This is a genomic window from Arenibacter lacus (assembly GCF_008711145.1).
GTDB lineage: Bacteria > Bacteroidota > Bacteroidia > Flavobacteriales > Flavobacteriaceae > Arenibacter > Arenibacter amylolyticus.
The window spans coordinates 1-57,671 of record NZ_VVIN01000017.1; the positions used below are offsets into that span (position 1 = coordinate 1).

44 protein-coding genes (1 of these 44 running past the window's edge) are annotated in these 57,671 nt (G+C 40.1%); 22 read left to right on the forward strand and 22 right to left on the reverse strand.

Annotated features, from left to right (window positions below):
* The coding region (locus tag F1E73_RS07305; RefSeq protein WP_150451537.1) for an outer membrane beta-barrel family protein at positions 1-2,066 on the reverse strand (2,066 nt) is incomplete at its 3' end.
* 309 nt (positions 2,067-2,375) lie between these two features.
* On the opposite strand from F1E73_RS07305, the gene lepA reads away from it, so the two are divergent.
* Complete coding sequence (gene lepA, locus F1E73_RS07310) at positions 2,376-4,172, forward strand: translation elongation factor 4 (RefSeq protein ID WP_086475619.1); 1,797 nt, start codon at positions 2,376-2,378, stop codon at positions 4,170-4,172.
* A 5-nt stretch (positions 4,173-4,177) separates the two neighbouring features.
* On the forward strand, positions 4,178-4,987 hold the full coding sequence (locus F1E73_RS07315; protein WP_086475618.1) for a glycoside hydrolase family 16 protein: 810 nt from the start codon (positions 4,178-4,180) through the stop codon (positions 4,985-4,987).
* A gap of 95 nt (positions 4,988-5,082) precedes the next feature.
* Here the strand turns inward: F1E73_RS07315 and F1E73_RS07320 are convergent, their stop codons facing one another.
* Positions 5,083-6,948 carry a cation:proton antiporter gene (locus F1E73_RS07320; RefSeq protein WP_150451538.1) on the reverse strand — a complete coding sequence of 622 codons (1,866 nt, stop codon included), beginning with the start codon at positions 6,946-6,948 and terminating at the stop codon, positions 5,083-5,085.
* 219 nt (positions 6,949-7,167) lie between these two features.
* On the opposite strand from F1E73_RS07320, the gene F1E73_RS07325 reads away from it, so the two are divergent.
* The 5 genes from F1E73_RS07325 to F1E73_RS07345 all read left to right on the forward strand — a co-directional run bounded on the left by F1E73_RS07325 (position 7,168) and on the right by F1E73_RS07345 (position 14,333).
* Positions 7,168-8,949: a monovalent cation:proton antiporter family protein gene (locus F1E73_RS07325; RefSeq protein WP_086475617.1), complete on the forward strand. Its 1,782-nt coding sequence runs from the start codon at positions 7,168-7,170 to the stop codon at positions 8,947-8,949.
* Between the two features lie 112 nt (positions 8,950-9,061).
* The gene (locus F1E73_RS07330; protein WP_150451539.1) at positions 9,062-9,922 is read left to right on the forward strand and encodes an MBL fold metallo-hydrolase; all 861 of its coding nucleotides are present in this window, start codon (positions 9,062-9,064) and stop codon (positions 9,920-9,922) included.
* Between the two features lies 1 nt (position 9,923).
* The gene (locus F1E73_RS07335) at positions 9,924-10,811 is read left to right on the forward strand and encodes an SMP-30/gluconolactonase/LRE family protein (protein WP_150451540.1); all 888 of its coding nucleotides are present in this window, start codon (positions 9,924-9,926) and stop codon (positions 10,809-10,811) included.
* A 22-nt stretch (positions 10,812-10,833) separates the two neighbouring features.
* On the forward strand, positions 10,834-12,459 hold the full coding sequence (locus tag F1E73_RS07340; protein ID WP_150451556.1) for a S8 family peptidase: 1,626 nt from the start codon (positions 10,834-10,836) through the stop codon (positions 12,457-12,459).
* A gap of 5 nt (positions 12,460-12,464) precedes the next feature.
* Positions 12,465-14,333 (forward strand): M1 family metallopeptidase, encoded by a 1,869-nt coding sequence (locus F1E73_RS07345; RefSeq protein WP_140157697.1) that lies wholly within the window; start codon positions 12,465-12,467, stop codon positions 14,331-14,333.
* Positions 14,334-14,403: 70 nt separating this feature from the next.
* Here the strand turns inward: F1E73_RS07345 and F1E73_RS07350 are convergent, their stop codons facing one another.
* Positions 14,404-15,591, reverse strand: coding sequence for a M14 family metallopeptidase (locus tag F1E73_RS07350; protein WP_150451541.1), 1,188 nt, complete (start codon positions 15,589-15,591; stop codon positions 14,404-14,406).
* Positions 15,588-17,438, reverse strand: coding sequence for a CBS domain-containing protein (locus tag F1E73_RS07355; protein ID WP_150451542.1), 1,851 nt, complete (start codon positions 17,436-17,438; stop codon positions 15,588-15,590). The genes F1E73_RS07350 and F1E73_RS07355 overlap by 4 nt, the downstream gene beginning before the upstream one ends.
* A 117-nt stretch (positions 17,439-17,555) precedes the next feature.
* On the opposite strand from F1E73_RS07355, the gene rnpA reads away from it, so the two are divergent.
* Positions 17,556-17,942: a ribonuclease P protein component gene (rnpA, locus tag F1E73_RS07360; protein ID WP_150451543.1), complete on the forward strand. Its 387-nt coding sequence runs from the start codon at positions 17,556-17,558 to the stop codon at positions 17,940-17,942.
* Positions 17,943-18,023: 81 nt separating this feature from the next.
* Positions 18,024-19,652 (forward strand): S41 family peptidase, encoded by a 1,629-nt coding sequence (locus F1E73_RS07365; RefSeq protein ID WP_086475610.1) that lies wholly within the window; start codon positions 18,024-18,026, stop codon positions 19,650-19,652.
* Between the two features lie 23 nt (positions 19,653-19,675).
* Here the strand turns inward: F1E73_RS07365 and F1E73_RS07370 are convergent, their stop codons facing one another.
* Positions 19,676-20,782, reverse strand: coding sequence for an acyltransferase family protein (locus tag F1E73_RS07370; protein ID WP_086475609.1), 1,107 nt, complete (start codon positions 20,780-20,782; stop codon positions 19,676-19,678).
* Between the two features lie 240 nt (positions 20,783-21,022).
* On the opposite strand from F1E73_RS07370, the gene F1E73_RS07375 reads away from it, so the two are divergent.
* Positions 21,023-22,084: a Gfo/Idh/MocA family protein gene (locus tag F1E73_RS07375; protein ID WP_150451544.1), complete on the forward strand. Its 1,062-nt coding sequence runs from the start codon at positions 21,023-21,025 to the stop codon at positions 22,082-22,084.
* A 137-nt stretch (positions 22,085-22,221) separates the two neighbouring features.
* On the opposite strand, the gene F1E73_RS07380 is transcribed toward F1E73_RS07375, so the two are convergent.
* Positions 22,222-23,418 (reverse strand): C40 family peptidase, encoded by a 1,197-nt coding sequence (locus F1E73_RS07380; protein ID WP_150451545.1) that lies wholly within the window; start codon positions 23,416-23,418, stop codon positions 22,222-22,224.
* Between the two features lie 368 nt (positions 23,419-23,786).
* Here F1E73_RS07380 and F1E73_RS07385 point away from each other — a divergent pair, with 368 nt between their 5' ends.
* On the forward strand, positions 23,787-24,176 hold the full coding sequence (locus tag F1E73_RS07385; protein ID WP_223883383.1) for a hypothetical protein: 390 nt from the start codon (positions 23,787-23,789) through the stop codon (positions 24,174-24,176).
* An 82-nt stretch (positions 24,177-24,258) separates the two neighbouring features.
* On the opposite strand, the gene F1E73_RS07390 is transcribed toward F1E73_RS07385, so the two are convergent.
* Both F1E73_RS07390 and F1E73_RS07395 read right to left on the reverse strand, forming a co-directional pair.
* Positions 24,259-24,699 carry a GNAT family N-acetyltransferase gene (locus F1E73_RS07390; protein ID WP_150451546.1) on the reverse strand — a complete coding sequence of 147 codons (441 nt, stop codon included), beginning with the start codon at positions 24,697-24,699 and terminating at the stop codon, positions 24,259-24,261.
* A 101-nt stretch (positions 24,700-24,800) separates the two neighbouring features.
* Positions 24,801-25,235 (reverse strand): RpiB/LacA/LacB family sugar-phosphate isomerase, encoded by a 435-nt coding sequence (locus F1E73_RS07395; protein WP_086475605.1) that lies wholly within the window; start codon positions 25,233-25,235, stop codon positions 24,801-24,803.
* Positions 25,236-25,877: 642 nt separating this feature from the next.
* Between F1E73_RS07395 and rnr the strand changes: the two genes are divergently transcribed.
* The 3 genes from rnr (at position 25,878) to F1E73_RS07410 (ending at position 29,656) form a co-directional block, all read left to right on the forward strand.
* A complete protein-coding gene (gene rnr / locus F1E73_RS07400; protein WP_150451547.1) occupies positions 25,878-28,067 on the forward strand; it encodes a ribonuclease R in 2,190 nt (729 codons plus the stop codon).
* A gap of 143 nt (positions 28,068-28,210) precedes the next feature.
* Positions 28,211-28,894, forward strand: a complete 684-nt coding sequence (locus tag F1E73_RS07405) for a head GIN domain-containing protein (RefSeq protein WP_086475603.1) — start codon at positions 28,211-28,213, stop codon at positions 28,892-28,894.
* A 96-nt stretch (positions 28,895-28,990) separates the two neighbouring features.
* Positions 28,991-29,656, forward strand: a complete 666-nt coding sequence (locus F1E73_RS07410) for a LysE family translocator (protein ID WP_086475602.1) — start codon at positions 28,991-28,993, stop codon at positions 29,654-29,656.
* A gap of 62 nt (positions 29,657-29,718) precedes the next feature.
* Here the strand turns inward: F1E73_RS07410 and F1E73_RS07415 are convergent, their stop codons facing one another.
* Positions 29,719-29,940 (reverse strand): DUF6341 family protein, encoded by a 222-nt coding sequence (locus tag F1E73_RS07415; RefSeq protein ID WP_150451548.1) that lies wholly within the window; start codon positions 29,938-29,940, stop codon positions 29,719-29,721.
* 38 nt (positions 29,941-29,978) lie between these two features.
* Between F1E73_RS07415 and F1E73_RS07420 the strand changes: the two genes are divergently transcribed.
* Genes F1E73_RS07420 through F1E73_RS07430 form a run of 3 tightly spaced genes read left to right on the forward strand, consistent with a single transcriptional unit; the run spans position 29,979 to position 32,688 of the window.
* Positions 29,979-30,911 (forward strand): DUF6427 family protein, encoded by a 933-nt coding sequence (locus tag F1E73_RS07420; RefSeq protein ID WP_086475600.1) that lies wholly within the window; start codon positions 29,979-29,981, stop codon positions 30,909-30,911.
* A 39-nt stretch (positions 30,912-30,950) separates the two neighbouring features.
* Positions 30,951-31,553: a DUF4254 domain-containing protein gene (locus tag F1E73_RS07425; RefSeq protein WP_086475599.1), complete on the forward strand. Its 603-nt coding sequence runs from the start codon at positions 30,951-30,953 to the stop codon at positions 31,551-31,553.
* A 31-nt stretch (positions 31,554-31,584) separates the two neighbouring features.
* Positions 31,585-32,688, forward strand: a complete 1,104-nt coding sequence (locus F1E73_RS07430; RefSeq protein ID WP_317132951.1) for a glycosyltransferase family 9 protein — start codon at positions 31,585-31,587, stop codon at positions 32,686-32,688.
* On the opposite strand, the gene F1E73_RS07435 is transcribed toward F1E73_RS07430, so the two are convergent.
* The 9 genes from F1E73_RS07435 to F1E73_RS07475 all read right to left on the reverse strand — a co-directional run bounded on the left by F1E73_RS07435 (position 32,675) and on the right by F1E73_RS07475 (position 43,843).
* Complete coding sequence (locus F1E73_RS07435) at positions 32,675-33,289, reverse strand: TetR/AcrR family transcriptional regulator (RefSeq protein WP_086475598.1); 615 nt, start codon at positions 33,287-33,289, stop codon at positions 32,675-32,677. The two genes, F1E73_RS07430 and F1E73_RS07435, sit on opposite strands and share 14 nt — an antisense overlap.
* A 207-nt stretch (positions 33,290-33,496) precedes the next feature.
* Positions 33,497-34,552, reverse strand: coding sequence for an arsenosugar biosynthesis radical SAM (seleno)protein ArsS (gene arsS / locus F1E73_RS07440; RefSeq protein WP_150451549.1), 1,056 nt, complete (start codon positions 34,550-34,552; stop codon positions 33,497-33,499).
* A gap of 75 nt (positions 34,553-34,627) precedes the next feature.
* Entirely contained in the window at positions 34,628-34,963 is a 336-nt protein-coding gene (locus F1E73_RS07445) for an arsenosugar biosynthesis-associated peroxidase-like protein (RefSeq protein WP_086475596.1), read from the reverse strand.
* Between the two features lie 122 nt (positions 34,964-35,085).
* Complete coding sequence (locus F1E73_RS07450) at positions 35,086-35,811, reverse strand: TIGR04282 family arsenosugar biosynthesis glycosyltransferase (protein WP_150451550.1); 726 nt, start codon at positions 35,809-35,811, stop codon at positions 35,086-35,088.
* Positions 35,812-36,003: 192 nt separating this feature from the next.
* Positions 36,004-36,510 (reverse strand): OmpH family outer membrane protein, encoded by a 507-nt coding sequence (locus F1E73_RS07455; RefSeq protein ID WP_150451551.1) that lies wholly within the window; start codon positions 36,508-36,510, stop codon positions 36,004-36,006.
* 278 nt (positions 36,511-36,788) lie between these two features.
* The gene (locus F1E73_RS07460) at positions 36,789-37,628 is read right to left on the reverse strand and encodes a class I SAM-dependent methyltransferase (RefSeq protein WP_086475594.1); all 840 of its coding nucleotides are present in this window, start codon (positions 37,626-37,628) and stop codon (positions 36,789-36,791) included.
* Positions 37,629-38,176: 548 nt separating this feature from the next.
* Positions 38,177-40,045, reverse strand: a complete 1,869-nt coding sequence (gene mnmG / locus F1E73_RS07465; protein ID WP_150451552.1) for a tRNA uridine-5-carboxymethylaminomethyl(34) synthesis enzyme MnmG — start codon at positions 40,043-40,045, stop codon at positions 38,177-38,179.
* Positions 40,046-40,050: 5 nt separating this feature from the next.
* Entirely contained in the window at positions 40,051-40,470 is a 420-nt protein-coding gene (gene ybeY / locus F1E73_RS07470; RefSeq protein WP_086475592.1) for an rRNA maturation RNase YbeY, read from the reverse strand.
* Positions 40,463-43,843 (reverse strand): DUF4175 family protein, encoded by a 3,381-nt coding sequence (locus tag F1E73_RS07475; protein ID WP_150451553.1) that lies wholly within the window; start codon positions 43,841-43,843, stop codon positions 40,463-40,465. The genes ybeY and F1E73_RS07475 overlap by 8 nt, the downstream gene beginning before the upstream one ends.
* Before the next feature lie 116 nt (positions 43,844-43,959).
* Here F1E73_RS07475 and gltX point away from each other — a divergent pair, with 116 nt between their 5' ends.
* The gene (gltX, locus tag F1E73_RS07480; RefSeq protein ID WP_086475590.1) at positions 43,960-45,474 is read left to right on the forward strand and encodes a glutamate--tRNA ligase; all 1,515 of its coding nucleotides are present in this window, start codon (positions 43,960-43,962) and stop codon (positions 45,472-45,474) included.
* Positions 45,475-45,612: 138 nt separating this feature from the next.
* Positions 45,613-46,554, forward strand: a complete 942-nt coding sequence (locus F1E73_RS07485) for an SPFH domain-containing protein (RefSeq protein WP_086475589.1) — start codon at positions 45,613-45,615, stop codon at positions 46,552-46,554.
* Between the two features lie 437 nt (positions 46,555-46,991).
* On the opposite strand, the gene F1E73_RS07490 is transcribed toward F1E73_RS07485, so the two are convergent.
* The 4 genes from F1E73_RS07490 to F1E73_RS07505 all read right to left on the reverse strand — a co-directional run bounded on the left by F1E73_RS07490 (position 46,992) and on the right by F1E73_RS07505 (position 49,948).
* On the reverse strand, positions 46,992-47,210 hold the full coding sequence (locus F1E73_RS07490; RefSeq protein WP_086475588.1) for a DUF6327 family protein: 219 nt from the start codon (positions 47,208-47,210) through the stop codon (positions 46,992-46,994).
* Between the two features lie 2 nt (positions 47,211-47,212).
* Positions 47,213-47,557 (reverse strand): hypothetical protein, encoded by a 345-nt coding sequence (locus F1E73_RS07495; RefSeq protein ID WP_086475587.1) that lies wholly within the window; start codon positions 47,555-47,557, stop codon positions 47,213-47,215.
* 8 nt (positions 47,558-47,565) lie between these two features.
* Complete coding sequence (locus tag F1E73_RS07500) at positions 47,566-47,898, reverse strand: YtxH domain-containing protein (protein ID WP_086475993.1); 333 nt, start codon at positions 47,896-47,898, stop codon at positions 47,566-47,568.
* Positions 47,899-48,262: 364 nt separating this feature from the next.
* Positions 48,263-49,948, reverse strand: a complete 1,686-nt coding sequence (locus F1E73_RS07505; protein WP_086475586.1) for a glutamine--tRNA ligase/YqeY domain fusion protein — start codon at positions 49,946-49,948, stop codon at positions 48,263-48,265.
* 288 nt (positions 49,949-50,236) lie between these two features.
* Between F1E73_RS07505 and F1E73_RS07510 the strand changes: the two genes are divergently transcribed.
* From F1E73_RS07510 to F1E73_RS07520, 3 genes are all read left to right on the forward strand, one after another.
* Positions 50,237-52,504, forward strand: coding sequence for a T9SS type B sorting domain-containing protein (locus tag F1E73_RS07510; protein ID WP_223883384.1), 2,268 nt, complete (start codon positions 50,237-50,239; stop codon positions 52,502-52,504).
* 6 nt (positions 52,505-52,510) lie between these two features.
* Positions 52,511-54,589 (forward strand): PorP/SprF family type IX secretion system membrane protein, encoded by a 2,079-nt coding sequence (locus tag F1E73_RS07515; RefSeq protein WP_150451554.1) that lies wholly within the window; start codon positions 52,511-52,513, stop codon positions 54,587-54,589.
* Between the two features lie 434 nt (positions 54,590-55,023).
* On the forward strand, positions 55,024-57,671 hold part of the coding region annotated (locus tag F1E73_RS07520; RefSeq protein ID WP_150451555.1) for a SprB repeat-containing protein (this coding region is incomplete at its 3' end). The annotated region continues 2,176 nt past the right edge of the window; 2,648 of 4,824 annotated nt are visible.

Consider the following 57,671-nt stretch of genomic DNA (forward strand, 5'->3'; position numbering starts at 1 on the left):
TTTTTAAACTGCACTAACAAGGTCCACATATTATTGTCTATGCTTGTAGTGGCATCCCTATCCATAAAACGTTCGGAGGCATAGAAATAAGAAGACAGAAAATAGGTGTCCCAGGATCTAAGAATTTCCTTCCGGTAGATAAAGTCGAGCCCGTAGGCCAGTTCCCGATCTATATTATCTGTAATAAAGCGTAATAGTTTGCTCTCATTATCTTGAAACGTAAATAGGCTAATGGAATTTTTGTGATATCGATAAAATAGTTCAAAGGTGTAATCCTTGTTATAGGTATAGCTAAAAATAGCGGAGTTTTTAAAGGAAGGCTGCAAGTTTACATTGCCCTCCACCACGGAATTATTACTCTGAAAAACCTGAAAAGGGTTAATATCATTAAAATAGGGCCTAATGAGGCTTCTTTTAAAGTTGATACCAAATCGATGCTTTTCCCCTGGGGTATATTGCACGTACACGGTGGGAAACAATTCTAGATAATCATTTCCAATCTCCTGATTATCCAGGCTATAATCGCCCAAGGTACTAGTGTATTCTGCCCGTAACCCCGATTTAAAGGACCAGTTCTCCCATTGGGTATCTATACTGGCATAGGCGGCGTATATATTCTCATCGTAAATAAAGGTACCATCCTCCGTAGGATCTATTCCTGGCTGGTTACGGTCAAATCCCTCTTGGGCTATATGACTCTTAGAACTGGTAAGGGCGTACTTAAATCCCGACTCAAAGTATGACTTTTCCCCTAGTGGGGTGCTGTAATCTGCCTGAAAGCTAAACAAATTGGTCCGTTGCTGATTGGTGGTAGAAAAATCGTTCTCATAGACGATAGATCTAGATTCATCGTAAAAATCGTTATCTAATTCCTGATCTTTATCGTAATCATAGAACGTATAGTGGGCGTTAAGGGAAAGCTCTGCCCCTTTATCGTTCAGTTTGCTCTCATAATCCAAATAGAAGGCCGTATTTACAGAAGTAAATTCCGAATCGTTGATAGTGATAAACCCCGTAGTATTGGGATCATCGGTTTCTTGGATGATAGTTTCCGAATTTTTCCTTCCCCTATTTTGGGGCGTTAGGGCAGAAATAGATGAAAAACTGAGGGTATTGTTGGCATCGATATTATAATCCAAAAAAATACTGGCATTGTGTCTTTTGGTATGGTCTATACTTTCTAGATTGGAGGTCCATGATTCGGTAATGTTCCCATTTTCCATAAAATGCGTGATATCCGTATAATTGGCCAATCGTTTTCTTCTACTAAAGCTATAATTAACATAGGTTTCCCATTTCCCCCCTTTAAAATAATGATTGGAGCCCAGCACATGCTGTGGAAAAGTTCCTTGGGTATATCTATTAAAAACTGCACCGTTATAACCTGCCAATAAGTTTTTACTCATCACTATGTTGATCAGGGTACCTCCTTCGGCATCGTACTTGGCAGGAGGAGAAGTAATTACTTCTATAGACTTCACCCCATTGGCCGAAGTTCCATTTAATAAATTTAGGATATCCTCTGCTGGAAGGTTTACCTTCTTATCATTTATGAGAATCTGTACCCCCTTTTCCCCTTTTACGGTGATGGCATTATTCATAATGAATACCGTGGGCGTACTATTTAATGCGTCCCAGAGGCTAGATTCTGAAAGTGCCGTATTTGCTATGTTAAATACTAGTCGGTCTACCTTCTGTACCATGGTAGGCTTTTTAAAGATCACCTCAACGGCATCCAAGGCTTGGGCCTTACTGTCTACCAAAAGCTTCCCTACCTCCAAATCGGATTGAAGATCTACGGCTAAAAACTCCGATTTATTCCCCATATAACTGGCTTGCAATAAATAGGAAGCCGCAGGGATCTGTTCCAAAATAAACGCGCCATATTCATCCGATACCGAGCCCTTTACAAAAGCAGTATCCACAGCGGTATAGAGCAGTATATTGGCAAATGAAATTTCTGAATCCTCCATGTGGGTTACCGTCCCAGAAATTTTAAAATCCTGTGAGTAGAGATAGGTACTTAACAATAACAGAGGGAAAAAAAGAAGTCTAGGGGTCTTCACAAGAAACTTGATATGTTATAAAAACATTAAAGTTAGCTTTTTATTTATAGCTCGCAAGACACTGCGCAGTTTTTTGTAGTAAAAATCAACTTCCTGCCTCATGCAAACCACAAGTGGGCAAAAATATGGATTTAATACGCAATAATATTGGAATCTACCAAGTGAGAGAGTAACATTTTAATTTAAAAATCGTTGATAAAGTCTATCTTTGCCATGAGTTCCAGTCAAGGGCAGCATCTTAGCAGCAGACCTAAGGAAATGGAACTAGGAAATGCTGAGACAAATTCAGCAAATGAAAATTAGGCATAGATGAAGAACATTAGGAACTTTTGCATTATTGCACATATTGATCACGGAAAAAGTACCCTAGCGGATAGGTTGTTGGATTTTACGGGATCGGTTACCGAGCGTGAAAAACAGAACCAATTATTGGATAGTATGGACCTTGAGCGGGAACGTGGTATTACCATTAAGAGCCATGCCATACAAATGGATTACGAATACAAGGGCGAAAAATATACCCTAAACCTTATTGATACTCCTGGGCACGTAGATTTTTCGTATGAAGTATCCCGTTCCATAGCCGCTTGTGAAGGAGCCTTATTGGTTGTGGATGCTGCACAGAGCATACAGGCCCAAACCATCTCTAACCTATACTTGGCATTAGAGAACGATTTGGAGATTATTCCTGTATTAAACAAGGTAGATTTACCCAGTGCCAATCCGGAAGAAGTAACAGACGACATTGTAGAACTCCTAGGATGTAAACCCGAAGAAGTGATCCCAGCATCGGCCAAGTCCGGGTTGGGGATAGAAGATATCTTAACTGCCATTATTGAGCGAATCCCCGCACCAAAAGGAAATGTGGACGAATCCCTACAGGCATTGGTATTCGATTCTGTTTATAACCCGTTTAGAGGGGTTGAAACCTACTTTAGGGTAATTAATGGCGAAATTAAAAAAGGTCAAAAGATAAAGTTTGTTGCTACCAATAAGGATTACTATGCTGATGAGGTAGGTACCTTAAAATTGACGCAACATCCCAAACAAAGTATTAAAGCAGGTGATGTGGGATACCTCATCACCGGAATAAAGGAAGCTAGGGAAGTAAAGGTAGGAGATACCATTACCGATGCTGCCAGTCCCACTAAAAATCCCATTGAAGGATTTGAAGATGTAAAACCCATGGTGTTTGCCGGAATCTATCCCGTAGATACCGAGGATTATGAAGAACTCCGTGCTTCTATGGAGAAACTTCAGCTAAACGATGCTTCTTTGGTATTTATACCAGAAAGCAGTGCGGCCCTTGGTTTTGGATTTAGGTGTGGATTCCTAGGGATGCTCCATATGGAGATTATTCAGGAAAGATTGGAAAGGGAATTTGATATGACGGTGATTACTACCGTTCCCAACGTTAGTTATCATGCCTATACCCGCAAGGACCCAGAAGAAGCTATTATAGTTAATAACCCCTCGGACCTTCCAGACCCTTCCACTCTAGACCGTGTAGAGGAACCTTATATTAAGGCCACCATTATTACCAAGGCAGATTATGTGGGCAACGTAATGTCCCTTTGTATTGATAAAAGAGGACAGATCACCAATCAGACCTATCTAACTACGGATCGGGTAGAACTTAATTTTGATATGCCTTTGGCAGAAATCGTGTTCGATTTTTACGATAGGCTTAAGACTGTTTCAAAGGGATATGCCTCTTTTGATTATGCTCCGGTGGGAATGAGGGCATCTAAATTAGTGCGTGTAGATATCTTATTGAACGGACAGCCCGTAGATGCTTTATCTGCATTGATCCACGCTGACAGTGCCGCTACCATTGGTAAGAAAATGTGTGAAAAACTTAGAAAATTGATTCCAAGACAGCAGTTTGATATTCCTATACAGGCAGCGATCGGAGCCAAAATTATTTCTAGGGAAACCATTAAAGCCCTTAGGAAGGATGTAACCGCCAAATGTTATGGAGGGGATATTTCCAGGAAAAGAAAACTGTTGGAAAAACAGAAGAAAGGTAAAAAGCGAATGAGACAGGTAGGAAACGTAGAAATTCCACAAGAAGCATTCATGGCTGTACTTAAATTGAACGACTAAGGGATATGACTGCCACCACCTGGAAACATTATAGCTTATTGTTAGTAGGTCTATTATGTATACTGGGTTGTGGCGGCATTAAACATACCACCTCTCAAGAAGACGACTGGAAACTAATCTGGGAAGAACATTTTGACCAAGAAAATTTCTTGGATCCAGCGAAGTGGAACGTTATAGAAAGAAATACTGCAGACTGGGGCAATTATATGTCTCCACACGAAGATTGCATCCATATAAAAGACGGAAAACTCTATTTACGGGGAATTGTAAATCCCGATAGGTCACTAGATACCGTACCTTATTTAACCGGAGGCGTATCTACCAAAGGGAAATTTGCATTCCAATACGGGAAAATAGAAATAAAAGCCAAATTGGAAAGCGCCCAAGGGGCATGGCCCGCCCTATGGATGTTGGCAGACCAACCCAAATATGGGGCCTATCCAAGAAATGGGGAAATAGATATCATGGAGCGTTTAAGCTTTGAGCATAAAATCTATCAGACCATACACTCCTACTACACCTTAGAACTTAAACAAAATTCCATTCCGCCACATTCAACCACGGTGGCTGTTGATCCAGAAAAATACAATGTATATGGATTGGAATGGTTCCCAGATAAATTGGTCTTCACCCTAAACGGAAAAGAGACTTTTACCTATCCTAAATTAGCGGATGTAGATCCCAGCCAATGGCCATTTGATCAGCCATTCTATTTTATGTTGGACATGCAGCTGGGCGGAAACTGGGTGGGAGAAGTAGCTCCTGAGGACCTCCCTGTACAAATGATTATAGATTGGGTGAAAGTCTACCAATAAGTAGATGATTTCCTAAACGGGTACAACTACTTGGAAACTCCACTATAAAATACATTTAGTACGTAATCGTAGGCCATCCATAATACATTGGGAACTTACTCTTTAAGGGACGTTGCTTCTTCCCCATTGGCGCCTACATCGGCCTCCATCTTTTTTCCCAAGTATACCAACTTACTTCCCTCGGCTATATCCTCTAGTTCGGTACTAAAGGAGGAGATTATTTTTAGGTCGCCATCCACATCCTTAAAGAATAAAGGTACAATATCTTTATCTGCCTTCGTAATTTCTATTAAGGCCTGGTAGTGTTCCTTATCCTTTAACTCAATTTCATTGATAGAGGGATACCTCCTTGCGGTTTCGGTTAGCTTGATATAGTCATCCGTATGGGAAAACAAGCCTTCCTTAGGATTGTTCTCTGGGTCGTTCATCTCCTCGGAGTCTATTAGCCTAAAAGCACCCTTCTCCCCAAATTGTTTTTTAAAGGTAGCTACCGCGTACTTGTTAATGTCCGAGTTTCCGGTTATAGCCATGAGGTAGCCCATATCGCTCAACTCTATATCATCGGTAAGCGCATCGGAATATATATCGGTAACAATAGCTTCCAAGCCCAGTTTTTTGGCCTGTTCTATATTGGTCTGGTTATTATCTATCAATACCACATGCCTATTGTTCTTTTTAAGATAGCTCCCAATCAACCTAGCCACGGAAGAGGCGCCTACAAGTAGTATTCCTTCGGATTTTTCCAGAAATACCCCCAGTAATTTAGCTATGAGTCGGGCCGTAGATGCATTTAACAGCACCGTACCCAATACAATCATAAAAACCAATGGGGTTATATATTCTGCACCTGGTTCTCCGCTTAATACCAATTTGGAACCAAACAGGGAGGCGATACCTGCCGCCACAATCCCTCTGGGACCCACCCAACTTATAAATAGTTTTTCCCTAAAATTAAGATTGGAGCCCATGCTACTCAAGAAAACCCCAATGGGTCTTATCGCAAAAACTACCAAGGCAAAAAGTATCAGGGTTTTGGGAGTGTACAGCAATTGCAACTCCGATATATTCATACTGGCCGAGAGTAAAATGAACAGCATGGAAATCAATAGAATGCTTAACGATTCTTTAAAATAGAGCAACTCCTTTATATTGGGCAGGTGGGTGTTTCCCATCACCATCCCCATAATCACCACGGCAAGCAGTCCGGATTCATGCGCAAATAGTTCTGCCAACACAAAAACCGAAAGTACTACGGATAAAGACACCACATTCAACAAATAATGCGGTACATAATTTCGCTTAATCACTTGGGTTAGGGCATGAGCAAAGGTAAATCCGAAGGTGAATCCCATCAGCAACACTTTAACAAACTCTAACAACCCTGTAGTAGTATATCCCTGTCCTTCCCCAATACGTATAAACTCAAACACTAGGACCGCTACCAAGGCTCCTATAGGGTCTATAAGGATACCTTCCCATTTAAGGATGGCCGATAAATCTTTTTTTAAGGGAATATTTCTTAGAATGGGACTAATAACCGTAGGTCCCGTAACAATGATCAGTGCAGAAAATAAAAATGAAATTTGCCAGGAAAGGTTAAACACAAAGTGTGCTGCCGCACCCGCCAAAAAAAAGGTGACGATGCTGCCAACCGTAATCAGCTTGGTAATCACCGGTCCTACTCTGGATATTTCGGATCGCTTAAGGGTAAGTCCGCCTTCAAAAAGTATCACTCCAATGGCCAGGGAAACAAAGTGATAGAGGCTTTCCCCTAAAAACAAGCCCTGCTTTTCATTCCAGATAGGTCTAATTAATTTGGTGCCATCCACCGTAAACAAGGTGGCAATGGGCCCTACCAATAAACCAATAAGAATGAGAGGCAATATGGCCGGTAATTTAAATCGCCATGCCACCCATTGTGCCAGTATACCAAGAACAACTATTCCTGCAAGTTCTACCATATAATATTTTAGGACAAGATAAGTTTTCTTACATAGAAATATAAAATAAAACAGAAAAAACCTTATCTTCACTAGCATCCCCTTATTGATAAAGATCCATTTGCAAAGCCAATATGGGTAAATGGATTCCGTTGGACAATCCTAACATATTATAGGGTTTCTTTGCCAATTAGCAATATTTAAGTATTTTTCCGACCTACTTTTCAAATCTAGTATCCTATGGCAGAACTGCAAATATTAAATCTTCTACTTGTTTTACTTGCTGCCTGGGCAGGCGGTATGGTAGCTAAACGAGTAGGGTTTCCTCCCATTCTTGGCGAACTTCTAATCGGTATAGTACTTGGTCCGGCGCTATTGGGCCTATTGGAAACCTCTGCAGCTCTAGACACCTTGGCCGAAGTGGGTATCATCTTTCTCATGGCCTATATAGGAATGGAAATCAATTTTAAAGATTTAGGAAAAGCCTCATGGGCAGGCCTACTTGCAGCTATAGGGGGCTTTGTGGTTCCCTTTGTATTGGGATACTATACCATCATTATTTTTGATGGCACCCAAATTGCCGCCCTATTTGTGGGTATTGCAGTAGGGGTAACCTCCCTAGCTACCAAAAGTAGAATTTTAGTAGATTTAAAATTACTAGACACCCGTATTGCCTATGTTCTTATGGCCGGAGCCCTAATATCGGATACTTTGGCATTGGTAATATTTGCCGGAATCATCGGTTTTGTAGACGTGGGTAGTGTAGATGCAGCCGGATTGAGCTGGGTGGCCGGAAAGGCTATCCTCTTCTTTGCAGCCGCGGTCATTATCGGTATTTATATGTTTCCGCTTATCGGCAAGGCATTGTCCAAATTTAAGACGATAAGCCGCACCTTTCATTTTACCATAATGGTGCTTATTGTCCTGTTGTTTTCAGAATTGGCAGAAATTGCCGGACTCCACGGGATTTTAGGAGCATTTATGGCCGGACTCTTCATTAGGGATGGGGTATTTCCCCGTCAGGTTTTTAAAGAAGTTACCGGGGTATTTCACGACATGTCTATAGGTTTTCTAGCTCCTATTTTCTTTGTCACCGCCGGATTCCATGTTAGCTTGGAAGTCTTCCAAACAGATCTTGCCCTTTTAATTTTAATCATTGTAGGTGCCGTAGTCGGAAAAATTGTAGGTACTGCTTTATTCTATCTTCCTAGTGGCCATGGATGGCGCGAAGGTATTACCATAGGTACTGGGATGAATGGAAGAGGGGCTGTAGAAATTATTATAGCGGGCATTGGATTGCAAATGGGAATCATCACTACCGAAATATTTTCCATCTTGGTATTTATGGCTATTTCCACCACGCTTACCGTCCCTTTATTCCTTACCTGGACTACCAATTGGTTGCGAAAAAGAGGGGAGTTGGTAAAGCAAGATTCAAGAAAGGGGTACCTTATTCTGGGTGCAAACCCCTTAGGGCGCTATATGGCATCCCAACTGAAGGAACACCAGGAAGTGGTCTTGATAGACTCTAATAAAGACCTCGTAAATGAGGCCAAGGAAATGGGGATGAATGCCATTTACGGCAATGCCTTAAAAGAAGACACTTTTGAACTGGCCAATGCCCAGGATAAAAACACCTTTATTGCGCTCACGGGAAATAGCGAAATCAATATGCTTGCCACCCAGTTGGCTCATAATTCCTTCTATATCCCCAATAAGGTGGTTTTGATCTCTCCAGATGAAAACGCTGCAGGCTTAAATTTACTGGACCCTATGGATGCCTCTTCCCTGTTTGCAAGTAAAACAGATTTGACCCCTTGGGCCTATAAAATTTCTGCCAATGAATTTAAGGAGCAAATAGTAAAGGCAGAGGAAGATAGCACTACTAGGGAATGGGTAAAAAAATACGGTAAAAATAAGGACATCCTTCCTATTCTTATTATGGACGAACAGGGTCATAAACGTCCCTTCCATTTTAAGGAAAATATTAGTGTGAATGAGAAGATTATTTATTTGGAATAGTAGGAGTTACCGCTAATTCTATAAATTGAAATGTTAAATAACCACTAATAAAATAGGGTTTATAACATTATACCTACTCCTTTTGTTATTTTGCACGTACTAATCTTTTTCGATGAGACTATACCCCATAGAAACAGGAAATTTTAAGTTGGATGGTGGGGCCATGTTCGGTGTTGTGCCCAAATCGATTTGGAACAGGACCAATCCCGCCGACGCCAATAATATGATCGATCTTGCTGCCCGATGCCTCTTGATCGAAAATGGCGATCGATTAATTCTAATCGATAACGGAATGGGCAATAAACAATCCGAAAAATTTTTCAGTTACTATTATCAATGGGGCGACCATTCCTTGGACCGTTCCCTTAAAAAGCATGGCTTTCATCGGGACGATATTACCGATGTATTCTTAACCCACCTGCATTTTGACCATTGTGGGGGGAGTATTCAATGGAATAAGGACAGAACAGGCTACGAACCCGCCTTTAAGAATGCACATTTCTGGACCAATGAAGCCCACTGGGAATGGGCAACTAAACCCAATGCTAGGGAAAAGGCTTCGTTTTTAACAGAAAACCTTTTGCCCATGCAAGAAAGTGGGCAGTTGCGGTTTATAAGTAGGAATGGGACCGATTTTGTTGAAAAATCGGAACTAGATTTTGGAATCTTATTTGTAGACGGTCATACGGAGAAACAAATGTTACCCCATATCACCTACCAAGGCAAGACCTTGGTCTTTGTTGCAGACCTCATCCCTACGGTAGGTCACATTCCCCTTCCCTATGTGATGGGATACGATACCCGCCCTTTAGTAACCCTTTCCGAAAAAGCTCATTTTTTGGAAACCGCGGTAAAAAATGACCATTACTTGTTTATGGAACACGACGCCCATAATCAAATTTGCACCTTAAAGACCACGGAGAGAGGAGTGCGCTTAAACGAAATACATACCTTTGACCAGCTTTTTAAATAATATGAATCAAGCCAACCTCCTTGCCTTCACCTGTTTTTTAATAATTGTAGGCTGTAGTCCAGCAAAAAAATATAGCACCGACTTTACGGAAGAATACGTATTTACCAAGGGAATAGAAGGTCCGGCCGTAAACGCACAGGGAGCCTTGTTTGCCGTTAATTATGAGGAAGAAGGAACCATTGGGGTGGTAGACCCGCAGGGAAAAGGAAAAATTTACCTTAGGTTGCCCAAAGGAAGCATTGGAAACGGCATACGTTTTAATGCCCAAGGAGATATGTTTATTGCAGATTATATGGGCCATAAGGTCTATAGGGTTAAAAAAGGAAGCAACCTACCAGAGGTATGGGTACAAGACTCCACCTTTAATCAGCCTAATGACCTGGCCATTGCCCCTAATAACACCCTGTATTTAAGCGATCCCAATTGGGCAGAAGGCAGTGGGAGAATTTGGATGGTAGCCCCTAACGGGAAATTGAAGCTTTTGGAAGATAATATGGGGACCACCAATGGAATAGAAGTGAGTCCCGATGGCCGCAAGCTGTATGTGAACGAATCCGTACAGCGCAAGGTCTGGGAATACCGCATTAATGCCGATGGCAGCGTACACAAAAAGAAGGAATTGATCTCTTTTGAAGACGAGGGCCTAGACGGGATGCGATGCGATAATAAGGGAAATTTATACATTACCCGTTATGGGAAAGGTACCGTGGTAGTGGTAAACAAAAACGGAAAAATAATATCGGAAGTCCAACTGAAAGGGAAAAAACCCTCTAACCTCGCTTTTGGTGGCAAAGATGGTAAAACCTGTTTTGTTACCATGGCAGATCGTGGCAGTATAGAAACCTTTCGTGCGGATTATCCGGGCAGATCTTTCAACAAAATTTTATAATTTAATTTAACTACAAACAATGATGAACGTAAACAAATCCTTGCTGGCCATCATGGCCTCTGCACTTCTTTTTAGTTGTGGTGGAACCGCCCTGGTTTCTACCCCAATTGAGAATATAGACACCCTTCCCTTAAAAACCTCGGAACTTACCGAGGCTGAGAAAAAAAACTGGGGCCACTTAGACCTGCTTACCGATACCATCCCGGGAATGAGCGTGGATAAGGCCTATTCCGAAATTATTAAAAATAGAAAAGGTAAAACTGTAGTAGTTGCCGTGTTGGATGCTGGTATGGACCTTGCCCATGAAGACCTTAAAAATGTACTTTGGGTAAACGAAAAGGAGATTCCCGGAAATAATATAGACGATGACAATAACGGATACGTAGACGATATCCATGGCTATAACTTTTTGGGCGATTCCTATAACGAACAGCTAGAAAAGACGAGGATTGTTGCCCTAGGTTTAGGGGATGAAGAACTACAGCAAAGAGCCAAGAAAGAATTGGAGAAAGATACAGAAAAGGCCCTGAGCAACAAACAGCGTTATGAGCAGCTTTACCAGGCGGTAAAAAATGCCGATACTGAAGTAAAAACCTTCTTGGGTAAAGATTCCTATACCAAGGAAGACCTGGCTGCCATAGATACGGAAAATGAGAACATGATTGGCAACGTGGGGATCCTAACCCAGATGCTGAGCATTAAAGATTCTATTTCCGAGGTGTTGGAGGAATTAAACAGAGGAATTACCTATTTCGCAGAACAACTTAATTACCACTACAATGTGGATTTTAACGGAAGGGAAATTGTAGGGGACGATCCCTATGACATTAACGATACCAACTACGGAGACGGTAATCCGCAAAACCGCGTAGAAGATGAGAGTCACGGTACCCATGTTGCCGGGATAATTGCCGCTCAAAGAAATAATGGCCTTGGTGCAAACGGTGTTGCAAATAACGTAAAGCTTATGAGTATCCGTGCCGTCCCAAACGGAGACGAATACGATAAGGATATTGCCCTAGGCATCCGTTACGCAGTAGACAACGGTGCTAGAATTATTAATGGTAGCTTCGGAAAAGCCTATTCTCCCAATGCAGAATGGGTATACGATGCCATTAAATACGCTGCCGAGCACGATGTACTTTTTGTACATGCCGCAGGAAATTCTAGCCAAGACCTGGACGATCCCAACAACCCCAATTTCCCCAACGACCAAATTAACAACGGGCCAGAAATTGCCGATAATGTTATTACGGTAGGAGCATTGACTAGTAAGTATGGTTCGGAAATGATAGCTTCCTTCTCTAACTATGGAGCTATAAATGTAGACGTGTTTGCCCCAGGAAGCGCTATTTATTCTACCATGCCAGGTAACGAATATGAATTTCAAGGGGGTACTTCTATGGCAGCGCCTGCCGTTGCCGGTGTAGCAGCGCTTATTATGTCTTATTACCCAGATTTATCGGCCGCACAGGTAAAGAAAATAATAATGCAGTCTGGACTTCCCTCCAACTTACAAGTAATTGTAGGAGGCGATGCAGATAAACCAAAGCATTTTAAAGATATCTCCAAATCCGGAAAAATGGTAAATGCCTATAATGCCCTAATTATGGCCGAGGCCGTTTCTAAAGGAAAAATTAAACTATAATAAAAATGAAAAAAAGTAAAGGATTTTTAATTGGATTGTTCGTTGCGCTCTGTGGGCTAACATCTACATTAGAGGCCCAAGGCAACAATGCCTATTGGCAACAACATGTAGATTATACCATGGACGTAACCATGGATGTTAAAAATTATCAATATACAGGAACCCAAAAATTGGTGTATACCAATAATTCCCCGGACGAGTTAACACGGGTATTTTATCACCTCTATTTCAATGCCTTTCAACCTGGTAGCGAAATGGATGTTCGCTTACAAACTATCCCTGATCCAGACCGTAGAATGATGAACGAAGGGGTAAGTAGAATTGCAACCCTAAGTCCGGAAGAAATTGGTTACTTACGTGTTAGCCAACTTAGTCAGGATGGCCAACCCGTAAAATACACAGAAGAGGGAACCATCTTGGTGGTAGAACTAAACCAACCCATCCCAGCTGGCGGTAAAACTACTTTTGATATGGTCTTTGAGGGGCAGGTACCCCAACAAATTAGACGTAGTGGTAGAAATAGTAAGGAAGGGGTAGCCCTTTCTATGACGCAGTGGTATCCTAAAATGGTAGAATACGATTTTGAGGGCTGGCATGCAACCCCGTACATAGCCCGTGAATTTCATGGGGTGTGGGGCGATTATGATGTAAAGCTTACCCTGGATAAAAAGTATACCGTTGGCGCTACCGGCTACCTACAAAATGCCCAGGAAATAGGGCATGGATACGAGGCTCCAGGAACAAAAGTGAAAAGGCAAAGGGGAAAAACCCTTACCTGGCATTTTAAAGCGCCTATGGTGCACGACTTCTTCTGGGGGGCAGATCCGGACTATATCCACGATGTGCTACGGATGGAAGACGGACCTACCTTGCATTTCCTTTACAAGGACAACAAGGACATTTTGGAGAACTGGAAAAACCTTCAGTCTAAAACAGCCGAAGCTATGGAGTTCCTAAGCAGGAACATTGGGGAATATCCCTATGAGCAATACTCCGTAATACAAGGGGGAGACGGCGGAATGGAATATGCCATGGGTACCCTTATTACCGGGGAAAGATCCTTTGGTAGCCTGGTGGGCGTAATGGTCCACGAGCTGGCCCACGCATGGTTTCAGCACGTATTGGCTACTAATGAGACCAAGCACGAGTGGATGGATGAAGGCTTTACTTCCTTTATTTCCAGTTTGTGTATGAACCAGATTATGGATCAGAACAAGGAAAATCCTTTTGAAGGATCTTATAACAGCTACTATAGGCTGATAGAATCTGGAATGGAAGAACCACAGACCACCCACGCAGATCGTTATGATCTCAATTTTGCATATAGTGTTGCTGCCTATAGCAAAGGCGCTATTTTCCTTTCCCAATTGGGCTATGTAATAGGGCAGGATAAGCTGATGGAAACCTTAAGGAAATACTATGAGGATTTTAAGTTTACCCACCCCACACCCAACGATTTCATCAGGACTGCAGAAAAAGTGTCCAAGATGGAATTAAACTGGTACCTATCGGACTGGACCCAGACTACCAAAACCATCGATTATGGTATTAAAGAAGTAGTAGCAGAAGGGGATAAGACAAAGATTAGTTTAGAGCGTATTGGTTCCATGCCCATGCCTATAGATATTTTTGTTATCTACAAGGACGGGACCCAAGAAACGTATTATGCTCCGCTTAGGATGATGTACGGCGGGAAGGATAATCCTTATCCTGGCCTTGAAAGAACCGTATTACCAAACTGGGCCTGGGCATACCCAACCTATAGTTTTGAGCTTAACAAGCCTTTAGATAGCGTTAAGGCCATTGTTATAGATCCTTCCCAGTTGATGGCAGACGTCGATTTGGAAAATAATTTTTGGCAGGCTTCAGAATAAAACAGTTTAACCAAATGGATAAATCCGTTTAACATGGGCCCAAAAGCTTGTGTTAAACGGATTTTTCTTTTTAGTACCACCAGGTAGCTTGGTACATCTTGTTCTTAGCGGTGGACTCCCTACTGATCATTAAAATTTCATTTTTATTGAGTACCCTATTCCGATATCCCAACAGATGGAAAAATGGCTTTGCTAAAAATCGGGCAGCCTTTTTATTGACCAATAAAATGCCCTTATTTTTATCTGCCCAGGATAGTCCGGGTAATAGGGGCAACAGGGCACTCATCTTTATTTTTCTCAATACGGCAGATAACCACAAGGCCAGGGAAGGGATTTTTCTAATTAGAAAAAAACCATCCTCTCCCTGCTTTTGATACAGCGGCATAAATACCCGTGCCTGTTTTTTTGCCAATATAGATTCATGATTGTGTTGGGCCAATAAACTTCCTTTATTGACTAGATCGAAACTCCTGAATCCGGGTTCCATGGTAAATTGGTCCCTTTTTTCAAGGCCGTGTTTATAGAAAATCTCATAAAAGTTGGAATCATTACCGCCCGATTCTTGAAGTTTTGTCTTGTATTCCTCAAAATCGGTAATGGAATCTTTTAAAAGAGCGCCGCCGTATACCAGGGCCAACCACATAAAAGCAACGCTTTTCTCCACGGCTTCTTTGGCTAGGTGTTGACCAGACTCAAACCCTACCGAGAGATACCCTTTTTGGTTGATATAACTAAGTAAGGGACCTTCTAAATACTCCTCTATCCCCAACACTATGGGCACGGGAAAAAGCCTTGCAAATTTTCGGTTAATCAAAGCATCGTTTATAGTGATAAAAGGAGGAGTCTCACTAGAGGTGGTATGAAAATCAATAAAATAAAATGGACCCGGTTCTGTATCCAGAATGGTCTTCAAAACATGGGATATGGCTAGCAATTCCCTTTCTTCCCTAAGAAGTTGATCTTCCGATTTGTTGAAGATTTCTTCCATTCTTTTTTCAGTCCATAATCGGTTTAGATCATGATCTATAAATCTTTTACCCAACTTAAGTGCCATCACATTGCCACGGATTCCATAAATAGACCCCTTAAGGGGCATAATTTCTTTCTTCAATTTTTGGAAAACTTCTTCTATGGCCTTTTCCCCAGAAGGTTCGTTCCCATGAATTCCGCCAAAGAACACCATAGTAGGCCCCTTATCACCTCCTTTTAAATGGCCTATGAGTCGGCCATCCCCCAAGGCTTCTGGTTTTTTCATCATAAATCCCTGCTTGTAATGATCCCAACCAGCTTCTTACCATGTACCACTGGTAGGCAATTAATGGCTTTACTTTCCATTAATTCCTTGGCCCTGTCTAGGCTTTCGTCTTGACGTATGGTATGTAGTTCCGTTTTCATCCTTTCCGATACCCGGCCATCAAACTTATCGGGCTCTTTTAAATACGCCTTAAGATCGGTCCATGTTAACAATCCAACCAAATCCAAATCATCATTTAATATGGGAACATGATGAATATTTTTCCACTGCATCATTTTCAATACCAAGGCTGTACTATCACTATCCTGGGCGGTAATGGTTCGCACACTCATCCGATGGTAGACCTTCCTGTTATCTGTGTCCAATATAGAAACATCTCCTCTGGGCAACTGCCATCCGTCCACGGAATATCCCTTTTGCTGCCCCTCATACATCTTGGCTGTCAATAGGACCAAAACATCGGGAATCTTAAACTCCTTTCTCAGATGTCTATAGCTAAGCACCGTCCAACGAGCACCATTATGGGTGGCAATCCGCTTTTCAATAATTTTTAAATAATGTTCCACATCTTCTGCTGCCACCCCTAATTTATACAGTCCCCTATAAGCCATAGGAATTAGAAGATCTAACAGCAACCGTTGACTGGGGATTAGTTGTCCCTCCCAATAAAATTGTGCCGCCATCCCGTATCTCGCAGCATGGAAAAAATTTCCCTTTACCTCCTTAAAATCCATCTTGGTATGGAGAGCATTATACTTTTTGGGTCTGCCCATCATTACCCCCACCCAAAGCATCATATTGGCAATCTCATCTTCGGTAGTGGGACCAGCGGGCAGGTACCTATTTTCAATTCTAATATGGGGTTTGCCATTGGTAACACCATAACAGACGCGGTTCCAGGTGTACACCGTCCCATTATGAAGCGCCAATGCCTTTAGTTTTGGTATCCTTCCTTGTTCCAAATCTTTTAAACTATCTATCTCTTCTGTTGTAGAAAAAAGACTTCTAAATCCGGAAATAGATTCCTTAAAATAATCTACGACACTTCCTCTTGCCCATTTATTCCCAAAATGGACCCTAGATTCACTTTCATTTAAAAGGAAATTACTGGCCCGCGTATCCACACTCTGAGTAAATAGGGCAATTCTGGTCTCTTCCCATAATTCCTTTCCAAACAGCATGGGAGAATTGGTACAAATAGATAAAATGGGCCCTGCAATGGCCTGGGACCAGTTGTAGGTATCTTCAAAGTCGTAGGGGTCTATCTGCAAGTGCGTTTGAAAACTGGTGTTACAACCTTCAAACAAAACAGAATCGTGACGTATATTTAGCTCGTCTACCCCCTTTATATGAAATTCCAAATCGTGGTTTCTAATTTCCGTAATCACCTCGTTCAAAATCTGATAACGGGTAATAGGGGTCATATAGTCCATATCTAAATGACGTTTGGAAATGGTAGGCAAAATGCCACAAAGGATAATTTTAACCGCCTGTTCCCCAGCCGCCTTATCGGCTTTTTCCAATAGGCGATTCAATTGATGGTGCATTTGGGAAAAACATTTTCCGGATAGGGGAAGGGGATCCAAATTAATCTCCAAGTTATAAAGGGCTAATTCATGGGTGAAATGGGAATCGCTAATTGCTTCAAGTATTTCCGACGCCTTATTGGAAGGCTGCCAGCAGGCATCTACCAAACAAAATTCCTGTTCGGCACCGATCCTTATAGGACTAAGCTCAAACATTTTGTGTTCCAAAACATGTTCTAAGGCCCTAATATCCCCTAATAACTGCTTAATATATCTTGCCTTGTGAGGGTTGTTCCTCAATTTTTCAACTTGTAAATTTCCCATACCTCATACTTGGTTCGCTAGTTAAAATGATACCCTAAGGTAATAGCTAGGGAGATTGTGAACTATGATGCTGGTCATATCCCATATCTGTGCTTTTTATTTTACTTTTACAGCAGCATGACCTATAAATTCCCAAAAAAAGAAAAGTTAAAAAGCAAAAAGCTCATAGATCAGTTATTTGCTGAAGGATCGTCCGTTACCCATTACCCCATTAGACTGATCTACCTAGAGACGCGGTTTAAGGACCAGCCACGCTATAAGGTAGGGGTCACGGCTTCCAAAAGAAATTTTAAGAGTGCCATAAAGAGAAATCGAATAAAAAGATTGATGCGGGAGGGGTACCGACTTAATAAACAGCTACTTTTTAACAACAACGAAAAGCAGTTTGCGTTTATGTTTTTATATCTTGGGAAAGAGATGCCCACACAGGCAAAAATATCGGACACTATGATCCGATTGATGAAGACCTTCAATGCAAAAAATGCCCCAAAAGAGATACAATAAGCACCTCAGAAAACTTATGGCAAATACGAAGGGAAAACTGCTTATTACATAGGACCGTTAAAAAATAATAAACATCTTGATATGAAAAGGATATTGCTAAAACGAATGTTAGTTCCAGTTCTTGCAATTGCTTTTTTAATTGCTGGAAGTAGCTTTAAGAGCGATTTTTTTGAAATTGCCAAACAGATAGAGATTTTCACCACCCTGTTCAAGGAACTAAATATGAACTATGTGGATGAGACCAACCCTGCAGAACTGATGGATACCGCCATTAAGAACATGCTGGGAGAACTAGATCCCTACACCACATTTTTGAATGAACAGGATGTAGAAACTTTTAAAATAAACAATCAGGGAAAATATTCCGGCATTGGCGCATCGGTCCGAAGTTTTAAAGACAAAATACTCATTGTAGAACCCTACCAAAATTATCCAGCGGATAAAGCCGGACTCAAGGCAGGGGACGAAATTATTAAGATTGGGGACCTTTCCATTTCCGAAATTCAGGACAGTGCAGACGAACTCCTAAAAGGGGCCAAAAATACCGGTGTAACGGTTACCTATCTTAGGCAAGGAGAAACTAGGACCACCACCATTAACCGAGAAGCCATAGAAGTAGATGCCGTACCGTTTTATAAAATGATTAATGATGATACGGGGTACATTGTGCTGTCCAAGTTCAACAAAAAAGCCACGGCACAGACTAAAGAAGCTTTGTTGGATCTTAAAGTGAAGGGTGCCAAGAAGATTGTGTTGGATTTAAGGGATAATCCGGGAGGATTATTGTCTGAAGCCATTAATATCACCAACCTGTTTATACCTAAGGGAGAATTGGTGGTGACTACCAAATCCAAGGTAAAAAAGTTTAACAGGGAGTACAAAACCCCCAAGCAACCGGTAGATACGGAAATTCCCCTAGTAGTATTAGTAAACGGCAGGAGTGCCTCTGCCAGTGAAATAGTAGCCGGAAGTCTTCAAGATTTAGATAGGGCCGTTATTATTGGGGCCAGAAGTTTTGGAAAAGGCTTGGTACAACGCCCATTAAAACTAAGCTATGGCACTCAATTAAAGGTCACTATCTCTAGATACTACACCGCTTCGGGCAGGTGTATCCAATCCTTGGATTACAATAATCGGGATGAGGATGGGAATGCTCTTAAGAATACCCGCTTCCAAGATTTTACCACCAAAAATGGAAGAAAGGTACAAGATGGAGGGGGCATTCTGCCAGATATCGAAATCGCCACCGCAAAAACAAATGCCTATACCCAAGCCTTGATGGAAGATCAACTTATTTTTGATTTTGCCACCGATTATTATTATAAAAATCAACTAAACAGCAGTGCGAATTTCAACTTTGGAGACAATGAGTACCAACAGTTTAAGGCCTATGTATCCAATAGTAATTTTAGCTTTGAAACCAAGTCAGAAAAAGCTTTAAAGGAAGTAATGGGGAGCGAGGGGAGTGCCCTGTACGGAACCCAAGTAACCGAACAATACAAATCCCTATTACTGGCCATGAATAAAGATAAGACTGCAGCCTTGGACAAGTATAGAACAGAGATTCAAAAGAATTTGGAGGACGAAATCTTAAAAAGATATTTTTATAGAGATGGCCTATACCAATACCACCTAGTCCATGACGAAGCTATCCAAACCGCAACGGCACTGCTAAAAGATGAAGCAACGTATAGGGGCATTCTAAAATAGAAATCCCCCTCTAAAACAATAGCTTATATTTTAAAATAGACCTTCTTTTTATCCAGAAAATAGGTGATATACCAAAACATAAATAAGACTAGGAGGGAGTTGATCACCATAATAATGCTGTGATTAACCCCCAAGGGTGCCAAGATCCCTTCAGAGAAAATTAGACCAAATCCTCTAAACCACTGGGATCCCACAGTTTCCGAAAACAGGTAGATAAAAATGGAATTGGTACCTACCACAGAAAAAATAAGGAGCCATTTATTGTTATGTCCCTTAATATCCATCCACCAATAACACAGGGCTAGGGTAAGCAATGTCCACCCGCCAGAAGCCAAGGTAAAGGAAGTGGTGGCAATACGTTTTACGATAGGGGTTATTCCGGCTACATCCATACCATAACCCAATACCAACAGAATTGCGCCCCATAACAGGATGGGTTTCAGCTTTTCCCTATTGCTTTTTCCAGATAACAATAATTGCCCACATAAAACCCCCATTATGGTATGTACGGCAGTAGGTAGAAAATTAATGAAAACCCAACCGCCACCACTTAGTTTTCCCATGACCAATAGATCTACAAAAGATCCAAAATTGCTTCCTTTTACAAAGGGATCTTGTGGATTATATAGCCTGTACAACACTTCCGTAAGTAGTAATATGCCCACACAAATAATAATCTGAGTTCTGTGGGACAAGGACATAATAGCATAGGCAATGGCAATGGTGAATGCCAATTGTACCAACACGTTCCAAAGCTCCCAAACCAAGGCCTTACTATAAACACAATGCAACAACACCCCAAAGGCGAACAATAAAAGGCATCGTTTAATAATATGCCGGTTTACAGCTGCTTTAGTCTGTGTTGCCAATCGTTTTCTTAAGCTAAAAGGCATGGCTACCCCAACGATAAACATGAAATAAGGCTGAATCAAATCCCAAAAACGAAGTCCGTTCCAAGGGTGATGTTCAAGCTGCCTTGCTATGGGTTCCAATAATTTATTATCGGATACCAATTCATTAAAACTTCCATGAAATCCGGCTGCTTCTGCAATCAATAAAAACATGGTAAGGCCACGAAATACATCCAAAGAAAACAAGCGTTGGCTAAGGGGGGGTAGGGTCTTGCTCATAGTAGATTTGGTTTGTCGGTTTTATAAACCCTCCATGGAAAGTTTATTGTGATGGTTTGGTTGATTATAGTCTTTCCATATCGGTTACTATACTATGGAAAGGAAACACAATGTAGTGATAATATGTAAAATAGAAAATACGCCAAGTTTAAAGTTATATTCCCAAAGGATGAAACTTTCCAATTTAGACCAACATTTCTTACTTTGCATATTATATAATGTAGAGACTAAAACTAAAACATGAAAACCTTAAAAACACTAGTAGTGGGCTGTGGTAATATGGGGATATCCCATGCTAGGGCCTATCATAAATTAGATGGATTTGAAATTGTGGGATTGGTGAGCAGAAGTCCGGAAAGCAGGGAAAAATTATCCAAGGAATTGGGCGGCTTACCTACTTTTTCCGATTTTGGAAATGCGTTACAAGAAACCAAACCAGATGTGGTATCTATTAATACCTACCCAGATACCCATGCGCAATATGCAAAAATGAGTTTGGAGGCAAATGCCCATGTGTTTGTAGAAAAACCCCTGGCACTAACCGTAGAAGAGGCACAGGAACTGGTAGATTTAGCCAAGGAAAAAAATAAAAAAATGGTGGTGGGTTATATACTACGAGTACATCCTTCCTGGACCAAGTTTGTAGAAGTAGCGCGAGATTTAGGAAAACCCTTGGTGATGAGGATGAACCTAAACCAGCAAAGTTCCGGTACACATTGGTATACCCATAAACAACTGATGAACTCTATGTCGCCCATAGTAGATTGTGGGGTACATTATGTAGATATCATGTGTTTAATGACCCAATCCCAACCCATTAGCGTAAGCGCCATAGGAGCCCGTTTAACAGAGGAAATAGATTCCGAGATGTACAATTACGGTCAACTACAGGTTAGGTTCCAAGACGGTTCTGTTGGCTGGTACGAAGCCGGATGGGGCCCCATGATGAGTGAAACCGCCGTTTTTATAAAAGATGTAATTGGTCCCAAAGGGGCAGTATCTATTATGGACCAGGAGAAAGGCGAATCCCAGGACATAGATGGCCATACCAAGACCAATAGTTTAAAATTGCATTATAGCGAACTGGACGAGGCCGGGAAGTTCACAAAAAAGGATCAACTTATCCCCACCGAAGATGAACCAGATCACGATGGCTTATGTTTGTTAGAGCAGGCCTATTTATTAAAAGCCATTAAGGAGGATCTAGACCTTTCCGATCATTTGAACGATGCGGTAAACAGCCTAAAAATTGTGCTGGCAGCAGACGAATCGGTGCGCACTGGGAAAACCGTACTTCTATAGAATAAAGGATCCTATAAATTAGCGAGCTTTCCCTAGAGAAGGGAAGTTTATATTCCGCTGATTATTAAACATAAAAAAGCCCCATTACCTTCATTATATCAGAAATGTAATGGGGCCTATTTATTATCGCTACTCCTTTAATCCTTAAAAAGGGGCGTTTTAGTCAATTCTATTAAGCCATCAGTGGGCTCTTTAAGATATCTGTTAGCGCGTAAATAACGGTTGAGGTTATATTCATCAAAATTATCCGCCGTTTTATCTACACTGCTAATATGTACCCTTCCAGCAGAATGTATAAACTCGTTATTCCCAATCCACATCCCCACATGAACCACCCGTTCTTTTGAAGTTTCGGTGGCGGGTGTTCCAAAAAACAACAGATCCCCTGGTAGCAGCTCGTCAAAGTTTTTCTCTTCGTCTACCTTCTTACCCGTATGTATCTGCTGGGAAGCATCCCTAGGCAATACAATACCGTTTAGAAAATATATGGTTTTGGTAAACCCGCTACAATCCACTCCTTTAGTACTGGTTCCACCCCAAAGGTAGGGTACCCCCATGAGGGTTTTGGAAGTATGTACCAAGGATTCCTGAGAGGGGTCTAAGGCTGCTAACCAAGCTTCGTAATCCTGGGACTCGCTTTTAAGGATGTAAGCTGTTCTCCCATCTGGAAAACGCACCTTATTAAAGTTTTTTTCCTCGCCCAACCATTCCAAAATTCCTCCGGCCACCATATCCGAGACCACAGCAGCGTTTTTATCTGGAGCGGCGAAAGCCTGCCCCATGGTATTGGTAAAGATCACCTTGTCCGTACTTTTCCATGTTAGGAAATCGGCTTCCTCCAAGCGTGTAATTCCTCCCGCGTCTACCCAGGATAAATAGCGATCTGGGGTTTGTATGAGATACCAGTTATTTTTTTCCTTAAGAATTTTCACAGGGGTTCCCAATATCGCCTGGGTAACCAATTCGGACGAATGGGAAGGCTTTCCGCGTAAATTGGCCACAGATATTTGTACAAGACCATGAATTTTCCCTTCCAAGTTGGCAGCAGGCAGCAACGCTATACTATCCGTATAAGCTATATTTTTTTCATTCAACCTTTCCTTAAGGGCACTGATGGCATCGGGTAGGTTGCTCTGGCCCCTAAGCACCGTTTTACCGCCGGTAGCCAACAGTTCTACCTCTAAAAGTGCTACTCGTTTATCCGGAGCATATTCCTGTCTAATTTCCTCTACTATATGTTTTAGATCGGCGTTTTCCTCCTTGTTACCACTTAGACAAGAAGTTACCAATACCATCCCCATTACAACTAAAAATCCATTCCAATACCGTTGCATAATGTTTTTTTTAAGATAGGGACCCTATAAAAAAACAAGTAGCTTACTTAGTTTTACTTAAGGACCGTCCCCAATTTTTATATCATTTAAATTAAACCTCTAAATCTATAAAAATTTATTCATTAAAAAGAATTGCTCCCAAGGGGGTCTATCCTCCAGGATGACCAAAAATTATACGTCCAAAAGATTAAATGGAAAACCTATTTATGTAAACTGTTTGTATAGGGTAGTAGCAAAAAAGTTGGGCTACACTATACCAGCGCCTTTAATTTAACAACATGAGGTGAATTTTGTTAAAAATGTACTAATTCCCTATAGAAGAACCCTCAAATTTTGTAATATACAAGATTTATTATTATTTTTCCGTTATGACAAAGATTGAAAATTCCGAGATGCAAAATTCTGAAAATGAGGCCTTCATAAAAAAATCAGTTAGCCATCTCGAAGCACATGGATTTGAAAATATTAAAGCGGATATTGAAGGGTATGATCGCCCAAAATCCTTTCTAAAAAAAGGTAGCGATACTAAAATTACCCCCAATATAGTGGCTTTAAAAAATGGAAGGAAATATTATTTTGAAATCAGTTTGAAATCTGAAAGACCCTTAATGCTTAAATCGAAATGGCTTTTCTTGGATACCTTAAGCCGGATGAGATCCAATAGATTTAAAATCATCACTACAAAAGGGCATTACAAATTCACGGATAATATGTTGGAAGACATCAATCTAACCGATAAAACACCTATCAGAATTTAAACCGATTCATAATATTGTAAACAAAAAAAACACCGCTAATATGGTGTTTTTCTGTTTATAATATAGGTGTTATTATAATCCTTTATCTCCTTATCATCCCTATATGCGGAATACCATCTTCCAAATATTCGGATCCCTGAGCTACAAAGCCTAGTGAGGTATAGAATTGAAGCAAATACGTCTGTGCAGAAATGCGAATGGGAACATCCCCAAAACTATTCCGTATAAATTCTATGGAAGCCTCCATAATTTCCTTGCCATATCCGTGCGTACGTTCTCCTTTTTTCACCATAACCCTCCCAATACTAGCTTCCTCAAATAATTGTCCTGGACCAAAAATTCGGGTGTAGCCCACTAGTTTATCTTTCTTTCTACCCATTAAATGAGTAGCCTCTTCATCCTTCCCATCTATATCCTGATACACACAATCCTGTTCCACCACAAAAATTTCGGATCGCAATTGCAACACCTCATATAATTCCTGTGTTTCTAATTGGTTAAAAGTTTTTATTTGGATAATCATATATATAAAGGAATCTTAGTCTACAATCTACGGTTTGATCCTGCTTGGAGTTGGTATTATTTAAAGAATGGGACCCTATGATTCCAATAACCAACCGTTTTTTATATACAATGGGGTATTTTTTTTATTCGGTCTTCATGGCGCCCCCCCTCAAAGGAGGTATCTAGGAATGTTTTTACCATATCTAAGGCTTGAGGCAAGGAAATATATCTTGCTGGTAAGCTAAGAATATTGGCATTGTTATGTTCCCTAGCTAATTTTACTATTTCGGTTGTCCAACATAGGGCAGCCCTAATATTTTCATATTTATTGGCCGTCATTGCAGCGCCGTTCCCGCTACCGCAGATTATTATTCCTAAATCAACCTTGCCCTTATCAACATCACTAGCTACAGGATGAATAAAATCTGCATAGTCCACACTTTCTATCCCATCCGTACCATAATTAACAACTTCTACACCTAGGGATCTTAAGTAGCCAACAATAGCTAGTTTATATTCGGTTCCCGCGTGATCATTTCCAACGGCTATTTTCATTTTTTTAAAGTTAGGTTATGATTATAGTATTATAAAAACGTTCATTTTCAACTATATTGAAGAGTACAAATGTACAAATACCAGTGGTTTCACCACATATTACACCTTATTAACAACATAATTTTCTAAAAAAACGGAATCAGTTGTTATTTAACGGTTTAGTAATACTTGTTAATTGTTGATAAACAGCCGACAAAATCTTACTATTAAATTTTTATTATCCGTTTTAAAGTTGCCTTACAAAAGTTTCGGGAAGATTAATAATTTACTTTTCAAATTTCATCAAAAGATATTAAACACATATCCGAAGTAATTAACAGTAAAATTAATTTTACTTATCACTAATTTTATGTTCAAAGGAGTTATCAATAACTGTTGATAACCTTGTCAATCCCTTGATAATTATTGTAATTACTAGTCAATAAGTTGTCAATAAACTTCCAATGCTACTCAAAGCAAGTATAAAAGCATAAAATTATTCCCCCTATCAACAGACTATAATAACAATCATTTTTTTTTAAAATTTTAGAAAAAAGAAAGATGTATATATAGTATATGTTGATAACAACAAAGATTAACTTCTAAAAGAGAATAGAAAGACAATGGATATAAATTCGTAATTTTCCAAAAATTAAACGCTTAATGTCAAAGAAGAAAAAAAAGAGCAAGAATCATTTAAAAAACGAAATAACTAAAGGGATATTTACGGTTCTAGAAAAGGAACCAAAGAAAACCTTTAACTATAAACAAATAGCTGCTAAGATTGGTATTACAGATGCCAACGCTAGAAATCTGCTTATAAAGCGATTGACCGAATTAAAAGAGAAGAAAAGAATTTTGGAAGAGGGCAGGGGCAATTATAAGGCCATTGCTAGTACCAAAACGTACCATACTGGAAGAGTGGATATTACCGGAAGAGGGAATGCGTATATTGTGGTAGAGGGAATGGAAGACGATGTTTTTGTACCCTTCAATAAGCTTAAAAAAGCCTTCCACAAAGATGAAGTAGAGGTATATATTTTTCCTAAAAGAAAGGGAAAAAAGCTAGAAGGGGAGATTACAAAAGTGGTGTCCCGTTTTAAAGATAATTTTGTGGGAATTGTGGATATGCAAAAAGATTTTGCCTTTGTGCGTCCCACAGATTATAGAATGTATACAGATATTTTTATCCCTAAGGATAAATTATCCACCGCCCAGGATGGGGATAAGGTAATTGTAGAATTAAAGGAATGGCCAGACAATGCCGATTCTCCCTTTGGGAAGATTGTGCAGGTGTTGGGTAAGCCGGGAGAGCACGATACGGAAATTCATTCCATTTTGGCGGAGTATGGCCTGCCGCACGAGTTTCCGGCAGAGGTAGAAATGTTTGCCAATACCTTGGACACGTCCATAAAACAGGAGGAAATTGAGAAAAGAAGGGATATGCGTAATAGCCTTACTTTTACAATAGATCCAAAGGATGCCAAGGATTTTGATGACGCACTTTCCTTTACCGTTCTAGAAAATGGAAATTATGAAATTGGGATCCATATTGCCGATGTGTCCCACTACCTAACGCCAGATACTATTCTGGATGAGGAGGCCTATAACAGGGCTACGTCCGTATATTTAGTAGATAGGGTGGTTCCCATGTTACCCGAAGTATTGTCTAACAATGCTTGTTCCCTAAGGCCCAACGAGGAAAAGTATACTTTTTCTGCAGTGTTTGAGTTGGATGATAAGGCGCGCATCAAAAAGGAATGGTTTGGACGTACCGTAACGGAATCTAACGAACGATTTTCCTATGAGGAAGCACAGCATATTATAGAAACCAAGAAAGGAAATATCAGTAAGGAGGTATCCATTAGGGATAAGGCTTATCAGGTAGATGAGGAGATCGTTAATGCTACCCTAACCATGGACAGATTGGCTAAAATAATGCGATCTGAAAGGATGAGGGAAGGCGCTATTTCCTTTGATAAGGTAGAAGTACGCTTTAACCTGGATGAGAATAACGAGCCACAAGGCGTCTATTTTAAAGAGTCCAAGGATGCCAATAAATTGATTGAAGAATTTATGCTGCTGGCCAATAGAAGGGTAGCCCAATTTATAGGAAAGCAAAAGCCAGAAAAAACTTTTGTATATCGTGTACACGCCGAACCGGATGAAGAAAAATTAATGGCCTTAAATGGTATTATTTCCCGTTTTGGACACAAACTAAACTTTAAGGATAAAAAGTCCATTAGCAATTCCCTAAATCAGCTTTTAGAAGATGTAAAGGGAAAAAAAGAGCAGAACCTGGTAGATACCTTGGCCATCCGAAGTATGAGCAAGGCCATTTATACGGTAGATAATATTGGGCACTACGGTTTGGCATTTGATTACTATACCCATTTTACCTCTCCCATTAGACGGTACCCGGATGTAATGGTGCACAGATTATTACAGCACTATTTGGATAAGGGCGCCTCTGCAAAGGCAGATGTTTACGAGGAAAAGTGTAAGCACTCCTCCAATATGGAGTCTTTGGCGGCCAATGCAGAAAGGGATTCTATAAAATACATGCAGATTAAATTTATGGAAGACCATAAGGATCGTGAGTTTGTAGGAGTAATTTCTGGGGTCACCGAATGGGGGCTATATGTAGAGATTATTGAAAATAAATGTGAAGGGATGGTCCGTATTAGGGATATTAAGGACGATTATTATACATTTGACGAGAAAGACTACGCAATTGTGGGTCAAAAAACCAACAAAACGTATCAATTAGGAGACGAAGTAGTGGTTATGGTAAAAAGTACCGACCTGGTGAAACGTCATTTAGATTTCTCCCTCTTGGGCAAGAAAGCCTAAATAGTGGTGTTAAGAAATAGTTTGTTTTAACCTCCTTTTTAAGCTGTCCAGTAAGGTAAGCCTAAGAAAAGGAGGATTTAAGTTTTGCCATTTGGAGTAATTACTTGGAATTCCCAAGTCCTAAGAACGATAACTTTAAGCGAATGAAACAAAAAATTTCCATACTGCTGTGCCTATTAATCGGAGTACTATCGGTTAAGGCGCAGAACGAAAAATTTATACAGGAGCTAAAGCCTTTTCAGGAGGTAAAGGCTTATGATGGGCTGTCTGTAAACCTTATTAAATCTGATGTGAACCGGGCCGTGGTTACCGGAGCAAATACTAAGGACGTTGCTTTTGTAAACAAAGACGGGGTTCTTAAGATCCGTATGAATATAACTAAACTGTTTAGTGGGTATAGAACCTTTGTGGATTTGTATTATACCGATCAGATAATGGTGATAGATACCAATGAGGATGCAAAGATTACCTCCAATGAATCTATAGCACAGGCGGTGCTTACCCTCAAGGCCCAAGAGGGAGGGGAGCTAGTGATTCATACAGCGGTAGAAATGTTGCATGTAAAGAGTATAATGGGCGGTAAAATTACCACCAGTGGCAGTGCTCATACCCAAGAGATCTATATTAATACCGGGGGGAGTTACAATGGGAAAGACTGTAAAACCAAAGTAAGTACCGTAAGTGTAAATGCCGGATCCAGGGCAGTCATACATGCAACGGATCATGTAGACGCCAACGTAAAGGCAGGTGGTGAAGTATTGGTGTATGGAAACCCTAAAAAAATGGATAAAACAACGATATTTGGAGGGAAAATCATCCGAATGTAACGGATCCGGAAGAAAGCTTACCAGCATAATAAAATTAAAGTGAACTACTAAACCCTATTACCGGGGTACTATTTCCCAGGTTGTTAATTATATACTATGATTGAAGATATACAGGCGGCAATACCATTAGGCTTCTTATTAAGCTTTATGATAGGCCCTGTTTTTTTTGTACTATTGGAAACCAGTGCTATTAAAGGATTTAGGGCTGCGCTCTGTTTTGATTTAGGGGTTATAATAGCCGATATTATTTTTATAATCGTCGCCTATTTCAGTAGTTTTCAATTGTTGGAAAATTTAAGCAATCAACCCGGGCTATATGTATTTGGAGGCGTTATTTTATTGGTTTACGGACTTACCAATGTCTTAAAGAAGGAAGCCAAACACACCCCAGAAAAAATTAGGGTGACCAAAGGAGATTATTTAAGTCTCTTTGTTAAAGGTTTTTTATTGAATTTCATCAATATCGGTGTTTTGGTATTTTGGTTGGGGATTATAATTGTGGTGGGCCCTAGTTTGGACAATGAACCTAAAAGAATCTGGACTTTTTTCGGGGCCATGATAGGAGCCTTATTCGTTACGGATATATTTAAGATCCTTCTGGCCAAGCAATTGAGAAGAAAACTGACTAAAAGAAGAATTTATTTGGTGAAAAAAGCGCTGGGTATTATCCTAATTCTTTGTGGACTGGTCCTTATCGTTAAAGGCTTTCTACCCAAAGACAAACTAAATATAGAACAGGGAATAGAACTTATAAGGGAATAAAAAAAAGATTGCAATTGCAATCTTTTTTTTAATTCCTTGAGGTTTGGTTTTTTAGCGATATTTTAAAGGTAGTCGTGTGCCGTAATATCCTTGTTTTCTTCTCCCCTATCGTTATATTTTTTTAATTCCATCATCCAATAAACGAAGGCGGCAAAACAGATTATCATAAAAATCCAGTTCAACGTATTGGCTGCCCACCAATTTTCCATGGCACGTAAGGCGTCAAGCGGTGCAAAAAGCACGTTTACAAATAAATCCTCAATACCGCGAAATAATGTATTCATCTTAATTATATTTACCTACAAAAATATAAAAAACTGGAATGATTTCAAGCATTTTTGGGAAAACAAAGCCAATTAATTACATACTGCTTATAGGGTTTCTTTTTGGTTTCTATTGGTTTGTGCATTTAATCATGTTCCAAAGGACCTATAACTTAGAACAACTAGCGGGACAGTCGGTAATACTGGGGTGCATTTTGTTTAGTTTATTCCTCGTAAATTTTATAGCAAACAAGAATAAGATTACCGGATCCAATTCCATGGGGATGTTGTTTTATACCCTCTTAATAGTGTTTTTTCCAAGTGTGCTGTTAGATGTTAATGCTATTTTCTGCAGTTTTTTTATTTTATTGGCAGTACGTAGAATCTTGAGTCTACGCTCTTATAGAAATGTAAAACACAAGATTTTTGATGCTAGTATGTGGATTTTGATCGCTAGTCTTTTCTACGATTGGGCCCTACTCTATCTCATACTGGTTTTTGTGGCCATAAATCTCTATCATTCCAAAAATATACGAAATTGGCTTATCCCTTTTGTAGCTATCATTGCTATGCTGCTTATTGGTATGGCCGTATTGGTGGTCTTGGGAAACCCCGATTATCTTTTAGATCACTATAAATTTCAGGTGTCCTTTAATGCTTCTTATTTTGGGGATTATGAAACAGTGGCCTTCTTTCTTCTCTATGTGTTGGTGATATTGTTAAGTGGTTTTATGGGATATATGAGGTTAGGTAAGGTAGGATTGGGGTGGTTAATGAGAATGCGATTGGTACTCTACATATTTCTGGTTGGCCTGCTAATCACTTTCTTTAAATCTTCTTCCGATAATTACCCTATAATAATTACATTTTTTCCTGCGGTAATTTTTATGACTACCTATGTAGAGACCATTAAAAAGGAAAGAATAAGGGAATTGGTACTTATTACCACCATCATTCTTCCTTTTATTGTTCTGTTGGCACGCATCTTTTAAGTAAAATTAAAGGTATATTTGTCCTTAAAATAGAATACCATGTTTAGTGATTTTGCCTTTAAAATATTTAATGAAAGCATTGAAAAGTATCATGTGGAGGACCGGGTAGACCAAGATTTTTCCAACCCCTATCCCAAGGACGATATTGCGCATCTCTTATATAGGAAAAACTGGATAGATACCGTACAATGGCATTATGAAGATATCATAAGGGATCCCCAAATTGATCCGGTGGCAGCCTTGAAACTGAAAAGGAAAATTGATGCCAGTAACCAGGACCGTACAGACTTGGTGGAGTATATAGATAGTTATTTTTTAAAGAAATATGAAGCGGTATCCATAAAGGAAGACGCTACTATAAATACAGAAAGTCCGGCTTGGGCCATAGATAGACTCTCTATTTTGGCACTAAAAATATACCATATGCAGGAAGAGGTGAACAGGACCGACGCTTCCGCGGAGCATATAGAAAAATGTCAGGCTAAACTCAATATTTTATTAGAACAGCGAAAGGATCTATCTACTGCCATTGACCAGCTGTTGGCCGATATTGAAGCCGGGAACAAATATATGAAGGTGTACAAGCAGATGAAAATGTACAATGATGACGAATTAAATCCGGTACTACGCAAAAAGAACTAAGGCCCTGCCTAGTTCCCTATAAGAAATTCTTATGGAAACGGAAATCGGAAACGGAGAAGTGAATTTAGGTAACGGAAAGGATCAGCACGATGTACACCTATTGGTGATTAGGCTATCTGCCATGGGCGATGTGGCCATGACCGTACCGGTCCTTTCCGCCCTACTCCAACAACATCCCTACGTCCGCATCACCGTATTAACAAAAGGATTTTTAAGACCTCTTTTTGAAGGTCTCCCTAGGCTGGTAGTAAAGGAAGCCGATGTAAAGGGAAAACACAAGGGTGTTTTAGGTCTTTGGAAGCTCTATAAGGAGTTAAAAGACTTGGATATAGACCTAGTAGCAGATTTGCACAATGTGTTGCGTAGTAACGTCCTAAAGGCCTATTTTGGCTTGGGATCTACCCCTTTTGTACAGATAGATAAGGGAAGGGCCGAGAAAAAAGCCCTTACCTCCCTAAAAAAGAAAAAATTTCTTCCCTTAAAAACAACGCATCAGCGCTATGCCGATGTTTTTGAGGCCCTCGGATTTCCCTTGTCATTGGAAAATCTTAGTTTACTTTCTAGAAGAACCATAGCGTTAGACACGCAAAAAGTATTGAAGGGTGTTGATAAACCATGGATTGGTATTGCACCCTTTGCTGCATTTGAGGGGAAAATGTATCCCTTGGAACTTATGGAAGAGGTGGTAGCTGGATTAAACGAGACAGATAATTACCAAATACTACTTTTTGGGGGTGGTGAGAAGGAAAAGTTGGCCTTGGAAAGCTGGGAATCTAAGTATAGGAATTGTATTAATATGGTAGGAAAGATTCCTTTTAAGGAAGAATTAAGCCTTATTTCCAATCTACATCTTATGATTGCCATGGATAGTGGCAATGCACATTTGGCCGCCATGTTTGGGGTACCTACCCTTACCATTTGGGGGGTAACCCATCCCTATGCCGGATTTTATCCATTTGCACAAAAAGGGAATACCATAGTGGCAGATAGGGAACAATTCCCCCTTATCCCAACTTCTGTTTATGGAAATAAGTTCCCACCGGGCTATGAGAATGCCATGAAAACCATTGCCCCTAGTTCCATCCTAAAAAAAGCCTTTGAAATTTTAGAAAACCAACCGTCTATACCGAGGTAGGTTGGTCCATGGTCTTAAAATATTGACGTAACTGTTGGATGTATTGATATCTAAGTTGTTTACTGTTTCCTTCTACCATTAAGGTGCGGATTCCCATATAAGAAGAAACTAAATAAGTGGCCAGGCCCTCACTATCTACATGTCTGCTAATGTATCCATCTGTTTTTCCCTTTTGCAAAAGCGTCACTAGGTTTACCTTCCATACGGTTACGATATCTAGGAGATAGCTCATTATTTCCGGATTTTTCCCATTGAATTCATTAATAAAATTTCCTAGAACAAACCCGTAATCCAAGAAATTTTCTTCGGCTCTCTTCAGATCATTTTCCAAGCAGTTAAGGATGGTATTCAAGGGATCTTCCTTTCCCTCTAAGGGCGCTATTAATTGATGGTAAACCTTTCTAAAGAGGTTGGTCTGGGCTATGGTGATAAAAAATTCTTCCTTGGATTGAAAATGGTAGTAAAACGCTCCTTTGGACAAGGATAATTTTTTAAGGATATCGTCTATACTGGTGTTGTAGTACCCATTCTGATAGAACAGTTCCAAGCCTGTGGTCTGGATGCTGTTCATGGTGGCAAGTTTTTTTATCTGATGTTTCATGGTTCGGTATTATGGTTACAGACCAATAAGTCTGTTACCCTAACTCCAGATTGATCCAATTATTTACTTTAGAATGTTAAAAGTGGATTTAAATTCGATGAAATGCACTAATTGCCTTAATAGAGCCAATTATAAAGCCCTTAGAGACCGGTAAGTCTGTAAGGGCTATAATGTGGTGGTATGTATTTAAACTATCGGTAAACGGTCTTATATAACGCTACCTTGACAACTACTTCCTGCACCTGCGGTACAGCCGTAGCAATGTTGTGAAATAATAATATTCCTATTCTGAAGGAGTGTCTCATTATACTCTTTAATGTGTTGCACCTTACTGGCAACCTTTAAACCCAACATCTGATTAAAATCACAATCGTACAACCAACCATCCCAGCTTACCGAAATAGTATTGGTACACATTACATTTTCAACAGCGGCAGGGTTATAGGCTTCCACTAGGGAATACATATAATCCTCATAGTTTCCAGAGGCGATTAAATAGTCTAAGAAACGAGCTATAGGAAGATTGGTGATGGCGAATAATTGGTGGAATTCTATATCAAAATCGGCCTTCAACGCCTTTTTAAAGTCGCGCTCCATAGCTTTTTGATCTCCGGGCAAAAATGCTCCGGAGGGATTATACACTAAATCGAGCCTAAGCGGACTGTTGGGCATTCCGTACCCTACAGCATTCAAATCTTTCAATGCCTGTATAGATTTATCAAAAACCCCATCCCCTCTTTGCTTATCTGTTTTACCCCTGGTATAATGTGGCATGGAAGAAATCACGTGAACATTGTGTTTCTTAAAGAATTGAGGGAGATCGTGGTACTTTTTGTTTGCACGGATAATGGTTAGGTTAGACCGGACAATGAAGTCCTTCACCCCTAAATTGGAGGCCTCTTCCACAAACCATCTAAAATTTGGATTCATTTCAGGTGCTCCTCCTGTGAGGTCTAAGGTATGGGCTCCTGTGTTTTTTATGACCTCTAAACAGGCTTGCATGGTTTCTTTGGTCATAATTTCCTTACGGTCCGGACCTGCATCCACATGGCAGTGCTCGCAAACTTGGTTGCACATATAGCCAACGTTGATCTGAAGGATTTCCAATTTTTTGGGACGCAAAGGAAGCTTGTCTATTTGAGCCAGTTTATCTTTAAAATAGGGGATTTCCCCTTCCTTAAAGAGACCACCATTGAGAATCTCCAATTGTTTATTTCCCATTGCAAGCTCGTCCTGTCTTGCTTTTAATGATTTTGTTACCATCGTGATTGTTTCAAATACTCCCTTGCCAGGCTATTAAAGTATGTGGCATTCTTTAATAGCTTGGAAGGGGGTATATTACATACTCAATTTGTTGTATTTTTTCATCATTTGTACCCCGTGAACTAGGGTTGCCCCTCCTTCTATGGCTGCACCTACATGAACGGCCTCCATCATTTCTTCCTTGGTTATTCCTTTCTCCAAACCATCCTTGGTATAGGCATCTATACAATAAGGACATTTTACCACATGGGATACGGCAAGGGCAATCAAGGATTTTTCCCTGGCACTCAAAGCACCCTCTTCAAATACCTTTCCATAGTAATCAAAGAATTTGGTTCCTAGTTCTTCACTCCATTCGCTAATTTTTCCAAACTTTCGTAAGTCTGCTGGATCGTAATATGAATCTGACATGGTAATTTATTTTTTTAAATAGTGATTAGTGAGGGTAAATCCAAAGGACAATTCCCTTGAAAGTTACGCTCGATTTTGGTTTAGATAAAATTTTAGATTTTTTACCCCTAGGATAACGCTATTTATGTTCCTAAGGAAAATTGCTTGCAGTAAGCACTATGGTGCATGGATTTGGGCGATCCTTTGTTGTAGAAGGTATCGGTTAAGTATTTAATAGGTAAACTGGTTGAACCATAGCTAAGCTGCTGCTTTAGCCCAAATATGGATTGTAAAATCGATTTTAATCTAGGTGGTAGGTTGGTAGGTTGTTGTGTGATAATTTGAAAATCCCTTAGACGGTCCAAATCCAACAAGGTGGGTAATACTGTGGTTTGCTGTTTGTTTAGTCCAAGTAATTGATAAAAGCAGGTTGCTAATTGGGCGGTTTGCCAGGGTAGCTTTTTAAATTGATGCGGATCTAAACTATTTATTAAAGCAGTATTAAATCCCATTAGATAAAAACCTCCGTCATGGGACGGGCCCAACACCATTTCCTTGGTATTTAAAGAAGACTGGGCTTTTAATATAAGGGAAGTGGTTAATTGTGGCGTATCGTTTCCTATGGTAATCAGCTGTTGATATCCATTGGCCATTACTTGTTTAATGGCGTTTAAAAATCGCTCTCCAAAATTGGTTCCTTCCTGTTCTTTTTCCGTAATATGAAAGTAAGGTAAATTGGTTTGTTTTACCTGGCGGAGGGTATGTTCGTTTAAACCTGTGAACAATGCTTCGCCCCCAGGGACGGGCTTATGTTTTATTTCCTCCTTGGCAGAATTTGCAAAAACCAGAATGGCGGTTTTTTGTTGCATTATCTTTTAATTTATAACATTGGTAGGTAAACATACAATAAATACCCATAATAGGTTGGTCGGGCGGTGGAGCACTGCATTACAGTATATAAGGGATTTAATTAATATGTTTTCTTAGTATCAGGTTGTTATAAATTTAAAAAGCCTTGAAAAACTAATTTCAAGGCTTTTTAAATTTATGGTTACTTGCTTCTATTGTGCGTACTTATCATTCAAGATTTTTACAATATCATCGGTAACATCATGAGCGTCCTTTCCGTAAAGCACGGCTCCCCCATCCCCTCCACTGAGGATGTAGGCATACCCATTAGATTCCCCATAGGCTTTTATTTCTTTTTTTACCTTGGATACCAGGCTGTCCATTTCTGTCTGGCCTTTCATTTGTAGTTCTTGTTCTTCTTGTTGTAATTGCTGACCAATAAACTGACTTCGTTGTTGCAGGGCACTGTATTCTTCTTGTGCTTTTTGCTGGGATAGTTTTTGTGCCTTGGTCTGAAAAGCTTGTGCCTCTATTTGAAAAGCTTGGGAGATACTATCTCTCTTTTTATTAAATTTATCGGAACGTGTTTTAAACCTATTTTCAATATCTGTTTTTTCTTGATAGGCGTTCATCAATTTTACGTTATCTACAAAAGCTATTTTTTCCTGTTGGCAAGAAAGTACAGTTAGAAAGACTACTGCCAATACTAATTTTTTCATATTCCAGTTTTTATATTTCATGTAAAAATAGAAAAGGTTTTTTATTATTTGTCAAATATTAAATCGATTCCCATTTTGATATTTAATTTTATTTGATAAAGGTGTATCTTCAAAAGCATCTTATTTTAAATATAAAGATAATCAATGATCTTTTAATTTAAGATAGTTATTACCTATTAAAATAACCCTATTTAAATTTGATTTAAGAAGATTTAAATAAATTGGTATATAAGAGGTTGGATACTTGTATAAAACAGCCTGTAATAGCTTTAAATAGCTTATTTGTCTTTTTTTAGCACATAAATATGGGAAGAATACTCTTTGGTTCGCCATCCTAGGAAATTTGATTTTAATCCTATAAAAATAGCTTTTATAAAGGAAGATTTTTTGGTCTTGTATTTTTCGGATAAAAGGGAAACATAGAAGGCGTCAAAAAGCATGGGTTTGGTTTTTACAACTTTATACCCATGTGGTTCAAAAAGCTTCTCGATACTTGTTTTTGAAAAATGCCATAGGTGTCTTGGTACATCATAGGCTGCCCAATAATTTTTGTAATAGGATGCATCGTAGGATTTATAGTTGGGTACTGCAATGATGAAGGTACCCTTTTCGCTAAGGAGTTTAATGAGTATTTTTATTTGTTCCTCTAGTTCTGGTAAATGTTCCAAAACATGCCATAAGCTAATGGTGTCAAATTTGGAATCAGAAATAGCCTCTAATTCTTTTTCTAAGCGAATACCTTTTTGTGCTGCGTTTGTCCGAGCTGTTTTATTGGGCTCTACTCCTAGTGTTTCAAAACCGTTATTTTTAGCAGCCAATAAAAAATCCCCAGTGCCAGCGCCCACATCCAAAAGAGAGGATCCTGGTTTTGAATATTGTTTTAACAGGGAAATTTTAGAGCGTATATTAACGACTTTTACGGCCTGATAGATTTTATCTAATAGTGTTTTTTTGGAATCGGTATGTGAAATATATTCCTCGCTTTGGTAATAGGATGCTAAATTTTCGGGTTGTGGTTTAGTGACCAGCATATCGTATTTAGCATTGTATAGCAAGCTAAATTTTTCTCCACTTACGGAATGGTCTTTACATTTTAAATAAATATCCTCCTGGGTCATTTTCCTAAATGGGGTTTAATTGGGACGAAGATACTGTATATGGGATGTATAAAAAAGACAAATATAGCGTACAATTAAAAGGGAGTTGGAAATGATTGGGGTTTTAGTAGGCAGTAAGTTTTGATTAGTTTTTAATATTGTGACCAGGTTATATATCGGACCATTTTTTGTACCATATCATTTCCGTCCTTTGCTATCGGTGGTATCTTATCTTAAATTTTTAGCATGATTTTTTGGAGTTTGGTTGGAGTAAGAGATATTCGATTCTTAAATTAATCTGAACAAATGAATCGAATTAGGGTACCCTAACTGTTTATTTGATTGAATTTTTGTTTGTTGCTAGTTAATTAATCTACGATTTATATTAGTGTGTTTTCAGTTAATAGCTTAGACTATTTAGGTTAACAACTGTTATGGATTCTCTATGGCTACTGATACATCGACGAAATTAATTTTATAGAAAAAGGGAATGTTCCACGTGGAACATTCCCTTTTTTATTTTAATGAAGACTGTTAGGATATCTTCCTTTCTCCTTTTTTTGGGTCTATTATCTACCCATATAAACCAAAAGTACACTTATATCACTGGGTGATACTCCGCTTATTCTAGAGGCTTGTGAAATGCTTATGGGTTTAATGGATTTTAATTTTTCTCTGGCTTCGTAAGACAAGGATTTAATATTGTCGTAATTGAAATTTTCTGGGATTTTAATATTTTCTAAACGCTGAAGTTTGTCGGCATTGTTTTTTTCCTTGGCGATATATCCGGCATATTTCACCTGGATTTCCGTCTGCTCTAATACTTCCCTATCCAGTTGGTGTTCTTCAATATATTTAGAAACCGGTTCTAATTGTCGCATATGCTCCATGGTTACTTTTGGTCTGGAGAATACTTTGAACATTTTATCCGGTTGCTTTACTAAGGAAGAATTTAAATCTTCTAGAATAGGATTTACGTCTTCAGGAGAATAGCTAGTATCCTTAAAAAATTGGATAAAGGAATTAGATTCTTTTTCCTTTTGTTCCATACGCTCCATTCTTTCTTTGGTGGCTAACCCTATATTATAACTCATTGGGGTGAGTCTTAAATCGGCATTGTCCTGTCTTAAGAGCGTTCTGTATTCTGCCCTAGAGGTAAACATTCTATAGGGCTCTTCCGTTCCTTTGGTGATTAAATCGTCAACTAATACCCCAATATAAGCTTCATCTCTTTGTAGGATAAAGGGGTCTTTTTCGTTTATTTTTAAATGGGCATTAATACCAGCCATCAATCCTTGGGAAGCCGCTTCTTCATATCCGGTGGTGCCATTTATCTGTCCAGCGAAATAAAGGTTGTCTACCAATTTGGTTTCTAAAGTATGTTTTAACTGTGTAGGTGGGAAATAATCATATTCTATTGCGTAGCCTGGTCTAAAGAATTTTACTTTTTCAAATCCTTTTACAGAACGCAAAGCTTTAAATTGTACGTCTTCCGGTAGGGAAGTAGAAAATCCATTTACATAGACTTCTACGGTATTCCACCCTTCTGGCTCCACAAATATTTGATGGCTGTCTTTATCTGCAAAGCGGTTTATTTTGTCTTCTATAGACGGACAGTAACGCGGTCCTATACTTTTAATTCGTCCATTGAACATAGGGGATCTATCGAAACCTTCCCTTAGCAAGTCGTGCACCAATGCACTGGTGTGCGACATATGGCAGGCCCGTTGGTGTGTTAAAGGTTGGGTGTCTAAATAAGAAAAAGTCTCTGGATTAGGATCTCCGGGTTGCGGAATCATTACGGAATAATCCAAAGTTCTACCGTCTACCCGTGGAGGTGTCCCAGTTTTCATTCGTCCGCTTATAAAACCAAGGGATACTAATTGCTCCGTAATTCCAGTAGACGCCTTTTCTCCAGATCGTCCCCCTCCCATTTGTTTATCTCCGATATGGATTAGTCCATTAAGGAAAGTTCCGTTGGTAAGTACCACGGATTTGGATTTAATTTCTAAGCCCATGGTTGTTTTTACACCTACTACTTTGTTGCCTTTTATTAGTAATCCGGAAACCATTTCTTGGTAGAAATCCACATTGGGGGTGTTTTCTAATGCTAATCGCCATTCCTCTGCAAAACGCATCCTGTCGCTTTGGGCTCGCGGACTCCACATTGCTGGTCCCTTACTTTTATTGAGCATTTTAAATTGAATGGCAGTCTTATCTGTGATGATTCCACTGTATCCTCCAAGGGCATCTATTTCCCGTACAATCTGTCCTTTTGCTATTCCGCCCATAGCCGGATTGCAAGACATTTGTGCAATATTCTGTAGGCTCATGGTAACTAAAAGGGTTTTAGATCCCAAGTTTGCCGCTGCTGCGGCCGCCTCTGCCCCTGCGTGACCTCCTCCTACTACAATAACATCGTATTCTTTATCAAACATAATTTCTAGTGTTCCACGTGGAACAATTTTAGTTTTTCATTTTCTTTTTCTCTCATCAACCGTTCTTCTTGGTCGTTTTTGTCGTCAAATCCTAACATATGAAGTACGCCGTGAGCCATTACGCGGCGCAATTCAATATCAAAGGCTACTTCAAATGTCTGGGCGTTTTCTTCAATGCGCTCCACAGAGATGAAAATATCGCCCGCAATGGTTTTTCCTTCCCCATAAGGAAAGGTGATAATGTCCGTAAAGGTATCGTGATCCAAATATTCCTGATTTATTTTAAGAAGATAAGCATCATCACAGAAGATGAAATCTAACTGATCTAGTATGCCCTCTTCAGAGGAAATTATCCTATTTATCCAATCGGTGTACACGGATTCTTCAGTGATTTGAAAATCCGTTAAATAGTGAAAGTCAATCATCTCTTTTAAAATATTCCTTTACTTTGTTCTTATATGTTTGGTGCAAAGGTAGGGCTTGTCTATTTAAAATCTGAACATCGTTTCCGGATTTCTTGAATACCTCCGGGGTGGTTAATATGGGACTTTGAAAAATATCTTCTCCTACGCGACCCTCTCGTTCTTTTTGCTCCCCCTGTTTCATACTGGCATCTTTTAATTTTAGCAATTCATAATGCAGCGCGTTTATCTGACTCAAGGTCTTTTCGGTGATGCCGTTTTCTAATAACTGATCCTGAAATTCCTCCATTTGTTTTATTAGTTTTTCACCTAATTTTCGCTCCTCTTCCTTGAGGAGGGAGTTTAATTGATTCTCTAACTGTTCACGTAATTTTTGCTGCTCTTTGTAGATCTCATAAATCTCCTGTAGTTGAGATTCACTTAACTGATTCCCGGACTGGCCCTCTTTTTGGCCGTTACCTTCCCCTTCTCCGTCCGCTCCATTGGTCCCATTTTGTGACTCGCCATTTTCTCCAGCTTTGTTTTTTCCCTTTCCTTCTTTTTCGCCATTTTCCCCTTCTTGTTGGGCCGACTTTCCAAGACCCTCCATCTTTTCTTTCAATCCTTCCTGTCCTATAATAATATCGGGTAATTGAAAATCAGCGCCACCGCCACTTCCAGATCCCATTTGCATTTGCTGTTGTAGATTCTCCAAAATATTGGCTAGTAAATCGGCCAATTCATTGGTCGCCGTAAGAACATACTTTTGGTCCGAGGCGCCTTTATGAAACTGATTTTCCGCGAAACTTTCCAAGGCATTGTCCAAATTATAATATACATCGGTAATCTGTTCATTTACCAATTCGGAGATATCGGCCTGCCTTAGGGATAGCGTAAATAAACTATCATCTACATGGTTGAACATTTCCCTTAATTCCTGCTGCCTTTTTAAGGTGCCGCTAATATGGTTTGGGTTGGGGTCTAAACCGATCATTTGGGTGTGAAGCTCCTCTTGCTTAAATGAAAAGTGTAGTAAGTTATCCAATATTTGGCGCAGTACCTGGGCATCTTCCATGATGCTAGATTGGCCAGAGCTTGCTGCGGCCTGCTGTAATTGTTCCCCCAGTTGTTTCATTTTTTCGCCAGCGGACTTTTGCTTGGAGGATGCTTTTTGTGAGTTAGCGGGCTGCTCCCCAGCCTTGGGGTTATGCTGTTTTTGCAATTCCTTTAAAGCGTCTGTTTGGTCATTTTTGATAGAAGCTTCCTTTTTTTCATCCCTGCTTAAGGACATTGGTTTCTTTAGACTTTCATTGTCTTTCTCTAATTCCTCCAATTCCTCGGTGATGTCCTGAAACTTTTTATTGAGGATTTGTTGTTCTTCCGTAGCGCTTTCCAAATCACTTTTGCTAAGATTGAGTTGATCCTTACTCAATTCCTTTAATTTCTCTGCTAAGCGGTTTATCTTTTGCTCTACATAATACCGTTTGGTTAGCTCCAATAATTGCTCTAGGTTACGCTGACTGTTTTTTTGATTTTTACCCAACTCCTCCAATCGCTTCGCAAATTCTTCCTTATTCAGTTTATCGGTAAGACGCTTTAGTTCCTCCAATAGTTTTTCGTTCTTTCTGGCCTCCATTTCCTGTCGTTCTAGTCGCTCCTGCAGTAATTTGTTTAACTTGTCTTCCTCCTTGGTCCGTTCTAGGTTATCCTTTAACTCATTTCTAAAACGCTGCATTAGCTTTTCCTGCTGTTCCTGCTTTCTCAGAAAATCTTTAATATTATTTTGGTCATTGAAACTTAATCGTTCCTTTTCCTTTTGATCTCTTTTTAGCTCTTCCAAGGATTGTTGCTGCTGCTTAAATTGATCCATACTACGATCCATATTGGTGAGAATTTGCTTTTTTTCCCGGATGTCTTTGTCCAAAAGGTCACTTTCCTTTAAGATTTTAGAGGTGAATATCCTACTCTTTGTGGATTTGGATCCGTTAATGGCATCGTTATCTAAGGCTTCAAAATAATAGCTATATGTAGTGCCTGGCTCCAGCTCTAATCCGGATGGGAAGGTGTAATAGAACGTCTCGTAGTTAAGATTAGGTTGTGAAATCAGCAGTCGTTGGGTGGCAGATTCGTTCAAGTCAGGAAAATATACCAACCGGATCTGACTTAGGCCGTAATCGTCGGTGGCCTCCCCTTGGAAATAGGAAATTGTCGGATTTATGGAATCTACCGCTTGTTGCACCCGTATGGTAGGTGAGGTATCTTTAATTACGGTTATTGAATACCCTATTTCTTCGTGATTTTTTAAGGATGAATTGGAAGCTGAAAGCATATACTCCGTATTTTTAAATACTTTTTGGTTTAAAGAGAAGACAGTGTCTTGTTGCATAAAATTCAAGATGGTATCCTTTGTGCTTAAAGTGATTTCATCGGTGTGCTGGGCACGTATTTTCCATTCTATTTGCGTACCCTCTGGAATGTTGGCATTTCCTGTTCCTCTTAAGATACTGTTTGGTCTTTTGGTGTGAGGCGGAAAGGTTAAATGCATTCCTACCTCTTGAATGGTGGGGGTATTAATTACGTTTAGCTTATATTTTTTGGAATGCACGCCATTGGCGGAAAAATAAAAACTAAGGGAATTTAAGGGAGGTGTAAATACGTATTGGTATATCCCCTTCTCTTCCCGCAGTAGAAACTCCTTGTTTTCTACAAGCATAGTTATACCGTCTGGTTTTATTTTACCTTCTGTGGTGAGTTGTATCCTAAATGGTTCATCGTCCAGAACCACTAGATTTGGGGTAAGCAATTTAAATTGAAAGGGTGCTGGCGGAGTGTAAGCCATATCATAATTAACCACGCGCTTATAAGATCCCATGAACGAAACCAAATCCCCAAATAGCCAAATAAGACCTAATAAAAGTATGGGAATTAGAGTGTATTTTAGGTACTTGGTACTGTCACTCAGGTCAACTGCTTTAATAAAGGGAATTACGGATAGTTTTTGAGAGCGTTGGTCTATACTGGCCAATAGTAATTCGGACTTGGTATTATTATCAGCAAGGTCTAATAGATTGTAAAGTTGATCATCTATACCCTTAAAATGTTTACCAATAATCAAGGAGGCTTCCTTATGCGTAATGCCGCGTTTTATTCGGAATAGATATGTGAGGGGAATGATGATGAACCGAATTAAAAGAAGCAATTCTATCCCTATAAAAAGTAGAAATAGCAGTAGCCTACCGGTAGAATTTAACCATAAAAAGTATTCGATACCTAAAATAAAGAGAAAGAACATTAGGCCCAATGCCAGAAACAAGAGCGTTCCTGTAAGCAACATTTTGGTGTAGTACTTTGTGGTAAAAGCATTGAGCTTGCTAATTATTTTGTGGTAATTGTCCAAGGTGTTCCTATTTAATTACCAAGATACAAAAAAATAGCCCCTAGGCTTGCCTAGCCTTGCTTAAACAGCGGGTAGGAATACCCACAATTTGTATCTTTGCAATTAAAAATAATAAGATGACAAAGAGAGTTCGCGTTCGTTTTGCACCAAGTCCTACTGGCCCCTTGCATATAGGTGGGGTACGTACTGCCCTATTCAACTACCTATTTGCCAAAAAACACCAGGGGGATTTTATATTGAGAATAGAAGATACCGATCAGAATAGATATGTAGAAGGTGCAGAAGCTTATATTATAGATGCTTTAAACTGGTGTAAAATACCCTTTGATGAAGGTCCGGGGAAGGAAGGTGCATTTGGTCCCTACCGACAAAGCGAACGAAAGGAACTCTACCGAAAATATGCCGAAATTTTGCTGGATAAAGGCGCCGCCTATTATGCATTTGATACCAGTGAAGAGCTGGATGCCCATAGGAAAGAGCACGAAGCTAATGGCAAAACCTTTATTTATAATCAGCACAACAGAGAAAAGTTAACGAACTCCCTAGTCTTGGGCGAGGAGGAAACAGCTAAACGGATTGCTGCTGGCGAACCTTATGTAGTACGTTTTAAAACTCCTGCCGACACCAAAATTCAGCTTACGGATCTGGTCCGTGGTAACATGGAAGTGGATTCTAATGTGTTAGACGATAAAGTGTTGTTTAAAAGTGATGGCATGCCAACCTATCATTTGGCAAATATCGTGGACGATTATCTTATGGAAATTTCCCATGTGATCCGTGGTGAGGAATGGTTGCCATCTTTGGCCCTTCACCAACAATTATACCAGGCCTTTGGTTGGGAGGTTCCCCAGTTTGCCCATCTCCCCTTAATTATGAAGCCAGTTGGTAAGGGGAAATTGAGTAAACGCGACGGCGATAAGTTGGGCTTTCCTGTATTTCCCTTGACTTGGAATGAGTCTAAAGGCTACAAGGAAACAGGCTATTTCCCGGAAGCAGTGGTTAATTTCTTGGCCTTATTGGGCTGGAATCCCGGTACGGAACAAGAATTGTTTTCTTTGGAAGACCTGGTTTCTGCCTTTGAACTAGAGCGTGTAAACCGGTCTGGTGCGCGATTCGACCCAGATAAAACCAAATGGTATAACCACCAGTACATGCAGCAGCAATCCAATGCCGCATTGGCAGCTGATTTTAAAGAAATTTTGCAGAACAAAGGTCAATCCATTACGGAAGATCGTTTGGCCCTACCCTATGTAGAACAAGTGGTTGAATTAATTAAGGAACGTGCTACGTTTATTAATGATTTCTGGGAATTGAGCGACTATTTCTTTGTGGCTCCCACTAGCTACAACGAGAAGGCTGTAAAGAAGCAGTGGAAGGAAACTACTGCGGAGATTATGGAACAATTACTGGTTCAATTGGAAAACATATCCGAGTTTACCGCAGAAAATGTGGAAACAAAGGTGAAGGAATGGATTGGTGAACAAGGTTTGGGCTTTGGGAAGGTAATGCCTCCTTTACGACTTATTACAGTCGGTGATATGAAAGGTCCGGATATGTTCCATATTCTAGCGCTTATCGGGAAAGAGGACAGCGTTAACAGAATAAAAAACGCAATCGCTAAGCTTGCATAAGGGAAGTATTCCTATTCTTAGGTTGTGTACCCATAATATTGGAAGATTATTAATTTGGGGTGTTATTTTCTGTAAGGGTTTAAAAAACTAGCCGTATATTACGAAATAACTTACATTCACTTAATAAATTTTAATATTATGGGTTCATTTCTTTTAATTCCGATTTTGCTACTCGGATTGATTGTTCTTTTATCAGCTTTTTTTATTGTAAAACAGCAAACGGCAGTTATTATTGAACGTTTTGGAAAATTCCATAGTGTTCGAAATTCCGGATTACACCTAAAGATTCCCTTGGTAGACAAAATTGTTACCCGTGTTGGTCTTAAGATTCAGCAATTGGATGTCATTGTAGAGACCAAAACCTTGGACGATGTCTTTGTTAAACTCAAAGTTTCTGTTCAGTATGTGGTATTGAGAGATAAAGTATACGATGCTTTTTACCAATTGGAATATCCGCATGATCAAATTACCTCCTATGTGTTTGATGTGGTCCGTGCCGAAGTACCCAAAATGAAGTTAGACGATGTGTTTGTAAAGAAAGACGATATTGCCATTGCGGTTAAGTCAGAATTGCAGGATGCCATGTTGGATTATGGATACGACATTATTAAGACCTTGGTGACTGATATTGATCCCGATGCCCAGGTAAAGGCCGCCATGAACCGAATTAATGCCTCCGAAAGGGAAAAAATAGCAGCCCAGTTTGAAGGAGATGCTGCACGCATCCTTATCGTGGAAAAAGCCAAGGCCGAAGCAGAGAGTAAACGACTACAAGGCCAGGGTATTGCCGATCAAAGACGGGAAATTGCCCGAGGTTTGGAAGAATCTGTAGAGGTATTAAACAAAGTAGGTATTAACTCCCAAGAGGCTTCTGCCCTTATCGTGGTTACCCAACATTACGATACTTTACAGTCTATCGGAGAAGAAACCAACACCAATCTTATTTTACTGCCCAACTCCCCGCAGGCGGGAAGTGATATGTTAAATAATATGGTGGCCTCCTTTACGGCCAGTAATATGATTGGGGAAAGTATGAAAAAACAAAAGGAAGAGAAGGATAAAAATAAGCAGGATGAGTAATAGTATCCTGTAGTAAAAGATTACTTCTTGCGCTAGGGTGATGTACCAGGTATTGGTTTTATACCAGTTGGTTATACCTAACGACCAACAGTACTAGCCAGATGATTTTTATAATGGGTTAAACAGATAAACTGGTAAGGTTGTTTTGTTTAACCCATTTTATTTAAAGGAATACAGTAGTATTATTTTGCGATACTGGAATTGATATACCAATCGTTTTACCTTGGAGTTCTAAGGGGACAAACCCATTGATAAATAGTTCTGAAAGTTTGATTATATTGGGGGTATCTAGAATTATAAACACAGGAAATCCGATTAAATTCCCAATTTCCTGAAGGATGGTTAATCGGATTTTCCAGTATTAAACCAATCTATAATCTTGTCAGTACGGGATTATCCACTTATATGGAAGTGCCGTTGATGTGTTGAGGAATAACCTAGGAAAGTTTTTTTAATATTTTTCTCGTGATAAAGGTAATGAAAAGTCGCTTAGACCACTTTCCCATACTACCGATCAATGCAGTGGGAACAAAACTGTTCTTAGCCTCCTGAACATGCATTTTGATCTGCTCCATTTCTATCTGCCGTTGAAGCTTAAGAATTTTTAGTCGATGGTCTATTTCTTCGAAAGAAGTAAATACGGGTTTGTTGTTCATAGTTAATCGAAATAATATTGCGAGAATTTCTTTAATAAGGATTTGTCCAATCGATCTCTAAAGAGGTAGCAGATGATCCCTATTAGAATATAGAACGCTCCTACCGTTAAAAAACCTAGAAATACATCGTCATACCATTGTCCCATGCCAAAGGCGAACGCAAAGGACAACATTAACAGTGCCAATAGGGCGATTCCTCCAATCAATAGAAGTTTCACCAAGGAACTAATGCCTCGCATCCCTATTTTAAATCCTTTGAGTTTGTAGTACTCTTCGGTATTTTCTAAATAAGCCCGTACATTTCTATCAATTTCGGATACGTTATCCTTTAAGTTCTCCAAAGCCATTTAGTATCTTATTTTTTTTGGAGTTGGGCATTCTTAGCCTTAAGATCGGTCAGCTTTTTTTCCAACGCGGATATGATATCATCTGCCTTGTAGCTCATGGTGGAAAGTGTTTCCTCTAATTTCTGCTCAAAATCTACCTTCTTAGCTTCTGCTGTTTTGGTAAGCTCTTCTTTTGCATGCACTAAACGGTTGGAAAGATCATCACTGGTCTCCCTTGCTTTTTTCTTGATTTTCTTTCTAGTCTTAATTCCTTTATCAGGAGCATATAAGATTCCAATCCCTGCACCTATTGCTGCTCCCGTGAGCAAGGCCAATAAAGTATTTCCACTTGAGTTTGACATAATTTTAAACTTTTAAATGTTAATAATTCCAATAATAATTTAAGATAAAAAAGAACGATTTCCAAATGAACCCTGGAACACCCTTTTTTATCTTATCCTAATTCTTAGGCGTTTATTCGTTTGGAATAAAATTAATGGTAAATAGGCAGCAGAACGGGCGCAATCGCATAAAGTTTTAACGTAAACCGAGATAGGCGGCCAGTTTTGGCTAATTTAATCATATAAGCAGATTTAAGCGCATCTTGGAGCTGTGGCGGACCAATACCATTATTCAATAAAAAAGCCACAGCAGATGAACGCTGTGGCTTTCGATTTCAATAGTAAACACCTATCGTTATAATAATTGGAATAGAGTATAGTAATACTAGTTTTTTACTTGAATTTTGGCCCAGGTATCCCGTAATCCTACTGTTCTGTTAAAAACTAATTTTTCCGGTGAACTGTCCTTGTCCACATTAAAATATCCCATACGCTGAAATTGAAATTTATCCCCAACTTTGGCTTCAGCCAAACTAGGTTCCACAAACGCATTGATAACTTTTAAGGAGTCGGGATTAATAAATTCCATAAAATCCTTATCCTTATGCGCATCAGGTGTTTCATCCGTAAAGAGTCTATCGTACAACCTTACCTCTGCTTCTACCGCGTGTTTTACAGAAACCCAGTGTAGGGTTCCTTTTACCTTTCTTAGGCTTTCTTCGGTTCCACTACCGCTCTTACTCTTGGGATCGTAAGTACACTGTACCTCTACGATGTTTCCATCCTCATCTTTGGTACAAGAGGTAGCTTTTATGATATACCCATTTTTTAATCGGACTTCCCCTCCTAATTTAAGTCTGAAAAATTTTCTATTGGCTTCTTCCTTAAAATCTTCCTGTTCTATGTATAGTTCCTTGGAAAATGGTATTTTTCTAAATCCAGCTGATTCGTCCTCCGGATTATTTTCAGATTCTAACCACTCCTCTTCCCCTTCCGGGTAGTTGGTAATTACCAATTTTAGCGGATTTAAGACAGCCATTACCCTTGGGGCAATCTTGTTTAGGTGTTCCCTTACATGGAATTCCAAAAGCGACACATCTACCACATTGTCCCTCTTTGCAATCCCAATGGTTTGCGCAAAAGCCTTAATAGATTCTGGGGTGTATCCTCTTCTTCTTAAGCCAGAAATAGTTGGCATTCTGGGATCATCCCATCCTGTTACCACGCCTTTTTCCACCAATTGCAATAACCTTCGTTTACTCACCACGGTATGGCTAAAGTTTCGTCTGGCAAATTCCCGTTGCTTGGGACGCACCTTATCCTCATCTACCACTTGGTCTAAAAACCAATCATAAAGCTCACGGTGCATGGCAAATTCCATCGTACAGAAGGAATGGGAAACTTGCTCCATATAATCGCTTTCCCCATGCGTCCAGTCGTACATCGGATAAATACACCAATCGGTATTTGTACGATGGTGCGGGCGATGTAAAATGCGGTACATCAGAGGGTCGCGCATCAACATATTGGAAGAGGCCATATCAATTTTAGCCCTAAGGACGTGTTCCCCTTCCTTAAACTTACCTTCCTTCATACCTTCAAATAGGCGAAGGTTTTCCTCAACGGAACGATTTCTGTACGGACTCTCCGTACCAGGCTCCGTGGGGGTACCCTTTTGAAGGGCAATTTCCTCGGAAGACTGACTGTCCACATAGGCTTTTCCCTGTTGGATCAGCATTACAGCCCAATCGTATAGTTGTTGAAAATAATCGGAAGCATAGCACTCGGTCTCCCATTCAAATCCCAACCATTCTACGTCTCTTTTAATAGCGTCTACGTATTCTTGCTCCTCATTTATTGGGTTGGTGTCATCAAACCTTAAATTAACGGGAGCTTGGTAACGAAGGCCCAAACCAAAATTTAGGCAGATAGAGCTTGCATGGCCTATATGTAAATATCCATTGGGCTCTGGGGGAAATCGAAACCGAAGCTTATCCTTTGGGAAGCCTTTGCTTAGATCTTCCTCAATAATATGCTCAATAAAGTTTAACGAACGGGATGTTTCACTCATATTCTTAATTTTGAGGAGCAAAGATAACGAAATTACAAGTATAAGCAGTCTATAAAAAGTGGCAAGCATACAAGAAAGTGGGTTTCACAACGTTTTTGGGAAAGCTGACAACTTTAAATTCACTAGCCCTTTGTAAAAGGACATATTTGTTACCCCCTTTCTTTGAAAATGAGGGTGTTAGAGGGAGTATCAAAAAAGTTATCCCTTAGATATCAACAATTTAGCCATTAATTTTAGGCCTAATTCACACTAAATTGACCGCTGAATGTTGCTCAAACCAAAAAAGATATGAAACTTAACCTACCAAACGGAATCTTAATGATTTTTCTGAGCTATCTCGCTTTGGGAATGACCTTTGGTAGTGCCCAGACCTTAAACAAGCCTACACCTGCGGATAATCCCAATTTAGCGGGGAATTCTGTCTGGACGGCGGCCTGTGGTTCGGAGAGTTTCAATGAGTACTTTGTAAATTTCACCTGGTTGCCGAGTGTTGCGGCGGATAACGAATTTATTTTGGAATTGTCCGATGCCAATGGCGTGTTTACCAATCCAACAGAACTATCCAGGGTTTCGGACAAGAATGCTAATTTCGACTTCAACTTTAGTTTTTCCCTGCCTAATACTACTCGGGGAGATGGATATCGCTTCCGCGTAAGAAGTACCAATCCGGCTAAAACCAGTCCAGTATCGGACGCTTTTGAAATGTATTATATCGATTATAATTCCCCCCTTCAAATTAGGGAAATGGGCGATACAGCCCCTAGCCCCGCTATGAAGGTAGAGCTTTGCGATGGAGGGACCACCACCCTAGAAGTATACAATATAGCCAATGCAGAAACCTATCGGTATAATTGGTATAAGGACACTTCGCCTTTCACCGTGGCAGGCCACGGACCGTCTATTGAAGTCTCTGAAGGCGGATTCTATGTGGTGGAATTGGATTATGGGGCTACATGTTCCGGATCATCCAATACACAGTCTCTCTCCATTGAAGTACAGGTAGGGAGCAGCGTGGGATTGGAAATAAACCCCCCAACGAAAGCTGCTTTGTGTACCGGGGAAGCAGTAGCTCCTTTAGAGGCCAATATGAACTATGCGGATCTGTATTATACCTGGTTTAAAGATGGTAGTGTTATACAACCAAGTACCTTGGGGGCTTATACCTATACTATTGATACCAACGATGCCCAATTCCCTGGGAATTACACCGTCCAAGTTCAAGGCAACGGAATATGCACCGAAACTTCCAGTCCCCTGACCATAACCCAGGCAGGTGACTTTACGGTGAGTAGGGACAATCCGGCAAATATGGTCCTCTTACCAGGAAAATCAATTAATTTAAACGTGTCGGCAGATACCTCGCCAGTAACCTATCAATGGTACAAAGATAGTGTTGCACTGAGTGGGGAAACGGGAAGTAGCTTAACCGCCAATTCGGATGGGGTTTATCACGCGGAGGTTACCTATAGTGGCGGGAGTTGCCCAATTACCACCAAAATCAGCGATCCTACAACCGTGGTACTACCTGCCAATTTTGAGTTGACCATAGATTATGTTACAGAATATACCGATTGTGTTAATACGAGTATTGCCTTGGAAGTAACTAAGATAGATGCGGTTTTATCCGATGGATCTAAGTTGGAGGTGACCTCGGAATTAGAACCTGACTTTATTTATCAGTGGACCAAGGATGGATCTAACGTGGCAGCAGCTAATTCCAGTACCATTAGCTTTACTGATACTGCTGAAAATGGAAATTATGCGATAAACGCTTCCTTAGATAGTTTTACATCGGTTTCCAATATTCTGCCTGTTCAATTGCAATCTAATGAGATTCTTACCATTTCTAGTACCGCTACCTTATTTTGCAGCCCTTCCGATCTGGTGAGCATTAGTAGTGATACAGCACTTAGCGGGGAAACTTTCTATTGGTCCAAGGATGGCAGCCTGTTGCCAGATACTGCGGAGGTGTTAAGCGTTTCCGAACCGGGAACTTATCAACTAACCGTAAATAAAAACGGTTGTGACCTACTATCAAATGAAGTGGTAATTACTACCTTGGACGATTCTTTACTAATTTTGAACCCTGCAGGCGGTGAGATTTTGTTTCCTGAAGGGGGCAGTAGAGAAATTTATGCCAGGGGGGCCAGCAGTTACCAATGGTTCAATGAGGATAATATGTTGTTGGGAGATTCGGACTCTTTAACCCTAACCCAAGAAGGCACCTATAGGGTGGTAGGATTGGTGAACGATTGCCAAGTAAGCAAAACCTTTGTGGTTACCTATCAGGATACCTTTGGGGTACCCAATGTGGTAACTGCCAATGGGGATGGATATAATGATGTTTGGGTGCTCCCAAATTCCTTTACCAAGGATCCGGAGATCCAGGTTATTATTTATAATCAAAAAGGACAAGAGGTGCTCAACCAATTTCAATACCAAAACAATTGGCCAGCGGCTTCCATGAATTTCCCCAGGCAGAATATGGTATTCTATTATACCATTAGAAAAGCAAATAAGACTTTAAAGAAAGGAACTATAACCGTAATACGTTAAGGCACTATGTACAAGAAGAATTTTATATACATCGTATTTTTCCTTCTGGCGTTTACCGCTATAAATGCCCAAGAGGATGATCCGTTTATTGCCTACGATGTGCCTTCACAAAACTTGCTAAAGTTTAACCGGTTCCTAATTAACCCCACCTTTTCTACGGTGAGGGAAAACAAGTCCTATATTAATCTCCTACATAGAAACCAATCGGTATCTTTTGACGATAACAATCAAGATTATTTTTTAAGTTATAGTGGAAGGGTAAGCGATCGCAATGGCCTGGGACTAAGTTTATATACCCAAAGGGAAGGAATGATTACCAATTACGGGGTGATGGCAAATTATGCCTATGGCATTAAACTGAGCGAAAAGAGCAATTTTACCTTTGGTGCAAATTTGGCGTATTACAACAGCGGTTTTGATAGGAACAGGGCATCGGTATTAGATCCTAACGACCCTTCCTTGGATGGCCTACAGGAATCCAATCTGTTGTCTTTTCAACCCGGTTTCAATATTTCCTATGGTGCCTTCGATTTCGGAGTTTTTGCGGAAAACTTGTTCGACTACAACCTAAAGAGCAGTTCCACAGTAAGTGAATTTAAAGACAAGACATTTTCCAGTCACCTTCAATATACCCATGAGTTTAAAAATGGAAGTGGCCTATTGGAACAGGGACGGTTAATGCCCTTGGCACGCGTTAGAAAGGTGGGCAATGAAGAAGTGGTGTTGGGAGGAAGCCTAATCTTAGACCTGCCTAAAATTGGCTGGTTGCAAACTGGCTACGACGATTTTTACGGTGCCTCCGCAGGTATCGGATTTAACCTCAATCAGCGGCTTTCATTGGGTTATACAATGGAGAAGGGATTGTCTAATAACTTTGACAATTTTGGATTGACACATGAAATTTCATTTGCCTACTCCATCACCCCAAATCTAACCGAAGATAGGGTTATGCTAGAGGATAATAACGATCAGCTGGTAGCTAATGAGCTTGTACCAGAGAAGGATGCGCTGTCCCAACAGGAGGAGCTGGAGAAACTTAAACAGACCCTTGCAGAAAATGATCAGATTCTTTCTGAATTGATTTTTAGGTTAGATTCCTTGGAGGCTAACAGGCAAAGGGATTTGGAACGCAGGTTTCATATGGTTATGAAAATGGTAAGGGAGGAGACCCAAGGAAAGCGGCCAGACCTAGAGACCAAAGCTAGAAACATGTACCTGCCCAATAATCAAAAGACTCCCTTGGCTCTTGAAGCATCCAAAGAAAACACGAATAAAAAACCAATTAGTATAAAAGAAGCTTTACAGGCCAAGGGCCCCGGTAGTAAGGTGGTCCATACTGATAACATGGCCCGCAGTACCAATAAGAGCATTACTGTTAAAGATGGGGTTTCGCAGCTCCCGAAAGAACAAACTGTAAAAACAAAAAAGTTTAGGAACTTAGAGGGAGTAGAAAATGGGTATTACGTGGTGGCCAATGTCTACAAAGGCAAGCGATATAGGGATCAATTTGTGGAGAAACTTTCTCAAAAAGGGGTTCACGCAAACCATTTTACAAATTCTAGGAATGGATTAAATTACGTATACCTAGAAAGGTACGATACGTGGCAGGAGGCCCTAGCCGCCCATAAATCTAAATTTGGTGGAGCTTATGAGGACGATTTGTGGATCATGAATGTGGATAACCGCACGGATACGCAAAAGGCCTACGTGAACAATGTTCAAAAGCTAAAGAACACGGCTGGCCAGTATGATGAAGATTCACTGCACAAAAATGTGATAGTCAAGGACAATGTAGGCGGAAAGGAAGTAGCGGCCGTAGAGGTTACTACAGGAGGGAAGACTTCCTATTATATCATAGCCAATGTTTTTGCCAATACCAATAATGCTAACAGGTTTGTTAAATTATTGAACTCCCAAGGGTATAGTGCCAGTTACTTCATCAACCCTAAAAATAACTATCGGTATGTTTTCTTAAAGAAACACAGTACTTGGGACAATGCCTTGGAATCTTATTACACCAAATTAAGCAAAACGTATAACGATAAGATGTGGATTATGAAGGTATCCTCTAGTCAGGTTACCTAAAAAAATGCTATTAAGCACCGAAGCTTTATGCAGCCACAAATTAGTGGTTTTTAGAAGACCGCTTTCTCCATATTAGGGCATCTCCTTGTTCCCTTTTTTACTACAAAATTAATCGATAAATCGCGAAAGAAATCTTTAATTCGGTTGTCGGCCGGGGCACCGTTATCGGTTATATAGGGGTTTGGTCGGACACCCCTTTTTAGAGTTGTTTAAGGAAAATAATTCTGACCATGCCTAATCGGGGTTTCACAACAAAATTATACCGCTCTACAACAATAAATTCACGTACTCCCTCTTAAGGTCAATATTTGTTAGTAGGTGTTTCGGGTGGTTATAACTACCTGATTCAATGGTTTAAAACTATTGAAAACACCTTTTTTTAGCATCTGTCCTCTTTTGAATAGGGCGCTTTTTACAACCAAACCCGTTTGCAAATGAAACCAATATCCTTCAAACATCTGTTTTTAACTTGTTTTTTACTGTTGGGTACTTTTACTGTGGTTTCACAGGTGAAAAACGATTTTGAGGTTCGTTATGAGGATGAATTACGGGGTGATATTACTTTTATTGCGAATAATATTGTCAATAGGGAATCTGAGGCCTATACAGAAAGAAGGTGGGTAAGAAGAAATGGAAGATGGGTGCGCGAAACAATCCATCACCCTGCAGTATCCCCCAATGATCCTTACAATGATACAGGGAACGCTTCGGAATACAATGACAACCTGGATATGCAGTATATCGATATCGATGGGGATCCCTCTACCTTTAGTAGTAGTAGTGCTATCCTAACGGTTCCCGATATCAGTTGTGCCAAGGTGCGTTATGCGGGTCTTTATTGGTCTGCGGTTTTTAAGGAAGATGACAGAAGTGGTTTTGATAAATTAAAATTTAAGGTCCCAGGCGGGACCTATCAGGATTTAACGGCAGATGAGATATTGTTTGATGGGGAAGGGGATGCCGATTTTGATTATTATAGTCCCTATGCCTGTTATAAGGATGTTACCTCCATAGTTACCAGCTTGGCCGATCCCAATGGGGAGTATTTTGTTGCTAATGTAAAAGCGAGTTCCGGTGATGCTATTTCTGGCGGGGTATCCGGGGGTTGGAAAATGGTAGTGGTCTACGAGAATCCCAATCTACCAGGAAAATTTATCACCACCTTTGATGGTTATGCCGGGATAAAATCTGGAGAGACCGTAGATATACCGTTCAATGGCTTTACTACCCTACCCGCTCCTTTTCCGGTATTAGCCCAACTTGGGGTGGCAGCCTTAGAGGGGGATAATAGAATTGGTGGGGACGGACTCTCCATTAAAGCGAACTCCATGGCGTCGTTTACGCCATTAGGAAACACTGTAAATCCTGCGAATAATTTCTTCAATAGTAATATTACCAGTGGTGACGCTCTAGTAACCGATCGAAATCCAAATTCAGTGAACACCCTGGGGTGGGATGTGGATTTATTTAATATCAACAACCCCCTCAATGGGGTGATCCCCAACAATGAAACCGGGGCCATTTTACGTGCAAGTTCCTCCCAGGACAAATATGATATTTTCTTTACTTCCTTTGATGTAGAAATCATAGAACCCGTTATCAACCTAAAGAAAACCGTAGAGGATATTGCGGGCAATGATATTACCGGACAGGGGGTAAACCTAGGCCAGACCTTAGATTACGTATTGGAATTCCAAAATGTGGGAAACGATGATGCGGAAAATTATACCATAAAGGATATTCTACCTGTAAATGTTACCCTGGACGAGGCCAACCTCATACTACCAGCAGGGGTAACTTATACCTTCGATCCGGCTACTAGGACGGTGATATTCACTATTCCAAATAATTTGGTGACCAAAGGACGCTCGGCCAATAGTATTCGCATGCGGGTTACCGTAGCGGAAAACTGTTTTGATTTCATAGATGCCTGTTCGGATATTATTCAGAATTTGGCCTATTCTACCTATAGAGGCCGACTGAACAGTAACGTAATTAGCGATGATCCTTCCGTGTACGAGTTTGATGGATGTGGTTTTGCCACTCCTGGAGCTACCAACTTTTTGTTGGACGATCTTTCCAACTGCTCTTTTGCCAGAACCGTGCAACTTTGTGGGGAACAAGTGGTGTTGGAAGCCGGAAAAGGTTTTGATGATTATAAATGGTATAAGGACGAAAACGGAAACGGGGTATTGGATGCCGCCGATACTTTGATAACCGATGGAGATCCGGATAATGATCTTAGTACCTTTGTGGTTCGGGATATTGGCACCTATATTGTTGATAAAATAGTGGCCGATCCCTGTAAAGGTTTTCAAGAGGTGTTGACCGTAGAGCGATTTGGGACCACCCAAACAAATCCTATTGTCGATTTTTTCAACAATAGCAATAGCGATACTGACCCAACCAACGACGTACAGGGAGAGATTGTGAGCTGTTCCGTGGATGGCAGCCCCTTGCCCAAGATTTTTCTGTGCGGGGTGAACGATTCCCAATTGATCCAAGTAAATATTGCCGATGCCCAGAGTATGGTATGGGAAAGGTTGGTGGAAGGTAGCTGTGCGGATTCGGGGGACGACTGTGGGAACAAAAATGCAACCTGTACTTGGAACCAAGTATCCGTAGGCGATAGCTTTATAGCAAATCAGGAGGGAAAATACCGATTGGTAGTAAATTACCAGGGAGGGTGTTTTAGTAGGTTCTATTTCAATGTATTCCAAAACAATCTGGACATACAATATACCTCCAATGATATTATATGTACTACCCCTGGAAATATTACCGTTACTAACCTACCTAATGGATATGGGTACCAATTATATAACCTTTCTACCAATTCTATTGAAGTACCCTACAGTGCCAATAACGGACCTAGTTTTGACATTAATACCAACGGGGCTTACCGAGTGGGTATTATGCAATTAGATCCCAATACGGGAGAACCCATTGACGGTTCCTGTGAATTTACTACCCCAGATATTGGAATACGAAATAGGGCATTACAAGTAAATATCACTAGCACCCCTGCTAATTGTACAGACTTGGGTTCCATAAACATCCAAGCGCTTAATGTCCGTGCCAA

What these genes read in the sequence shown, in the direction of transcription:
- F1E73_RS07320 (WP_150451538.1), bottom strand. Translation starts at nt 6,948, where the DNA reads ATGGTAGAACTTGCAGGAATAGTTGTTCTTGGTATACTGGCACAATGG.
- F1E73_RS07390 (WP_150451546.1), bottom strand. Translation starts at nt 24,699, where the DNA reads ATGATTATCCAAATAAAAACTTTTAACCAATTAGAAACACAGGAATTA.
- F1E73_RS07455 (WP_150451551.1), bottom strand. Translation starts at nt 36,510, where the DNA reads ATGAAAAAATTAGTATTGGCAGTAGTCTTTCTAACTGTACTTTCTTGC.
- F1E73_RS07325 (WP_086475617.1), top strand. Translation starts at nt 7,168, where the DNA reads ATGGCAGAACTGCAAATATTAAATCTTCTACTTGTTTTACTTGCTGCC.
- F1E73_RS07350 (WP_150451541.1), bottom strand. Translation starts at nt 15,591, where the DNA reads ATGATGAAAAAACCAGAAGCCTTGGGGGATGGCCGACTCATAGGCCAT.
- arsS (WP_150451549.1), bottom strand. Translation starts at nt 34,552, where the DNA reads ATGGTAACAAAATCATTAAAAGCAAGACAGGACGAGCTTGCAATGGGA.
- F1E73_RS07385 (WP_223883383.1), top strand. Translation starts at nt 23,787, where the DNA reads ATGACAAAGATTGAAAATTCCGAGATGCAAAATTCTGAAAATGAGGCC.
- F1E73_RS07510 (WP_223883384.1), top strand. Translation starts at nt 50,237, where the DNA reads ATGAAACTTAACCTACCAAACGGAATCTTAATGATTTTTCTGAGCTAT.
- F1E73_RS07490 (WP_086475588.1), bottom strand. Translation starts at nt 47,210, where the DNA reads ATGAACAACAAACCCGTATTTACTTCTTTCGAAGAAATAGACCATCGA.
- F1E73_RS07485 (WP_086475589.1), top strand. Translation starts at nt 45,613, where the DNA reads ATGGGTTCATTTCTTTTAATTCCGATTTTGCTACTCGGATTGATTGTT.
- lepA (WP_086475619.1), top strand. Translation starts at nt 2,376, where the DNA reads ATGAAGAACATTAGGAACTTTTGCATTATTGCACATATTGATCACGGA.
- rnpA (WP_150451543.1), top strand. Translation starts at nt 17,556, where the DNA reads ATGACCTATAAATTCCCAAAAAAAGAAAAGTTAAAAAGCAAAAAGCTC.
- F1E73_RS07445 (WP_086475596.1), bottom strand. Translation starts at nt 34,963, where the DNA reads ATGTCAGATTCATATTACGATCCAGCAGACTTACGAAAGTTTGGAAAA.
- gltX (WP_086475590.1), top strand. Translation starts at nt 43,960, where the DNA reads ATGACAAAGAGAGTTCGCGTTCGTTTTGCACCAAGTCCTACTGGCCCC.
- F1E73_RS07330 (WP_150451539.1), top strand. Translation starts at nt 9,062, where the DNA reads ATGAGACTATACCCCATAGAAACAGGAAATTTTAAGTTGGATGGTGGG.
- F1E73_RS07425 (WP_086475599.1), top strand. Translation starts at nt 30,951, where the DNA reads ATGTTTAGTGATTTTGCCTTTAAAATATTTAATGAAAGCATTGAAAAG.
- F1E73_RS07375 (WP_150451544.1), top strand. Translation starts at nt 21,023, where the DNA reads ATGAAAACCTTAAAAACACTAGTAGTGGGCTGTGGTAATATGGGGATA.
- F1E73_RS07515 (WP_150451554.1), top strand. Translation starts at nt 52,511, where the DNA reads ATGTACAAGAAGAATTTTATATACATCGTATTTTTCCTTCTGGCGTTT.
- F1E73_RS07450 (WP_150451550.1), bottom strand. Translation starts at nt 35,811, where the DNA reads ATGCAACAAAAAACCGCCATTCTGGTTTTTGCAAATTCTGCCAAGGAG.
- F1E73_RS07420 (WP_086475600.1), top strand. Translation starts at nt 29,979, where the DNA reads ATGATTTCAAGCATTTTTGGGAAAACAAAGCCAATTAATTACATACTG.
- F1E73_RS07500 (WP_086475993.1), bottom strand. Translation starts at nt 47,898, where the DNA reads ATGTCAAACTCAAGTGGAAATACTTTATTGGCCTTGCTCACGGGAGCA.
- F1E73_RS07430 (WP_317132951.1), top strand. Translation starts at nt 31,585, where the DNA reads ATGGAAACGGAAATCGGAAACGGAGAAGTGAATTTAGGTAACGGAAAG.
- F1E73_RS07345 (WP_140157697.1), top strand. Translation starts at nt 12,465, where the DNA reads ATGAAAAAAAGTAAAGGATTTTTAATTGGATTGTTCGTTGCGCTCTGT.
- F1E73_RS07435 (WP_086475598.1), bottom strand. Translation starts at nt 33,289, where the DNA reads ATGAAACATCAGATAAAAAAACTTGCCACCATGAACAGCATCCAGACC.
- F1E73_RS07355 (WP_150451542.1), bottom strand. Translation starts at nt 17,438, where the DNA reads ATGGGAAATTTACAAGTTGAAAAATTGAGGAACAACCCTCACAAGGCA.
- F1E73_RS07365 (WP_086475610.1), top strand. Translation starts at nt 18,024, where the DNA reads ATGAAAAGGATATTGCTAAAACGAATGTTAGTTCCAGTTCTTGCAATT.
- rnr (WP_150451547.1), top strand. Translation starts at nt 25,878, where the DNA reads ATGTCAAAGAAGAAAAAAAAGAGCAAGAATCATTTAAAAAACGAAATA.
- F1E73_RS07380 (WP_150451545.1), bottom strand. Translation starts at nt 23,418, where the DNA reads ATGCAACGGTATTGGAATGGATTTTTAGTTGTAATGGGGATGGTATTG.
- F1E73_RS07335 (WP_150451540.1), top strand. Translation starts at nt 9,924, where the DNA reads ATGAATCAAGCCAACCTCCTTGCCTTCACCTGTTTTTTAATAATTGTA.
- F1E73_RS07315 (WP_086475618.1), top strand. Translation starts at nt 4,178, where the DNA reads ATGACTGCCACCACCTGGAAACATTATAGCTTATTGTTAGTAGGTCTA.
- F1E73_RS07505 (WP_086475586.1), bottom strand. Translation starts at nt 49,948, where the DNA reads ATGAGTGAAACATCCCGTTCGTTAAACTTTATTGAGCATATTATTGAG.
- F1E73_RS07405 (WP_086475603.1), top strand. Translation starts at nt 28,211, where the DNA reads ATGAAACAAAAAATTTCCATACTGCTGTGCCTATTAATCGGAGTACTA.
- F1E73_RS07410 (WP_086475602.1), top strand. Translation starts at nt 28,991, where the DNA reads ATGATTGAAGATATACAGGCGGCAATACCATTAGGCTTCTTATTAAGC.
- F1E73_RS07415 (WP_150451548.1), bottom strand. Translation starts at nt 29,940, where the DNA reads ATGAATACATTATTTCGCGGTATTGAGGATTTATTTGTAAACGTGCTT.
- mnmG (WP_150451552.1), bottom strand. Translation starts at nt 40,045, where the DNA reads ATGTTTGATAAAGAATACGATGTTATTGTAGTAGGAGGAGGTCACGCA.
- F1E73_RS07460 (WP_086475594.1), bottom strand. Translation starts at nt 37,628, where the DNA reads ATGACCCAGGAGGATATTTATTTAAAATGTAAAGACCATTCCGTAAGT.
- F1E73_RS07340 (WP_150451556.1), top strand. Translation starts at nt 10,834, where the DNA reads ATGAACGTAAACAAATCCTTGCTGGCCATCATGGCCTCTGCACTTCTT.
- F1E73_RS07495 (WP_086475587.1), bottom strand. Translation starts at nt 47,557, where the DNA reads ATGGCTTTGGAGAACTTAAAGGATAACGTATCCGAAATTGATAGAAAT.
- F1E73_RS07370 (WP_086475609.1), bottom strand. Translation starts at nt 20,782, where the DNA reads ATGAGCAAGACCCTACCCCCCCTTAGCCAACGCTTGTTTTCTTTGGAT.
- ybeY (WP_086475592.1), bottom strand. Translation starts at nt 40,470, where the DNA reads ATGATTGACTTTCACTATTTAACGGATTTTCAAATCACTGAAGAATCC.
- F1E73_RS07395 (WP_086475605.1), bottom strand. Translation starts at nt 25,235, where the DNA reads ATGAAAATAGCCGTTGGAAATGATCACGCGGGAACCGAATATAAACTA.